The following is a 57,671-nucleotide window of genomic DNA, read 5'->3' as shown; positions in this document are numbered from 1 at the left end:
CGACCGCCGAGCGCTGCTTGTGCACCAGCAGCTTCTCGTAGTGCTGGACGGCCATCGCGAGCACTTCGGTGGCCGGTGCGCGCAGGATTTCCTGCGGCAGGCTCGACGGTTTGGGCACGAAGTCGGCTTCCACCGGGGAATCGGTGCCGCGGGTCAGGCCCGGTTCGAGGATCTTCGCGCGGACCTCGCCCCTGGGCAGCTCCAACGCTTCCGCCAACGAATCGATCAGGGCGTCGGTGTTCGGGTCCAGCCCGGCGAACTCCACGACCCGAACGGCCAGCCACTTGGCCCAGTTCGACCGGTCCGCGATCTTGCGCGCGAGGTCGACGTCCACCGCACGGGCGGAGGTCAACTGCGCCCGGGCCCGGTCCACCGACTGGCCCGATTCGTCCACATCGGACTGGAGGGCGCGGGCGGCGGTCGTGGATCGCGGCGCGATGGGCAGCAGGTCGAACACTCGGCGGCGGGGCGCGGGAACCGCGCTGTCCGCACCGCTTTCCGAACTGTCGGGGGTCTGCGCGACGGCCGTGGTCTGCGGTGCCACGAGCTCCGCGACCCCGGCGGGTCGGCGCGCTCCGGCGAGGATTTCTTCGCGGTGGCGAGCCAGTTCGGGTTGCGACGACTGGGCGAGTTCCCGGTCGATGCGCGCCGCGTGGCCGCGGGCGACCGAGGCTTCCGGAGTTTCCAGCCGCAGCACCACCGGGTTGCCGTTGCGCGGGTCCCGCCAGGTGGTGACCACGCCCGGATCGCCGGTCCGCCAACCGTCGGCGATGCCGTCGGGCTCGAAACCGGAGTCGGTCAGCGCGCGCAGCAGGGCCTGCGCGTCCGCCGCGAAGATCTCGGCGTCCGGCATGCGCACCGAGTAGCGCGCGTGCTCGGCCGCGTCGGTCGGCGCCAGCGGGTCGACCAGCAGCTGCACGCCGGGCACGGCGTTGACGATGGCCGCGTGCATCGGCTGGGTCGTCGCGTCGAGGGTGATGCCCAATGACCGGTCCGCCACCTCACCGAGTCCTTCGGTCAGGTCGTGCACCTCGCCGAGCGCCCGCCGCAGCGCCGCGTCGGTCAGCAGCTTCTGCTGGCTCCCGCCCTCCAGCGTCTTGCCGGAAATCGTGACCTGCACGGGACTGACCTGCACCAACTGCCCGTCTCGGACGGCGAGTTCGGGGGGTGTGACCCGGAATCGCCCGGCGGGCAGCTCGGCGTCGACCTGGAAGATCGCGTGCACGGTGGCGGTGGGGTAGTGCAGCCGCACCGCGTTGCCGTCCACGGCCGCCGCCACCGGTGCCCGGCTGCCGGGTTGGCCGCCCGCCGCTTCGGTCAGCCGGTCGAGGAAGTTCCTGGCGTGCTGCCGGACCTCGTCGGTGTGCGCGGCCGTCTCCCCGGTCACCGGGAGTTCGCCCTCGATCGGCGACAGTTCGCGGGCCTGCTGGAGCGTGGCCGCGCTGAACAGCTGGTGCGGCCGGTCGGCGCGACCCGGCACGCCCTGCTGCATCTCGCGCAGCCCCGCGTTGACCAGGTCGTGCATCTGATCAGCGGTCGACGCGGCGGAAACGCGCAGCTCACCCCAGTCCGCTTGGCGCAGGGCGGTGCCGTCGTTGCGCCAGGACGGGGTGCGCACGTGGATCTGACCAGGACCCAGCTCCCGGTCGACGGTGACGCGCACCGCCACGTCCGTGCCGGATTCCGCGTAGTGCGCCAGCACCGTGGTACTCGATCTGCCAGCGCCCGCCAGTGCGACCGCGTCCGAGTCACCGGACGGGGGCGGGGTGAAGGCCCGACGACGGGCGATCTCGTTGCGGAGAAGGGAATCGGCCTGGCCCGGCGAGGTCAGCACGCCGTTCGGCACCACTTGCACGGTGCGGGCGAGCGCCTGCCAGACGTCGCCTTCCCGAGTTGCCGCGCCCTGCACCTCGGCGCGACCGTGCGATGCGTCGAACTCGCCGTGGACGACCGCGGGACTGGCGGCAAGCAGGTGCGCCGCCGATTCGAGGAGCAGCTTCGCGCCGATGTCCAGCGCCTCGGTCACGTTCGCGGTCGTGGTGGTGGAGATCAGGATCTCGGCGGGCGCGGTTTGGACGTAGCCGCCCGGGCTCAGCTCGAACTGGCCGGGGCGCACCTCCCAGGTTCCGGCGGGCAGTCCGTGGTCCAGTTGCAGCCGCGCTTGGGCGACCGAGCCATCCGGCGCGGTCAGCGTGACGACCCCGGTGCCGGGGTCGAAGACGGCGTGACCTGCCCGCACCAGCTCGGCGAGCTGGTTGGTCGCGCCCTGCCGCGCGATCTCCAGCGATTCGACCGGGTCGAGCAGGTTTCCCGGCGGTTCGAGCCGGATCGGCTGGGCCTGCGGAGCCGGTCCGACGTCCCGCAGCCCGGACTGCACCGCAGGCGCTTGATCCGGCCCGGCCGCGGCCGCCCGGGTCGCGGCGTCGGCGAGGCTGTGCTCGGCGTCGGCGTTGGATCGCTGCGACTCGGCGGGCTCCTGATCCTTCCCGGGCTGGCCGGATTCATCGGCCGACTGGCCGTCGTCGGACTCCGATGCCGAGGGGTCCGGTGGATCGCCCTGCTCCTCGGTTCGCCCGTCCGCGGCGGGGTTCTCCTCCTGCGATTCGCCATCGGCGGCGCCCGACTCGGTTTGCTCGTCGTCGTGCGATTCGTTCTCGGTCTGCTCGGTGTCCACTGAGGACTGATCTGAGCTGTTCGACGGGCCGCTCTCCGACCCGTCGCTCCCGGCTTCCCCCGCCTCGGTTTCGCCGGACTCGGTCTCCTCAGACTCGGTTTCCCGAGACTCGGTCTCCCCGGTTTCGGGCGAACCGCTCTCCGAGCCACCAACTTCGGAGCCATCGGCATCCGGTGCTCCATTACCGGAGTCGCCGCTGTCTGCGGCGTCGCCTTCGGACGCATCGGGATCCGGCGTCCCGGGCTCGGCACCTCCGGACTCCGGAGCTGCGGCGTCCGGATCTGGGGCATCCGGATCGTTGGATTCCGGGGTGGGCGTACCAGCTTCGTTGTCGGCATTCCCGCCGGTCTCGTCGTCGGCGCCCTCGTCGGAGCCGGAACTCGACGTGCCGTCGTCCGAGCCACCACCCGAACCGCTGCCAGAACCGCTGCCAGCACCGTCCGATCCGGCTCCGCCGCCGGAACCCGCCGCCGCGTCTCCCGGACGCGCCGCCGAACCGCCCTGCCCCGCACCCGAACCGGACCCACCCGAAGCACCACCCGACGGCGCACCGGAACCGCCCGAAGCACCACCACCCGCCGGGGCACCACTGGCGGGGGCCCCGCCCATTGCGGGCGCAGCACCGGCCGCGCCCTGCAACGTCGGTGCGGTCGTGCTCGGCGGGTCCGCGATGAAGTTGCCCATGTGCGGCGTTCGGCCCGCCGCACCGGTTTGCTCCATGAGGTTGATCGATTCGCCGACCTCGGCGAAGCTGCGCTCGCCGATGTGCTGCTCCCACAGCCCGCCCATCGCCCCGCCCAACGCGGCCTGCCCGACCCCTTCCCAGGTGAGTCCCTCGGACCCGTAGAGGCGGGTGGGTTTGGCCGCGAGCCCCGCGAGCTGCTCGGGATTCGTCACCGCGGTCGCACCGACGACCGCGGCCACCCCGCCGACCGCACCGGTCGTCACGAAGCCGCTGAACTTGCTGGCCAGGCCCAGCGGCGCACCGCCGAGGCTGGCGCCGACGAACGCCCCCGCGGTGGACTGCGCGCTGTACTGGTACCGACCGTTCGTCTCCGCCATGGTCTTGAACTGCGCGTACAGGTCGGAGCCGACGCCGAACTTCAGCGCACTGGCCAAGCCGTAGCCGACCATCCGCTGCCGCAGGACGTTGCCGGTGGTCAGCTCCCGAGTGCCGAGCCGGGTGGTCAACTGCCGGTCGACGGCACGGCGCACCGCGTTGTTCACCAGCGCCTGCCGCTGCGCGCTCAACACCGGCGCGGCTCCTAGCGCGGCTCGCCCGGACAGCCGCGCGGCGAGCTGCCGTTCAACGGCCTGCCGCAACGCGCGGTCGCGCAAGATGTCCCGCGCGGCCTGGCGCGCGGCCTGTCCGGTCCCGGCGGTGCGCGCGGCGTCCAACGCCATTTCGCGGATGATCCGCCCGGACTGCTGGCGCGCCGCCGACTGCGCCGCCAGGTTGCTCAAATAGCGCCCGAGTCCGGTCCCGGCCAGCCTCGTCGCGGCGTTCTTGGCAGCGGTGCCAGCGGCGGTCTGCCCCAACAGGCCCAGCGTCCGGCCGGTCAGCTGCGCGGCCACGGTTCCGGCCCGCACACTCAACCGCCGCAGGGTCTGCTGGATGAAGATGGCGCCAACCCTCTGCAACGCGAACGTGATGGCTCGCCGGGTCACGGACTGGGCGATCAGGACCGCTGGCGGGATGCCCAGCAGCGAGGCACCCCAGGTGAACGCCGCGGCTATCAGCGCCCGCACGATCTCGAAGCACAGCAACAACAGGCTCGCCTGGAAGGCGTTCTTGGTCAGCACGACCGCGTTGTTGAACTGGTAAGCGCCCTGCGCGTAAGAACCGGCGGTGGAAACGTAGGCGTTGGTCGCCTGAACGAGCTGCGTGATGGCCAGTTGCATGTTCACCGCCGCCAGGCCGCCGCTCCACGCGGCGTCCAGCTGCTCGGCAGCGATGGCGGTGTCCTTGGCGAACCTGGCTACCTCTTCGACTTCTCGGGCCCAAGCTCCGCCGAGTTCCGCCGACTTGGCCTCGTCGGCCTCCGGGTAATCGCCGACCAGCAGCCGGATGATCGAGCTCAACCGCGGGATCGGGACGGGCGCGATCAACCAGGTGCGCAACCACTCGTTGATCAGGTCGATGTACTTGTCGGCTTCCTCCCCGAAATCCACGACGCCCTGCGCGAAGTCGTCGAGCACATCACCCACCGGAAAACCTCCGCAGCAGCTGGGCCGGGCACTGCACTTCGCGCGAACTCCGCACGGATCAATCGCGGTTGGCCGCGACCGCGCTCACGCTTGGACGTCGCGGTGTTGCCGCGCGGAGAACTCGTCGACGTCGCCGTAGGCGGCCAGCGCCGACGTGGCGTTCGCCGCGATCGTGTTCAACTGCTCCCCGAGGTGCTCACGGTTTTCGAAAACCTCCTCGTATCCGAGGAAACTCGGCTTTCCCTGTTGCCCCAACTTGTCGTTGCCGAAGGTCTGCGGATCGTTCATCAGTTGCCCGATGACGCCTTTCTCACCCCCGGCATGTTCCTGGAACGACGCACCGATGGCACCGAGCCGACTGACCAATCCGTACACCGCCTCCGGGCCACCGAGGATCTTCAGCGAATCGTCGCTCATGATTGCTCCTTCCGTTCCGCATAACGCTCGGCATCACTGCGCATCAAATCGGCCAGGTGGTCATCGGCGCCGATCTGATCCGGCTGGTACTCGGCGCGTATTTCGGCCAGTTCGGGCGGCATCTTCTCGTTCATGATCCGCTGGACGGACTCGGTTACCTGGGTCACCGCATCCCTGCTGGCCTGCAGGATCATCGTGGACAGGGCGGCCGCGTTGGGCTGCCGGAAAATCCGGGGATCAATTTCCAGATCGACGAGTTGACCGCGCGGACCGACGACCACCTTCACCATTCGGTCCGGCGACCAAGCGACCCCGGTCTGGTCCATCATCCGCCGCTGCGTTTCCGGTATCGATCTGGTCGCCTCCTGGAGTTGGTCGAGCAACTCGCGGAAAACGGGATTCACCGACATCGGCTGGTAGTCCATCGGTCCACTCCTGAAAGTCCAGAAACTGGTGAAGATCCCGAAAATCGTCGTGCCGAAACTGTGGACAACCCGCGCACCCATTCCGCTAACATTCCCAGCGTGTACGCGAAACGCAGTCTGCGAATGCTGCTCGCCGCCGCTGTTGGCAGTCTCGGCATCCTGGTGATAAATCCGCCCGTCGCGCAAGCGCAGCAGTGCGTCCCGGCCGGTGCGCCGACCAGCCCGGTGCCGTTCGCACAGCAGATGCTCACCCCGGAGCGGCTGTGGCCGATGACCTCCGGGTCCGGGCAACGCGTCGCGGTGGTCAGCACCGGGATATCGGGCAATCCGTTGCTGGGCAACCGGATCGCGGCCAGCGTCGACCTCAGCCCGCCCAGCCGGTCCAGCCTCGCCAGCGGCAGGCCCGACTGCCTCGGGTTGGGCACCGCGGTCGCCGGGATCATCGCCGCGGCGCAGTCCGAGCAGATCGGATTCCACGGCATGGCGCCCAGCACCCAGCTGCTGTCCGCCAAGGTGGTGGGCGACTCCTACCCGAACGGCGCACAGCCGCGCGAGTCCGTCGCCCCGGACACGCTGGCCGCGGGCATCAACTGGGCGGTCGACCAGCGGGCCACCGTGATCACCGTCGCGGCAGTGTCCTATCAGGACAGCGGTGCGCTTCGCCAGGCCGTGCAACGGGCGCTGGCGGGCAACATCGTCGTGGTCGCCGCGGCTGGCCACGCCGAACGCAACGATCCGCCCGGCATCGTGCCGTTCCCGGCGTCCTACGACGGAGTCGTGTCGGTCGGCATGATCGGGCCGGACGGCATGATCGCGGCCGATACGCACGCGCCGCGCGTCGACCTGGTCGCACCCGGTGCCGATGTCACCGTCAGCTACCCGGACAGCGGTGTCGGTCCCGCGTCCGGCACCGAACTCGCGGCCGGGTACGTCGCCGGAACCGTCGCGCTGCTGCGGGATTACCGGCCGCAACTGTCCAACGCGGAGATCGTGCAGCGCCTGCTGGCCACCGCGACCCCGGCACCGGAGGGCGTGGACAGCGGTCGCTACGGCCACGGCATCGTCAACCCGTACCAGGCGGCGGTGGCGAACCTGGTCGGCGGGCACCCGATCGCACTGCCACCCGCCGATCCGGACCTGCCCACCGCCGAGGAGCTCGCCAGGGAAGCCGCCTGGCAGCGCAGCAACTCGCTCGCGTACGCGCTGGCCGGTGCGGGGATCGCGGCGGCCGCGGTGATGACCGTGGTGGTGGTGTTCGGCCCGCGCGGTCGACGTCGGCGGTGGCGAACCGGCCTCGCCCCGGTTCCGGCGGATCGCCCCGAGGACGAGCTGCCCGCACCACCGGTCGAGCTCTTCGGCGACCGGCCGAAATCCGTTGGCTGACAGCATGTTCGAGTTCACCACCCCGGTTCGTCCAGCAGTCGCACGAAGGAGCCGGGTCCGGTTGTGGTGCTTCCGGTCCCGGCTCCGGCAACGCTGGAGGAGCTTGTTCAGGTAAGGAAAGTGCGGCGCTGGCATGGATCTTCCGGTGACCCGCGCGACGGTCGGCCGCCGCCCAGCGATCGCCGTGGACGACCACAGTGGACGGTGCAATTCGCCGCTGCCCAGTTCCACCCAGCACAGCCCCGGAACTCCGGTGCCGATCGGTGTCGGGCGGAACTGGTCGCGCGTCAGCCGAACAGGTTGGACGCCCGCACGTCGGTGGCGAGCATGTCGTCGCTGGCCTGCGTGGTCAGTTGACCGGTGCGCGTCTGGGCGTCGCCGAGCGCGTTGGCCTGGGCGTCCCACTTGAGCTCCGCCTGGTCGAAGGCCTGGGCCGCGGCACCGTGCCAGTCCTCGGCGAGGATCGCCTTGGCCCTGGCCTTGAGGTCCTCGAAGATCGTCTTCATCTGGCCAGCGGCGGTGACCGTGCTGCTACCGGTGTCGCTGATCGCCCCGAACCCGTACTGGATCGTCATGTGCTGTGACCTTCCTTGGCAAATCCGCTTTGAGAGTCCCGATCTGTGGTGGTGCTCGCTTGCCCCGCGGACTGGAGAAGACGATCTGGAGATCGCGAAGATTGGCGTGCGTGGTGCCTGGGTCGTGAGTGGATGTTCCGGTAAGAACCGGGGATTCTCACTCACGAACACACGCTGCTCAGCGGCCCAATCCGCGTGCCTGCTCCGCCGGTCCGCGCATTCCTAGCTGGGCCCCAGGCGGCCGAAGTTTCCCATCCCGCCGCCGCCGTCCACGGAGGCCAGCAGGTTCTGGTAGTCGGCGTCCTGCTGGCCGACCATCTGCGTGGTACCCGACACGCCCTGGGCCAGATCGACGAGGATCTGCGACAAGTTCCGCCAGATGGACTCGAATTCCTGCTGCTTGCCGACCGCCGCGTTCGACGCCCCGCCCTGCCACGCCGCACCCGCGATCGACATGTAGTTGTCGACGATCTGGCGCATCAGCGTGCTGGCGTTCTCGTGCGTGTCGCCGATGGCGACCTGCAACTGGTTGGTCTGTTCCGGTGTGAGCTTGAGATCTCCAGCCAACTCCGTCACCCCTCATAGGTGGGCAGTGGTTTCTCCGGCAGGCTATGCCGATCCGCTGCCAGATGGCGGACAGTGGCAAAACCCTGCCATCATCCACAATTCGCAGCTCACACCGCCAGATGCCGGGTTGTGTGCGGGAGAACTACGGGAGTGCTGTCGCGGTCAGCAGCGCGGCGGCCGGATCCAGCGTCGGCCCCGCCGGAATGCGCTGCACCAGCTCAGCGGGCATCGGCACCGCATCTGCCGCGCTGTAGCCCAGGGTCTGCAGCACGGCTTCCGACGGGACCGGGAAGCGCAATCCCAGATCGGTGATGATGTTGTACGCACCGGCCGGATCGGTCGCCGAGGCCTTGGCCCGCACGATCACCACCCCGCCGGAGGGCACCAGCACGCGGTCGGCGAGCCGGGCCCCCTCCACCGTCTCCGAGCTGGTCTCGATGCCCGCGTCGAGCACCGCCGTGTCGCCGCCCAGCGAGACCTGCGCCGCGAGGCCCGCGTCCGCGGTGCGCGCGCACAGGGTGGCTCGCCGGTCGGCGGGCACCGGGGCGAGTTCCGGCACGTCAGCGGGCTTGGCCGATTCGCCGCTCGGCGCGGAAAGCGCGTTGCTGATCGGCGCGGAGTTCGCCACCGCCGGAGTGATCTGCACCGGTTCGACCGGGTACTGGCCGCGCAGCGTGCGCACCTGGAATTCGGTCAGCGGGGCCAATCCGTCCGGACGCACCAGGTAGTACTGCTGGCGTTGACCGATCGGGTGGAAGACGAGGTCACCCACGTTGCGACCACCGAGCACTGTGGACGGTGTCCCGAAGCCGTCGACGGCGATCGGCGCGATGTCCTGACCGGCTGGGAGCCCGTTCAGCCAGCCGGTTCCAGCGTCCAGCACCACGGCCTGCGGCCCGAACACCGACCGGATCACCTGCTCCGGCTGGACCGCGCCGTCCGGCGAGCCGACGATCCGGTACCGGTGGTCCCGCCAGATCAAGTAGGTCAGGTGGTCGGTCGCGTCGCGGACCAGCACCGACCGCTGGTCCAGCGGACTTCCGCCCGCCAGCGACCCGCTGACGAACAGCGTGGTCGTGTCGATCGCGCCGCCCGCCGAGTTCACACCGGGCACCGAGCACATCGTCCACGGGCCCTTGAGCACGAATTTGCGGTCCGGCAACGAATCCGGTGCACCGAGGATGCCGACGGTGGGCCTGCGCGGGATGCCCGCGAGGCTCTTGGTCGCCACCCGGTGCACCAACGTGTCGGACTTCCCGGCGATCAACCGGGCCGAGGCGAAGTTCAGGGTGGGCTGCAGCACGCCCTGCCGGTAGACGAAGCTGGCGCCGGTTTCGCGTTCGATGATGACCGATCCATCGGCCTGCCACGCCGTGCCGCCCACCCCGGTGAACACGCCGTACACCCCGAAACCGGCCGCCACCAGCACGGCGATCATCACGCCCGCGAACACGGCACCGACCCCGCGCCGCAGCGGGCTCTGCTCCGGGTCGGTCTCGCGCACCACCACCGCGGAAACCACCCGCTGCATCATGAACTGGTAGGCCTGGAGCTGGTCTCGACGATTAGCCACGATTCAGCCTGTTCTCGGGATTCGACTCTGCTGGTACCCATTCAGGTGAGGGGTGAGGGGCACCCGTGACCAAGTAAGTGGGTCACAGGTGCCCCTCACCTCATCCCGTCACCTTGTGTTGCGCTCACGATCTGGCCCTACCCGATGGACGCCATCAGGCCTTGGACGTAGGCGAAGAAACCAGTGATGTACGCGGCGTAGGGGATCAGCGCCAGGATAGCCACCACATCGGTCCAGTCGGCGATCCGGCCGAGGTACGGTGACGGGTTCTTCCGGGTGTACACCACCCCGGCCGCCGCGATCAGCAGCGCGATCAGGCCCAGTGCCAGCAGCGAGAGCGCCAGCGCCAGCGTGGACTGGAAACCGGCGATCAGCTGCCCGGCGAACCCGGCGACCGCCAGCAATCCGGCCACCAGCAGCGGAATTCGCTGCCGGGGCACCACGAACAGCCGGGACCGCAGCAGCAGCGCCACCGCGCCCAGCACCAGGATGGTCAACCGCGCGGTACCGCCGCTTGCGATCAGCGGCGGCGCGCAGCACACCGAGACGATCGCCAGCCCCAGCAGCAGTCCGGTGAGCACCTCGTCGGCGCGGCGAGCGGCGTCGAACACCGTGGACGTCGGCGCGGCGGGCTTGTCGTCGGTGAGCAGGTCGGCCGCGCGCTGCGGGAGTTCCGGCAGCGGTAACCGGCCGAGCCGGATCGCCAGCAGCGGATATCCGGGCAGCAGCGCGATTCCCACCGTCAGCACCACCGCCGCTGCCGGGTCGGCCCCGAGCCAACCGCCGAGACCGGCCCCCAAGGTGCCCAGCAGTCCGATGCTGATCGCCGCGACGAAAACCCGGGATTCGGCGGCCACCCCGACGTAACCGGCGATCCCGAACACCAGCAGCGCGATGGTGCCGACCAGCAACTGCGAGCTGCCGAACTGCAGCAGGCCGACGTGCGCGGGCGCGGTGATCAGCAGGCCGCCCAGGAACGCGTACGGCAGACCGCATCCGGCGAACAGCGCGCCACCCCGCGCGTCCGGCACCGCCCGCGCGACCACGACGCCCAGCGCCGTCAGAACCACCGCCGCGACAAGCATGATCAGGCCAGGAGCCAGCCACGGGCCGCGGAACAGCAACGTGATCAGGGTGCCGCCGAGCAGCACCGAACCGCCGACCACCAGACCGCACCGCCGGGTGGCGGCACGTCCCCAGCTCCGGCCGCCGCGTCGCGCTCCGCTGGCGATCGTCTCGACCAGGTCGTCGTACTCGATCTCCGGCCATTCCGACTGGCCGGGGACCAGGTGGAGCACCTCGCCGTCTCGGATTTCCTGTGCGCCAAGGGTTTGCCGCGGGTCCAGGCGTTGCCCGGTGGGGCGGCGCAGCGCCCAACCGCCGTGGCGTTCCCCGGCGTCGGCCGCGTCATCGCCCGCGTGACGCAGAATGTAGGGCAGCAGCTCGGCTACTGTGACATCCTCGGGCAGCGCGACATCGATTCCGCGCTTCGGTGTGGATATCGTTACTTTCGCCAGTGTGGTGCCCATTGTGGACGTCATGGCGCTCCTCTGGAGAACGTGACGGTGGAAAAAGCGTCAGCAGCGTAGCAATCCGGAACGCGGCAGTGGGATGACTGGAACGAAAACCCTTTGCCGCAGGCGCCCTTCGGAGGTCTCGGTCTTGGGAACGATCATCGTCAAGCGACCGCTGCGGCGGCCCGCGCCCGACTTGCCCTCCGGCGAGCTGGTACTCGACCCGCCACCGGAGAACCCGCCGCCGCCCGGCCGCAACTGGACCCGGGTGCTGATGGTGCTGCCGATGATGGCCGGGATGGCGGGCATGGCGCTGCTGATCGGCGCGGGCCGCTCCGGTCCCCTGATGTACGTCGCGGGCGGGCTCTACGGCGCCGCGATCCTCGGCATGATCGGTTTCCAGGTGATGAGCCAGGTCGGCCAGGGCGCCAGCAAGCAGGAGATGATCGACGAGCGGCGCCGGTACATGCGGCGGCTGAGCCAGTTGCGGGCGCAGGTGCGCGCCACCATCGAGGGCCAGCGGCAGGCGATGTTCTACCGGCACCCGAATCCCGACCAGCTCTGGTCGACCGCGCACAGCGCCCGGCTGTGGGAGCGCCGCCCCAACGACTGGGATTACACGGTGATCCGAATCGGCCTGGGCCCGCAGGAACTCGCCACCCGCCTGGTGCCGCCGGAGACCAGACCGATCGACGAGCTCGAACCGCTGTGCGCGATGGCGCTGCGGAAGTTCGTCACCACCTACTCGGCGGTGCCGGATCTGCCGGTCGCCGTGGCGCTGCGCGGGTTCGCCCAGATCTACGTCACCGGCGACCGCGAAGCCAAGCGCGCGTTCGCCCGCGCCGTGGTCGCCCAGCTCGGCACCTTCCACGCCCCCGGCAACGTGCTGACCGCGTTCTGCATCGACCCCGACGACCGGGACGTGTGGGACTGGGCGAAGTGGCTGCCGCAGGCGCTGCACCCCACCAAGCTCGACGCGGTCGGGCAGATCCGGCTGGTGGCGCCCAGCATCACCGCGTTGGAGGCGATGCTCGACGACGTGCTGGCCAACCGGCCCCGGTTCAACCCTGGCTCGATGCCGATCGAAGGCGCCGCGCACCTGGTGGTCTTCCTCGACGGCGGCGACACCGCCAGCTCGGAACACCTGATGATCGAGGGCGGCGTCGAAGGCGTCACGCTGATCAACCTCGCCGCGCAGCCGCCGCGCGTGCTCGACGCCACCACGCTGGTGCTGGACATCAACGCCGAAGGCAAGCTGAGCAGCCGCACCATGGACGGTGCCGCGGACATCGGCCGCGCCGACGCGTTCGACATCGAAGGCATCCGCGGCCTGGTGCGGTCCCTGGCGCCGATGCGGCTTTCCACGCTCTCGGCCGCCGAGCAACCGCTGTCCGGTTCGCTGGAGCTGACCGACCTGCTGGGGCTGGGCGACCCGTACGAGTTCGAGGCGAAGAAGAACTGGACGACCCGCTCCAACCGGGACAAGCTGCGCGTGCCGATCGGCATCACCGCCGACGGCCGCCCGATGGAGCTGGACCTCAAGGAATCCGCCCAGGACGGCATGGGACCGCACGGGCTGCTGGTGGGCGCCACCGGCTCCGGCAAGTCCGAACTGCTGCGCACCCTGGTGCTGGCGCTCGCGGTCACCCACGACTCGCAGATCCTCAACTTCGTGCTGGTCGACTTCAAGGGTGGCGCGACGTTCACCAAACTCGACCGGCTGCCGCACACCAGCGCGGTGATCACGAACCTGGCCGACGAACTGCACCTGGTGGACCGGATGCTCGACGCGATCCAGGGCGAACTGGTGCGGCGGCAGGAATTGCTGCGCAAGGCCGGTGACTACGCCTCCCAGCGGGACTACGAGCGGGCCCGCACCGCCGGGGCGCCGCTGGAACCGCTGTCCTCGCTGCTGGTCGTCGTCGACGAGTTCTCCGAGCTGCTCACCGCCCGACCCGACTTCATCGACATGTTCGTGCAGATCGGACGGGTCGGCCGCTCGCTCGGCGTGCACCTGCTGCTGGCCTCCCAGCGCTTGGAGGAAGGCAAGCTGCGCGGCCTGGATTCGCACCTGTCCTACCGGATCGGCCTGCGCACCTTCTCCGCGATGGAGAGCCGGGTGGTGCTCGGCGCACCCGATGCGTTCGAGCTGCCGCGTTCGCCCGGCAACGGATTCCTGCGCTCCGGCACCGAAGAACTGCTCCGCTTCAAAGCGGCCTACGTCTCCGGTCTGCACCAGCGCGGGGTCGTCAAGCGCACCGACGGCGAGGGCAGGCAGATCGACCCGGTGCAGGACTACTCCACCCGCTACCTGCGGCCCCGCACCACCGAGGAGGTGCTGGCCAAGGCCGAGGAGACCGAGGAGGTCGGTGACACCCTGCTCGACGTGCTGGTGGACCGGCTGGAAGACCAGGGCGAACCGGCCCACCAGGTCTGGCTGCCACCGCTGGACGAACCGCCCACCCTGGACCAGCTGGTCGGCCCGCTGGTCGCCGACCCGCAGCGGGGCCTGAGCACCGAGAAGCCGGAACTGCGGGGCAAGCTGCGCGCGGTCGCCGGGGTCATCGACCGGCCCTTCGAGCAGCGCCGCGACCTGTGCGAACTGGACCTGGCCGGGGCGGGCGGCAACGTCGTGGTCGTCGGCGGTCCGCACAGCGGCAAGAGCACCCTGCTCCGCAGCATCATCGGCAGCCTCGCGCTCACCCACACCCCGAACGAAGTGCAGTTCATCTGCCTGGACTTCGGTGGCGGCGGGCTGACCGGCATGCGCGAGCTGGCGCACGTCGGCAGCGTCGCGACGCGGCGCGAAACCAACCAGGTGCGGCGCAGCATCGCCGAAGCGGTCGGGCTGCTCGCCGAACGCGAGGCCAGGTTCGCCCAGCACGGCATCGATGGCATGGCCACCTACCGGCGGCTGCTGCGCGAGGGCCGGTTCCCGGAGGACCGGTTCGGTGACCTCTTCCTGGTGGTGGACGGCTGGCTGACGTTGCGCGGCGAATTCGAGAGCCTGGAGGGCGACGTCACGCAGCTGGCGAACCGGGGCCTGGCGTACGGCATCCACGTGATCGCCAGCTGCAACCGCTGGATGGACCTGCGGATGACGATGCGGGACGTCTTCGGCAGCCGCATCGAGTTGAAGCTCGGCGACGCGGTGGACTCGATGCTCGGCAGGCGCGAGGCCGCCAGCGTGCCCGACCAGTCGCCGGGCCGCGGCCTGTCGCCGGACGCCGGGCAGTTCCTGGCGGCGGTACCCCGGGTGGACGACCGGTCCACCGACGAGGATCTTTCCGACGGCATCCGGCACTTCGTCGAGTCGGTCAACCAGGCGTGGCAGGGCCAGGCGGCGTCCGGGGTTCGGCTGCTGCCCGCCGAACTGCCGTACTCGGCGCTGCCGGAGGCGGAGATCCGCTCGCCGCGCGGTATCCCGGTCGGCATCTCGGAGGCCGATCTCCAGCCGGTGCACCTCAACTTCGAGGCCGAACCGCACTTGATGGTCTTCGGCGACGTGGAGTCCGGCAAGAGCACGCTGTTGCGGTCGCTGGCCAAGAGCATCATGACCCGGTACACGCCGGAGCAGGCGCAGATCGCGGTCATCGACTTCCGGCGCAGCCTGCTCGGGATGGTGCCCGACGAGTACCTGGTCGGCTACGCCAGCGCGGCGGGCGGCGTCCAGGAGATGGTGCGGCTGACCATCCAGGCGATGCAGAAACGCCTGCCCGGCAACGACATCACGCCCGAGCAGCTGCGCAGCCGCAGCTGGTGGAGCGGTCCGGAGCTGTTCGTGCTGATCGACGACTACGACCTGGTGGCGCCGAACCCGCACGACAACCCGCTGATGCGGATGCTGGACTTCATGACCCAGGGCCGAGACATCGGCCTGCACCTGGTCCTGACCCGCCGAGTCGGCGGCGTCGCCCGAGCGATCTTCGACCCGGTGATCTCCCGCATCCGCGACCTGGCCTCGCCAGGCGTCCTCCTCTCCGGCAACCCAGAAGAAGGCCCAGTCTTCGGCAAACTGAAACCCGAACCCCTACCACCAGGTCGAGGCTGGCTCGTCACCCGAACCCGAGGCAACGAACTAGTCCAATTCACCAACCTCCCCCCGGAGCACTGAACCCCCGTTCACAAGATCAGGACGGAGTGAAGGGCACCTTTGACCGACTATGCCGGTCAAAGGTGCCCTTCACCTGTACCCGAACGGAGATCGGGGCTTGGCCTACGGATGCCACCGGGGCTTGGGGTTGACAGGGGGTAGTTAGGTTGGTGGTGGAGTGGTTTTCGGCCTGACCTGGCGCAGCGAAGGGGACATGATGGCACCTCCACCACCGGATCCAGGCGGTAGCGGACCGACCTGGCCGACCAGCGGCAAGGAACTCAAGGCCGACCCCAGTTCGCTGCGCGGTTACGGCGAGAACGTCGCGACCATCGGCAAGAACCTGGAAAGCGACGCGATGGGCCCGGCCATGCTGGTCAACGGTGGCGGTGACGACATCGCCATCAGCACCGCCGGGTTCCCGGAGGGCACCCGAGCGCAGACGCTGGTCGGCCGCAACGGCCAGGAGATGATGATGTTCCTGCAGGCCGTCCGGCAGAACCACCTGGCCATCTCCTCGGCGGCGCACACCTGCGCCGACATGTACGAGGGGACCGACGGCGCCAACGCGGTCCGGCTCGCCGGTGTCGAGTGGGCGTTCGCCCTGCCCGGTGCGCAGCGGCCCGCCGAAGCCCCCGCCTACCTCAAGGAAACCCTCGCAGACGGGCTGAAGACCGCGGGCGGCCTCGGCCCGGTCGCCGAGGAGAAGCTGGTCGAAACCAACCACTTCTCCGGCGGCGTGGCCTACAAGTACCAGGCGTCCGACGGCCGCGTCCGCACCGTGGTGCGAACCCCCGAGGGCATCACGGAGACCGGCTACAACAGTCAGGGCGTCCAGGTCTACACCACGACCGCGCAGCCGAACGGCACGATGATCACCACGACCTACAACGAGAAGACCGGAAAGGTCGTGAACACCTCCACCCGGACTGTCACCAACGTGCCACAGGGCGGCGGCACGGTGGACGAGGTGACTACCGTGACGAACCGGGACGCGGCAGGCAAGGAGTCCACGACCAAGGACCACAAGGTCACCACCGAGTACGGGGACGGCACGCAGACCCGGCAGTACTACACCGAGGACGACCAGGGCAACCGCTCGGGCGAGCGCTACATCGGGCGGCAGCCCAAAGCAACCACCCCGGAGGACTGGGCGGCGGAAGTCGAGCAGAACCTGCAGCGCAACCGGCAGATGATCGGAGGGGGCTGATCGGCGATGAGCCAACCAACACCGCCACCGGGCGACGACTACTTCGGCTACCCGTACCAGACGTTGGAGAACTACTCGGTGGGAGCCGGTCAGGGGCCGATGACCCCCGACGACCTCTACTACACCGGCACGACCCAGGACAGCGGGGAATACACGCAGAGCCCGGAAGGCGCGGCCGCCCGGGGCACCACGATCGAGGACGTCGAGCGGCAGCTCATGGGCGAACAACCCGGTACCGCCGACGAACGCGGCGACCAGTTCGACAACGTCGCCACGATGCTCGCGAACGTGCAGACCCAGCTGCAGTCGCAAACCCAGCAGTTGGACGCGGAGTGGGAATCCCCCGCCGCCAAGGACGTCTTCATGAGCAAGGTCGGCGAAACCCTTGCCTACCTGAAGGTTTGGCAGAACGCCGCGAACCGCAACGCCAGCGCCCTGCACGGGCTCGCCCAGGTGATGCGGGAGGCGCAGGAGGAAATTCGCGAACTCGTCCGGCAGTACGAAGCGGAGAAGTCCGCCGCCGGTGATCGCACTGTCGAGGGCAACGAGCCGAACCCGGCCGAGGGTCTGCGGGCGGGCCGGGAGCAGGACGCCGTCAAGGAGAAGTACGACCGGCTCGCGCGGGAACTGGCGAGCCGGGTCGCGGGTGAGTACATCCCGTACCTCAGCCTGCTTTCGGCGGGCCGCGCGATGCGGCTCGACCCGTTGAACGCGGTGTCGCACCCCGGCGCGTTCGGCATGCCGCTCCCACCGGGCGGCGCCCCGGGCGCCCCCACCGGAACCGCACCACCAGCCGGGGCCCCCGACGCACCGACCGGGGCCGCGCCGCCCACCGGCGCACCTGACGCACCGACCGGAGCCGCACCACCAACCGGCGCACCCGGCACGCCCGACGGTTCCCCGCCACCCAGCGGCGCCCCCGACGCACCCATCGGGTCGGCACCCCCCGCCGGAGCACCCGCCCTGCCACCCGGGGCGGCGCCACCCGGGGCACCACCGCCCGGCCCGACGCCAGCTCCGCCGGGGCCCAGCGGGTTCGTCCCGCCCGCGCTCGTGCCGCCCGGAAAGTTCGGCCTGCCGATCGGCCGCATCGGCGCCCCGGCACCGGGCGATTTCCAAGGCAATCCGGCGCTTTTCGGCCCACCGGGCACCACGCCGGGCGGCGCTCCGCCCACCGGGGTGCCCAGCACGCTGAGCGGCGGCCCGGGCACGCCGGGATTGGCCGGACCCACCACACCGGGCAGCACCCCACCGGGCACCCTGACTCCGCCGCCACCGGGCGGTGCCCCGGCCCAGCAACCGAAGCAGCAGGGCAGGATCCTCAACGGACGCGCCAAGAGCAACCCCGGAAACCCGGGCGGCACAGCGCTTCCGCCGGAGACCAGGGGCACCCGGCCACCAGCGGCGCAGGGCGCGGTACCGCCGGGGACCGGCGCACCGGGCTCGCCGAACTCCCGCAACGGCGATCGGTCCACGCTCAGCTCGGAGATCCCCGAGGCGTTCCAGCCGCCGCCGACCGCGGCCCCACCGGTGCTCGGCAACGACCAGCGACGCACCCGACCGGGCAGCCGCGCGGAAGCGCCGACCGCACATCCGGGCAGCTCCGACGTGCCGCCGGTGTTGAGCAACCCGCACCGAACCGGCCCGGCCAAGACCTTCACGGAACGCCGGGCGCAGCGCAAGCTCGACCGCGAGAAGCAGCGGCAGCAGCAACCGACCTCGGAGTTCGCCACCGAACTCCCGATCAGCATCGCACCGGTCCTGCAAGCCCGGACGACACCGGAAGTCGACGTGCAGGCCGAGCTGAACGCCCAGGTACCGGTCGTGCTGCGCGCGGACCCCAGTACCGCACCGGACGAGCACGCGGCGCCCAAGATCTACGCCGACCGCACGTCCCGCAACACCCAATCGTCCGCGCCTGCGCCGCTCGCGGAGCAACCCGCTTGGGAAGTCGAAACCCCGGGCGGCCCGGTGGTCAGCGGCGAATCCGAATACCGCTACCGCCCAGAACCAACCCCAACCATCAACGGCAAGTCCTGACACCGAGCTGGGTGCGAAGCGGCACCGGTCACCGCTTCGCACCCAGCCCAGGTGCCAATCGCGCTTGATGCCCGTCGTTGAACTCGTTTTGCGGTGCGGGTAGCGGAACCTCAGAGTCTGTCTTCGAACTCGTTTTGCTTCGCGGTGCGGGTGGCAGACCTGGCGAGTTCGCGCGAAATCGCCACCCGCCCCGCGTGGGAGACGGCGCTTTAGCGCGAAATCGCCCACCTCACCCGAGGCGGAAGGCCCGACACGACCACTTCAAAAACAGGCACTCAGACGCCGTCTCGTCTCCGCCTATCCCCGACTCATCTATGTCCGATGCACCACGTCGAGGCAGGCCTCCCAGCGAACGCGGTGGGCAGCGCCTGAGAACCCGCGGCGGTGCAAACTGCGAGAGCGGGCTGACGCCGCTTCCAAAAGCAAGATCAAAGACAGCCGCTTGAGGCCAAGGATGGCACGATGCGGCATCCTCTTGGGCAATAAGAACTCTAATACGATGAGCACGGCGAGCTGACTCAGCCGTTTGGGCCCCGTCCCCACTCCGAACGTATAGCCTCCACTGCATGATGTCCCCGAGCAGCAAAGGATGGCGCGTCAGCTCAACCACGATCCCGCTTGCGATGCTGGTCGACTGCTCCTCGTCCCGCACCCCTCGGATCCCCAGCGACACCACCGGATCCGCCGCAGAACCGGAAATCCAGCCCAACGTCGCTGAGAACTCACCTCACCGCAGTAGATCAAGTGATTTGAAAGGTAACTGCCATGCTGTGGAAAAGAAGACGGCGGCGCGCTGAACTCGAAGAAAAGATGGCCGCCTTCGAAAAGGCTACAGCCGAACTAATATCTACTTATACCGCTGGAGATTGGGATTCCACTCTTACCCTGGCCAACTCCCTTGCAGAGGACTTGAAGCCTATCGCGACCTTGCCACGAATGGGGATATGCCTCTATCATGCAGAGTCGATTCAACTGCGCATTGCATACAAGCGCGAAGATGTCGAGTTAATTGAGGCTATCGCGCGCAAGAGCCACGATCCAGAGGTGTCGGACAAAGCTTTTAGAACTTTAACGCGAATATCGACCCATTCTGGCCTCAATTTTGATCGAAACATATTGAGCCTGGATTCAATTCTTCATGAGTCCCTGCGGGAGCTGAGGTTAATAAGTGATGCCGAGAGCCAGATCGTCCGCATGAGAAATCCGGACCCCGCTCTGATCGGTACCCACTACTTCCCTCAACTTTACCGACGTCACTAATAAGTGGGTTGGCACGCTGGCACTGGTGCAGACAGGCGGCCGACGGCGTGGTGATTCTGCGCTCGTTCCGGCTGAATCTGTCCATGGCGGCAAGCTCGTCCAGCGTCGTTGTGCTCGTGCTGACCATCGTGCAGCTGGGCGCCGTGTAGCCGGTCGCAGCAGCTCGGGCCGTTGACTTGCTGGATCGCGTGAACGGCCCGAGCCTACGGAAGATGGAACCCACGCTCGGGGCTCGTCCCGCCGAGCATCCTGACCTGCATCAACCATGATCGCCGTACTTCAATGGTAGTGATACAAATAGAGGTCATCTAGAATCGGGATTCCCACTCACCACCACGAACTGCCCAGCCCCAATCTGCGCGCCTTCCTAGTACCGGCCGGGTCGGCCCAGCTCGTCCCGCTCTTCGTCCGAAGTGGACAGCCACACGTAGTGGTTCTCCGACTTCGTCAGGACCGCCAGCATGTCGTCGCGCAGGGCTTGCAGTTGCCCGGCGGTGCGGGTGGTGAAGCGGCGGGCGGCGGCGATCACCGACGCCTCGTAAGGCATCAGACGCTGGAGCATCACGACGTCCGACTCCAGGACGGTGGCCGCCCGCCCCGCGTTGAACTGGTGCAGCACCATCACCCGGGTCTGCCACGGCGCCGGTTCGGCCGGGGACGGTGGGGATTCCCCGTCGTACAGCGACAGCACCGGGGCGTCCGGTGACGCCACCACGCCCGCGTGCGAGCCCGGCTCCAGCACCGCGACCCGGTCGCCACGACCGGTCGCCACCTGCCCCAGGTCCGACCAACCCGCTGGCTGGTCGGTGAACACCAAGACCTTCGCCCCGTACCGCAGCGCCCGGTAGGCGAGCAGCCGCGCCGCCCAGGACGCCCCGACCAGCGCGATCGACACCGGGTCGGGGCGGAACAGCGTCAACGTCACCGGGAACCCGGCCTGGTTGCGGCCCAGCAGGAAGCCGAACGACGTTCCGGTCAACTGCATCAGGTCGAGATCGCGTTCGCTGGCCTGGTGCTGGCCGATGTCCAGCCGTGGCACCGAACGCTGCTTGCGCGGTCGCCAGTCCGGGTGCTTGCGCACGACCATCGTCGGGCTGTCGTCCGCGTACGGCCCCGGTCCACCCGCAGGCGGCATCGGCGCGGCGAGCCCGATGGCCCTGGACTCCACCGATGCGACCGATGCGGTAGCGGCGGTGTTGCCCAGGACCCCTCGCCCGCTCCACTCCGACCCGCCCAACGCGGGCGCGAAGGCGGCGTCATCCGCGCCGACCTGCGTCCCGTCCAGCTCCGGACCGGCGGCCGGGACCGGTGGCTTGGCCGCCGAGATCACCGGAACCAGCTTGTGCACCTCGGTTTCGGTGCCATCCGGGTTGGCGACCTGCGGCCTCGCGACTGGGGGTGGCACCTCCTGCGGTGCCGCGGGAGGTTGCTGGGCAGCCTGCGGCGCCGACTGGAACTGTCCTGCGTTCACCGCGCGCCACCCCCGGTCGGCGCCGAGGCGTACACCGCCGGCAGCTGTTGTCCGTCCAATCTGGACAGTCGACCACCCGCGTACTCGGCGAGCTGGACGACCATGTCGCAGGTCTGCTGGTACCGCTCGGCGATGGTGGCCACCCGCACCAGCCCGCGAACACCGGTGCTGCCCTGTTCGGGCTCCATCATGATCGAGATGTTGACCTGCGCATCCGGTACTTCCGCGAGCGCCGAGAGCAGTAGCGAACCGCGTTCCGGGTTGGGCCAGTTGCGCATCCAGAAGCACCCGTGCGTCAACTTGGTGGAACGCCAGCAATCCCACTCCTCCTGCGGCTGGATCGGACGCCGATCAGCCGGGGCCCCCAGATCGCAGGACCGCACCAGCGCATCCAGCAAGCCGTCGGCATCGAGCATCCGCGCCGTCAAACCCCGGCGCCGCAACGCCCTCTCCACCCGCCTGGTCAACTCGGCGAGTACCGCTGGCACATCCAGATCACCACCGGGGCGGCCGACCGCCGCCTCGGCGACGACCTGCGAATCCAACCGCACCGCGAGCCAGGTCGCGTGGTCGCGCTGGTCCGACCTGGGCAGCGGTGCGCTGTGCAGCACCACCTGCACCACGACCCCGGCCTGTTCGACCTCGGTGGCGATCCGCGCCAACGCGGCCAGCGGGATCGGCGGCTGCGGCCCGTCGTCGACGCCCACCTCCAGCACGGCGAACCAGCCCGCACCGTCACTGCCCATGCCCAGCCGCACTCCCTCGGCGCCCGGCACGTCCTCCACGGTCAGGTCGGGAGCCAACTCGCACAGCGATACCAGCCGCGGGTCGTCCCGGCGTGCCGCGACGATGCCGCGCCGGTACCGGAAACGCATGCGCAGCTGGAGGATCTCGGTCCACCAGTGGTCTTTTCGCCAACCGAAGGTCGCGACCGCGGCGGCCAGCCCGACCAGTCCGCCGACGATCAGCGCCCACAGCGCCTGGAAGATGACGAAGCACAACGAGAGCTGGACGAGTTCGAACACCAACAGCCGGGCGAGGCTGACCGGTCCGAGGCGGCCCGGCCTGCGCCGGGGGCGGAACCACGCGTCATCGCGCGAACGGCCGGGCCGCCCGGCCGAATTCGCTCTGGGCGGTTGAACTGCAACGCTGGTCTGCGTCGTCATCGATGGTGGATCCCTCCCACGCGGCAAAGATTATCTTGGCAGCCGCCCGGCGGACAGCCATCTTTCGGCTCCGCCGATCGGCCCAGCCGTACCCGACCCGCACATCGGCCCCGAACCGCGCGCACTACCAGCGGTTTCGCCGCGATCGCCGATCCGATCGCGCGCCAGCGCCATGACAGCTCGATTCGCCACCCTGGACAACTGCGTGCCCGTGCGTCCGAAAGGCTTGGCAGGTGGCGGCACCGCTGCTGGACATCGAACCGGATGTTTCCGAAACCCGCGGTGGCCGAATCGCGACCACCGCGGACTTGGTGCGCCTCTACCTCGCCGGGATCAGCCGGGCCGAACTGCTCGACCAGGCGCAGGAGGTCGAGCTCGCCAAGCGCATCGAGGCCGGTCTGCTCGCCGAGAACCTGCTTGCGCAGCAAGGCGATCGGCTGTCGCGGCAATACCGGGCCGAGTTGGCCGAACTCGTCGCGGAGGGCCGGGCCGCGAAAATAGCGCTGCTGGAGGCGAACCTGCGGCTGGTGGTGAGCATCGCCAGGCGCTACACCGGGCGCGGCATGCCACTGCTGGACCTGATCCAGGAGGGCAATCTCGGTCTGCTGCGCGCCATCGAGAAGTACGACCACACCCCGAGCTTCAAGTTCGCCACCTACGCGACCTGGTGGATCCGCAAGGCGATCACCCGAGCGCTGCTGGACCAGCCGCGCACCATCCGACTGCCCGTGCACGTGGCCGAGCAGGTCAACCAGGTTTCGCGGATCCGGCGCGACATGGCGGTGCGGTTGGGTCGGGAGCCGCGGCACGAGGAGACCGCCGAGGCGCTGGGCGTGTCGCCCCGCCAGGTGCTCGAACTGCTCTCGCACGCCAGGGAACCGATCAGCTTGGACCAGCCGATCGGGCCGGACGGCAGCGGCACGCTGGCGGATGCGATCGGCCAGGACTCGCCCGGGGACGGCGCCGGATTTCGACTGCTGCGACGCGAGATCGAGGCCGTGCTCGGCACGCTCAGCCCACGCGAGCAGGAAGTGCTCCGGCTGCGCTGCGGCCTCGACGACGGTCGGCAGCGCACCCTCGACGAGGTCGGCCGGGAACTCGGCGTCACCCGCGAACGCATCCGGCAGATCGAGCGCCGCGCGCTGACCAAGCTCCGCGAACCCGCCCGCGCCGACCGCCTGCTGGCGTACGTGAGCTGACCGGCGGCCGCCAGCTCTCCCGTATCCGAGCCGTACCCGCAAGTTCCCTCAACTCCTTCGCACGCCGTTGATCTGCGCTTTCCGATCCGCCCGCGGGTTGGTCGTGCACTGCGAATCGCCAGACCCGGTACGGATAATGAAACAGGTGTCGCCGGGCCCAGACCCCCCGGCCGGAGCCCGGCGCACCGTCGCTCTTGGGTGGTTCTCAACGGAACAACCACTCACGAGTACCAGGGAATCCACAAAGGACTCTCGATCCGCTCGCCTTGGTACGCGTTGTCTTTTGCAGCGGCGTCAGCCGCTTGGCCCACTCTCGCAACCGAAACCGCACTGAGTACTCGGACTCCGCCCACTGCGTTCTCCGCGAGCCTGTCCCGACGTGGTGCTCTTCGCGGCTCAGCACACCGCGGAGACCGACGGGCTGGCCTCCTGCCGCGCGGTGAACCGCAGTCGCAGGCCGGGACGCGCCTGGGCCGCCTTCCCGACATCGGCGGCAACCACCACGGCGATGACCGGGAACCCAGCGGTGACCGGGTGGTCGACCAGGAAGAGCACCGGCCGGTTCGACGGCGGCACCTGCAACGCACCCGGCACCATGCCCTCGCTGGCCAGCTCACCGCGATGCGAGCGGGCCAGTTCGGGGCCGTCGAGCCGGATGCCGATCCGGTTGCTCTCGGAGGTCACCGTGTAGGTCGCGCTGAGCAGGGTGGCGAACGCCGCGGCAGCGAACCAGTCGGCACGCGGTCCGGGCACCACCTGCAGTTCCAGTTCGTCCGCAACGGGTTCCGGCACGTACGCCGGGATGTCGGACGCGGGTGCGGCGGGTTCCGCGCCGATGGGCAGCACCACGTCTGCCCGCAGGGGGTGCGGTCCGATCCCGGAGAGCAGGTCGGTCGCCCGCGAGCCGAGCACCGGATCGACGTCTATTCCGCCGCGCACCGCCACATAACTGCGCAGTCCGCACCCGGGCGCGCCCAGCCGCAGGACCGACCCGGCGGACACCCGCAGCGGCGCGTTCAGCGCCCCGCTACGACCGTCCACAGTGATCGGACAGGGCGCGCCGGTGACGGCCACCGTGACGTCCTGGTCGGTTCGCGCCGCGAACCCGCCCAACGTCACCTCCACGGCAGCCGCCCCGGCCGCGTTGCCGACCAGGCGGTTCGCCAACTTCAGCGCATCCCGGTCGGCAGCACCGGAAACGCCCACGCCGACCGAGGCGAACCCGACCCGTCCCAAGTCCTGGACCGTCGATAGTGGACCGGTGTGCAGCACTTCCAGCAGTGCGCCCATCGCCCGCTCAGCTCCACGACGCAGCCGAGCCGCACGACGAGTACCGATCCGGTTGGTGCGCTGGCCGCCAACGGTGGCCAGCCCCGCGCCGGGGTTCAGTCGTCCGGACCGTCGCGGTTCTTCGACTCATCGGCAGCTCCGATCACATCGGCTGCCCCGACCGTACAGATTTGTTCAACAATCCGGCAATACTCTTAGGCAACATACTGGTTAAAACCCCCGAACTTCGCTCCCGACTACCAGCGAACACGCAGGTGAAGTTTCGAGGTGCGGGCACCACCGGCCAAGTGGCCTGGCCCTAAGCTGCCGTGCGGATCGGCGGATTCGCGGGGCGAGTTGTACCGCCGCGCCGCGCCGCTCATCGTGAGCCGCACAGCAGTGCACGAGTCCGCAGGAGTTGCGATGTCCGATGAGAGCGCATGGGCGGGCCTGCCGGACGCTCCCGGCTTGTGCCGCATCTGCCGCCACCCCTCGCTCAACCGGACCAAGCGCGGTACCACCTACCTGCGCTGCACCCGCGCGAAGTGGGACGAACGACTGCCCCGATATCCCCGGCTTCCAGTCCGGGACTGCATCGGCTTCGAGGCCGCCGATCACGCGCGCGACCCGCGATGACCACGCTCGGACGCGCTCGCCGCATATCGACGTTTTGCCAGTATTACCCGAATTCCATCAATTGATTTCGGCACCCCAGGTCACGACGGGTCCGATTCCGCCACTCCAGCGGAAGCCCGAAACATACCGATAAGGCAAAGATTCCGGCTGGTCCCGCGACCGGATGTTGCCGCACGGCGCGCTTCCTGGCAGGTTCCATGATCAGCAACACCGCATCGATCATGCGGAGTTCTGGGGTGTGTGCACAAGACTCCGCGAAACGTCTCGGTAATGCGAGGTAGCAGAGTCTTGACCGCAACAAAACAGCACTGGTGGAAAGCAGTGGCGGTGACCGCCGCTGCCACCGGATTACTGGCTGGCGTGACACAACCCGCCTTGGCCGAAGACCCGAACACCGTTGAACAGCACGCCTTCGAATCGGCCGCCGCCGAATTCGGCGTCCCGGCGCCACTCCTGATGGCCACCTCCTTCCAGCTCACCAGGTGGGAGGACCACAACGGCCAGCAGAGCAAGGCCGGTGGCTACGGCCCGATGCACCTGACCGATCTGGACCTGGAGCAGCTGCGCAGCGAGCACCCGAAACTGGTCAAGCTCGCGGACCACCCGACGCTGCACACCCTGGACGAAGCCGCGAACCTGGTGCACGTCGATCCGGAACAGGTCAAAGGCGACCTGACGCAGAACATCCGCGCCGGTGCGGCACTCCTCGCCGCCCGCGCCGAAGCACTCGGCGGAGGAGCGCTGCCCAACACCATCGGCGGCTGGTACCCGGCGATCGCCGAACTCAGCGGCAGCCCGCAGGCCAGCGGCGCGCAGTCCTTCGCCGACTCCGTCTACGACGTACTCGGCCAGGGCCGCGCCCGGACCACGTCCACCGGACAGCAGGTGGCCTTCGCCAAGATCCCCGCGGTGGTGCCGAACCGCGACCTCACCGGCACCCGCCTGGAGAACATCGAGGCCGCACCCGGTCCCGAGCCGGAATGCCCGGCGACGCTGGACTGCCAGTACATCCCGGCCGCGTACGTCCCGACCGATCCGCAGGACCCGACCGGCGGCTACGGCAACTACGACACCGCGAACCGCCCGGACGACGTGCGGATCGACTCCATCGTCATCCACGACACCGAAACCTCCTACCAGGAAGCGATTTCGGTGTTCCAGAACCCGGCGCACGGTGCCGCGTCGCACTACGTGATCCGCTCGTCGGACGGCCAGGTCACGCAGATGGTCCCCACCAAGGACATGGCTTGGCACGCGGGCAGCTGGGACCGCAACATGCACTCCATCGGCATCGAGCACGAGGGTTGGGCCGCCGAGGGCGGCACCTGGTACACCGAGCAGATGTACCGCTCGTCGGCGGAGCTGGTGCGGTACCTGGCGGACGAGTACGACATCCCGCTGGACCGCGCGCACATCCTCGGCCACGACGACGTCAGCGCCGACAAGCCGGAGCAGGCCGGTGGCGAGCACTACGATCCGGGCCCGTACTGGGACTGGGCGCACTACATGGACCTGCTCGGCGCCCCGCTGGACGGCGACGCGGGCGGCGACTCGGTCGTGACGATCGTCCCGAAGTTCGACACGAACGAGCCGCCGATCACCAGCTGCCCGGCCGACGAGCCCTGCGTGGACCTGCCCGCGCAACCGGCGAACTTCCTCTACCTGCACACCGAACCGCGCGACGACGCCCCGCTGCTCAGCTCGCCGACCGTGCACCCGGACGGCTCACCCGGCACGACGAAGATCGACGACTGGTCGGACAAGGCGGTCACCGGACGGCAGTACGCGGTGGCCGAGCGCGCGGGCGACTGGTTGGCCATCTGGTACGACGCCAAGAAAGCCTGGCTGCGGGACCCGGGCGGCACGAACACCACGCCCGCGGACGACGCCGAACTGGTGACGCCGGTCCGCGACCAGATCCCGACCTACGGCATGGCGGCGCCGGATCCCAGCGAGTACCCGGCAGGCATCACACCGCCCAACCTGAAGCCGCTGCAGTACACCGTCCCGGTCGGCCAGGTCTACGTCGCCGGTGACCCTGCCGAGGCGGGCTACTACTACGCGGTCTACGACGGCGTCAACGATCCGAACAACCACACGCTGGTCGTCGGATCCGAGGTCTACGTGCCGATCTCGTACAACCACAGGTGGGTCTACGTGAAGGAGTCGGACGTCAAGTCGGCGTCCTGACCAGTCACCGACATACCGGCAGCCAGGAGCCTGACCACGGCCGTGGTCAGGCTCCTGGTCTTTGCGAACCCCGGAAATCCCCGGCCGAAACCGCGGGCGGTAGCGGCACGAACGCGCACCAGTCCGTCCATGATGGACTTCCAGGCTGCGCGAACCGGCGTGCCCGACGCTGCGGCTCGCCAGCGACGGTTCCAGCGGGGCTTTCGCTCGCGAGCGCGTGATCGACACCCGCGCTCATTCGTCGCAGGTCTCCGTGCAGGTTTCGGTGCAGGTCGCCAGCACATTCCCGGTGGTCGCCAGGCGGAGCAGGTCGTAGAGCGTGTTGCGCTGGTCGTCATCGAGCGCGCCGAGCACGTCGTCCTCGACCGCCGCGAGCACGAACTCGGCCTTCGCCAGCTTCCGCGCACCGGCGTCGGTGAGCTCGACGATGTGGCGACGGCGGTCCTCCGGCGAGCGCCGCCGCTCGATCAGCTCGTTGGCTTCGAGGTCGTTGAGCAGCCCGACGATGTTCGTCCCGTCCATTTCCAGCGTGGTGGCCAGCGCCCGCTGAGTGCTTCCGCCGCTGTCCCGCAGCACCGTGAGGGTGACGAGGTGGCGCGGTCGCAAGCCGAGCGGCGCCAACGCCGACTCGGTGCGCAACCGCATGCGGCGCGAGAGGTGTTCGAGCAGCGCGCCCGAGCGGCGGGGCGGCTGGTTTACGACCGGCAGGGAAGCCATGCCCCGAGTCTATCGGAGCAGACCAACCTATCGATGTGGTACAAATGGTTTGCCTTACACAAACGATCCATGAGAGGTCGTCGATGACTCACCTGCTCCACATCGACTCCAGCATCCAGGGCGACCAGTCGGTCAGCCGCAAGCTCACCGCTCGGGCAGCCAATGCCTGGCGCGCCGCGCACCCCGGCGGCACCGTGACCTACCGGGACCTGGGCAACGACCCCCTCCCGCACCTCGACGACGCTGGTGGCGCGGCTCGGATGCTGCCGCCCGACCAGCACACTCCGGCGCAGGCCGCGTCGTGGGCGCTGACCGAACAGGTGATCGGGGAGGTGAAGCGGGCCGACGCGGTGCTGCTCGGGCTCCCGCTGTACAACTTCGGCCCGCCGAGCAGCGTCAAGTCCTGGGTCGACTACCTGATCGCAGGCGGACTGTCGTTCGACCCCGAGACCGGGTCCGGCCTGCTGGGCGGCCGGGAGTTCATCGTGCTCGCCTCGCGCGGCGGCGGCTACGGCGCGGGCACGCCCCGCCACGGATGGGACCACGCGGAGCCCTGGCTGCCGCACGGCGTGTCGATGACCGGCCTTCAGCCGCGCTTCATCACCGCGGAACTCACGCTCGCCGCGGCGAACCCCGCGATGTCGGCGCTGGTCCCGCTGGCCGAGGAAAGCCTCTCCGCCGCGGAACGCGAGATCGACGGCCTCTGGTCCAAAACATCGGTGCCAGCCTGACAACCCGCCGAAAAGACGGGTGCCAGTTGCTCACAACCCACTGTGAGCAACTGGCACCCGCACTGGATTCCACGAGCTGCGCGCGGTTTCCGGTCAGCGGAACACCGGGCTCTTGTCCTTGCGCAGGGACTCCATCACGACGCCGTTGAGGTTCAGGTGGTGGCGAACCAACTCCGGCGGGGTGAGGGCCATCCACTGGACGAGGCTGATGTCGGCGAACCTGGGCGCCTTGAACATTTCCAGCAGCCGCAACGGGGTGGAACCGGTGTTCTCGATGTAGTGCCCCATCGCGAACGGCACGTAGCCGACGTCACCGGCCTGGTAGTCGAAGGTGCGATTGACCCCGGAGTTGGCGAAGACCCCCATCCGCCCCTGCCCGGAGAGGTAGTACTGCCACTCGTCGTTGGTCGGGTGCCAGTGCAGTTCCCGGATCCCGCCCGGCTCGATCTCCACCAGCGCCGCCGAAGTGGTGGTGGAGGCGGCGAAGTTGGTCGAGTCGACGATCCGGGCGGTTCCGCCGCTGGTCCGGATCGGCTCCTGGGCGAGCAGCCGGTGCTTGAAGGTCCGGGGCACATCGCCGCTCGGACTGACGACCCGGTCGGACTCCAGCGGCGGCGGCACGGATCCGTTGAAGATGTACAGCTCGGACTCGGGGATCGAGGTGAAGTTCTCCTCGGCGATCCCGAAGTTCTTCGCCAGCACCGAACGCGGCGTGTGCGCGAACCAGTCGCTGATCAGGAAGGTGCCGTTCTCGGAGAATTCCCCGTCGTCGAAGACCAGCAGGAACTCCACGCCCTCCGCAAGGGCTTGGATGTGGTGCGGAATCCCGGCCGGGAAGAACCACAGGTCGCCTTCGGAGACATCTTCGAGGAAGTTCCGGCCCTCCTGGTCGACCGCGCTGATTCGGCAGCGACCGGTGAGCACGTACGCCCATTCGGATTGCTTGTGCCAGTGCAGCTCGCGGATCGCACCAGGGTTGAGGCGCATGTTGACCCCGGCGAGCGTGGTCGCGATCGGCAGTTCGCGCTGCGTCACCTCCCGCGCCCAACCACCCTCCTCCAAGCGCATGCTGGCCTGGCTGAAGGAGAACTTCATGTTCGGCAAGGTGCCCGAGTCGGTCTCGGGCCGTGTCAGCATGTTCGGGTTCTGCAGATCGACCGCCACGTTGCGCGGCCCCGGATCGGTGCCGCCCATGTTCCCTCGGATCGGTTGGGGAACTCGTTGTTGCGTGTCCTCGGTCATCGAACATGTCCTCCCCGACTCGGTTCTCGCGACCCGGCCAGCATCCCCGTGCCCCTGACGCCTGCCGCGTTTCGACAGTAGGAGACCCGAAGATGCCGCGCAGGTCTCGGAAGCCGGGTTCACGCGACCGCGCGGCTATCGCGAATTCCCCGCAGTTCCAGGAAGATCACCTGCCGACCGGTGCGATCACCGCCCGTCGGAGAACCGCTCCCACGCGGACTGCCGGGAAATGCCCAGCGCCGCGCCGATCCTGGTCCAGGTGACCTCTCGTCGGCGCAGTTCTCGCACCCAGGAATGCAGGTTGGCCTCGACCTGCTCGGCGACCGCCGCGACGCGGGGAATGTGGTCGAGCAGCTGTTCGTCGGTCATCGATCCCCACAGCGGCAGCCGGGCCTCGACCGGTTTGTCGCGGTACTCCTCGATGATGGTCCCGGCCAGGCCGACGCACCCGTCGCAGATGTGCACGCCGGGCCCGGCGACCAATCTGGCCACCTCGCTGCTCGGCTTCCCGCAGAAGGAACAACGCAGCTCCTCAGCCACCGAAGTCTTCGCCACACCGACCTCCTCCGTCAGGCCCACCCTGACAAGATAAGCCGTCAGGTCCACCCTGACAACCCACTCGCAGACGATGTGACCCCGAGGCTCGTTAGCGGTCGTTGCGGCAAGAGCCAGCACTCACGACAACCGTCACATCATCGCCTCGATGACGGCCCGTGCAACGGCCTGAGCCGCCCGGTCAACCGACAACCACGCCGCAGAGGCATCCGGCCTCCATTCCATGGCCCGGTGCTTTTCGAGCAGGGTTGCGAGCACCGGCGACGATTCCGGCGGGAACGGCGTGCCCTCGCGCAATGCCGCTACCGCCCGTTTGATGTCCTCAAGTGCGGTACCTCGCTCACCGAGCACGCAGCGGGCGGCATCGAGTCCGGCCATGTCCGCGATCAGCCAGCCCCTCGGCGGGTTCTGCCCGACCTCGACCGTCGCATGGGATTCCAGGAGATCAGCGAGCAAGCCGGAGGCGCTCGGCGGCAGTTCCGCACCGGTACGCAGTGCCTGGATCGCGCGGCCCGCATCGTCGCTCGTCATAGACAGCCTCTCCCCGCTCTCACCCAGCAAGATCCATGCCGCATTCTGCCTCGCGCCGATGTGGATCTAGAAAGCAGTTCCACCATCGCAGAGACCACCCTCTGGCCTCTGGTGCATTGGTGTTTCTTCGCCAGGGTCGGCATTGACAATCTGACCACAACTTGGACAGGTTCCACGCTTCGGCGCATCCTCGGCATCAGGCTTCCGTCCCCGGCCCACGACTCTCTCCTTTGGTCAGTGAAGCTTGTTCAGTGCTTGATCGGAAGGCACCAGATTGCTGGTCTGCCAGTCGCTTCGGAACTGTTGACTGTGGAGATCACCTATATGGGCGGTTCGCTTCAGTGACGGCTAGCGAGGTGATCTCGTCAGGGGGTGGCGTCCGGTGGGGGCAGTCGGGCGGCTCGGGTGCGGAGGTGGCGCTGCTCGGGCAGGCTGGTGGTGCGGCGGGCCGCCAGCAGGTAGTTCTCCCGCGCGCCTGCCGCATCGCCAGCGAGTTCCAGCAGGTGGGCGCGGACGGCCACGAGCCGGTGGTGCCGGGCCATCCGGTCGTCGGACTCCAGTTCCGACAGCATCGAGAGAGCAGCGACCGGACCATCGGTCTTGGCCACCGCGACCGCGTGGTTGAGCGTGGCCATCGGGTTCGGCGCGATCCGGCAGAGCACCCGGTAGAGGAACCGGATCTGCGGCCAGTCGGTGTCTGCCGCGCGCGGCGCTTGCACGTGCAGGGCGGCGATCGCCGCCTGCAACTGGTACGGGCCCAGCGGCGAGCGGCGCATCGCATCGGTGACCAGCCCGACGCCTTCCTCGATCATGCCGGTGTCCCACCGCGCCCGGTCCTGCTCGGCCAACGGGATCAGACCGCCGTCGGCGTCGGCGCGGGCGGCGCGGCGAGCATCGGTGAGCAGCATCAGCGCGAGCAGGCCAGCGATCTCGCCGTCGTCGGGCGCGAAGCGGTGCAGGCCGCGGGTGAGCCGGATGGCCTCGGCGGCCAGGTCTGGCCGCTGCAGATCCGGGCCCGAACTCGCGGTGTAGCCCTCGTTGAAGATCAGGTAGAGCACGTGCCGGACGGTGCCCAACCGCGCGGCGTACTCCTCCCCCTCGGGCAGGCCGAACGTCGTACCGGCGGCCCGGATCCGCTGCTTGGCCCGGCTGATCCGCGGCGCCATGGTGGCCTCGGGCACCAGGAAGGCCCTGGCGACCTCGGCGGTGGTGAGACCGCCGACGGCGCGGAGGGTGAGCGCCATCTGCGAGGCCGGGGTCAGCGCCGGGTGGCAGCACATGAACAGCAGGGTCAGGGTGTCGTCCCGGTCTCGCGGGTCCGGCTCGTCGGGCGCCGGTTCGACCCGTGCGTCGGGGAGCTCCCGGCCCACGACGGTCGCTTCGCGGCGGCGCCGGGCCTGCTCGCCGCGCACCTGGTCGACGAGCCTGCGGCCCGCGACGGTGACCAGCCAGCCGCGCGGGTGGTCCGGCACGCCCTCGGCTGGCCACTGGTTCACCGCCGCGAGCAACGCTTCCTGCAGCGCGTCCTCGCAGGCGTCGAAGTCGTGGTACCGGCGGATGAGGGTGCCGAGGACCTGCGGCACCAGCTCGCGCAGCAGGTCGCTGAGATCCTCGGCACCCACGTCACATCTCCATTCCGGCGGCGAGCATCACCGGCCGCACCTCGACCGCGTCGCAGCGGGCGGCCGGAACCGTCGCGGCCAACTCCAGGGCACGCTCCCGGTCCTCGCAGTCGACCAGGTAGTAGGCGGCCAGCTGGACCGGCGATTCGAGGTACGGCCCGTCGGCCACCATCGCCATGCCATCGCGGACCCGCACCACCGCACTGGTCGACGGGTCGGCGACCTGCTGGCCGTCGACCAACTCGCCGGACTCCCGCACCGCGGCCACGAAGTCCGCGTGGTCCAGCACAGCATCCGGCTGGGCGGCCGCGTACACGTTCAGGAGGAACTTCACGCTGGCTGCGCCCCTGTTTCGGCGCCCGCCGTGAAGACCACCGGGCGCACCTCGATGCCGAGCCCGTCGATCCGGGCGTCCGGAATCATCGCGGCCAGTTCGAGCGCGCGTTCCCGGGTCTCGCATTCGACCAGGTAGTAGCCGCCCAGGTACTCCTTGGCCTCCAGGTAGGGCCCGTCGGTCACCGCGGGCGCGCCGCCGCGGACCCGAACGACCGCGCTGCTGGCGGGATCGGCCAGCGCGGTCGTGCCGAGCAGCTCGCCGGACTCGCGGACGGTCTCGATGAACTCACCGTGGCCGTTCATCACCTCGTTTCGTTCGTCCTCGGTGAGGGCGTCCCAGATCTGCGGATTCATGTGCATGATCAACATGAACTTCATACCGTCTCCTCATTGCTTGGCGAAGCGCCCCGTGGCGCTGCTCGTCGCCAGTGGGTCGTTGCCGCCCGCGCCGTTCTTGACATCTTGCGGGACCGGATTGCGGCGCAAAATCGGCGGCACCGCTACGACCACCGGGCGAGAAGGCGCGAACTACGAGCACTGGAGGATCGAGATGAACGTTCCGCGGATCGGCGTGAGCCTGCCGCACTTCGGCCCGCACGCCGGGCCGGATGCCGTCACGACCGTGGCGCAGGCCGCCGAGCGGTTCGGATTCCACACCGTGTCGGTCACCGAGCGGCTGCTGATGCCTGTCCGGCCGGACTGGAGCAACGGCGCGCAACTGCCCGAGTCCTACGTCTGGGACCCGCTGGAGATGCTGACCTGGGCGGCGGCGTGCACGCGGCGGATTCGGCTGACCACCGGCGTGCTGAACTCGATCTTCCAGCCGCCGATCGTGCTCGCGCGTCGGCTGGCCACGCTCGACCAGCTCTCCCGCGGCCGACTCGATGTTGGCCTCGGCCAAGGTGGCGGCGGTACGGCCGAGACGTCGTACCTGATTCCAGACGAGTTCACCGCCGCCGGTGTTCCGATCGGACGGCGGGGAGCAGGATTCGTCGAGCACGTCGCCGCGATGCGGGCCTGCTGGGGCCCGGATCCGGTCGAGTTCCACGGCAAGCGCTACCGGATCCCGCGATCTGTGGTCGGCCCGAAGCCGTACGCGGGCACGATTCCGCTGTTCTTCGGTGCCCTGGTGCGCACCACGATCGAACGGGCCGCGCGGCTGGCCGACGGCGTGGTGCTCGTCGCCGTGGACTTCGACGAGACGCGCACCAAGATCGGCTGGTACCGGGACGCGGGCGGTACCGGGACAGTGGTGCTCAACGCCATCCCGAACTACGGCGACGGTGAGATCACGGCAGCGACCTTCACCGACGCGGTACTGGTCGACCTCGACCGGGCCGCCGCCGTCGGCGCGGACGAGATGCACATCTCGCTGAACCTCGGCACCCCAGTTCCCCCACAACGCCAGGCAGAACTGCTCGAAGCCCTCGCCACCAAACTGGGCCTCAACAGAACCTGAACAAATCACCGCCCGAACACCCACGCCTGAGCCGGAGTCGGATGCCGGATCGTGGTTCGCCGTCGAGGACGCCAACCAGGCGCCCGCGTTCCGGACCATTGAGACATTTCAGCCGATTTCGACGGGAGAATTTATCGGAAAAATCTTGCGCGCCTAATCTCGGCAGGTATAGCGTGCCACTTCGAGTGGATCTTGTTCTATCCATTTCCTTCTCATTGACCGGAGGACAAGTGAGACCACTTCGCGGCTTGATCGCGACCGGACTGGGCTTGCTGGCACTGTTGGCCGTAGGAGCCGGGGTCGCAGCGATGGAACCAACCGACGAGACTGAAACAGTGCAGGCAACCCGTTGGATGCCAAGTTAGTCATCACCCGCACCATGACCTTCGCCGGGGATCGAATCACGCCCGACCGCCTGGGCGAACTCACCTAGCGCCATTTACCAACTTTTCGGTAGAGGAATTCACCGAAAAGATCTTGCATGTCAAATCTTGACATGCACAGCGCACCACACTGGGCGATCCATTTCCTCAACGACCGGAGGACAAAATGAGACTACTTCGCGGCTTGATCTCGACCGGACTGGGCCTACTCGCACTGCTGGCCATCGGAGCCGGAACCGCAGCAGCAGACCCAACCGAAGAAGCCGGAGCAGTACAGGCATTCCATTGCATATCCAGTTGAGAAACTGGAGCGCCCGCGCGCGGCAGGGATTTTCCAAATGCGCGCGGGCGTCAGCGCTGTTAACCTGCGTTTGTGTTCGTGCAACGATTGCAGGCTGCGGCGCTCCTTTTGGGGCCGCTGATCTTTGCGACATCGCCGTTTTTCTGGGTCGACGGACATTACGGGGTGACCGGCGGAATGCTTATCGCGCTGGCCATGGCGCCGTGGGTGTACGGGCGAGCCTGGCAGCGACCGGCCTTGGCCACCACGTCGACTTGAGCTGCTGGTCGTCGGCCGCTCACTTTCAGTCGGGCCCGTTGGCTGGTTCTTCGCTGGGGAAGAGGATCGGGCTGAGCAGGTATCGGGTGCGGGTGGGTGCCAGCCGGGGGACGATCGCGTCGCGCAGCTGGCTGATCATGGCGTCGAGTTCCTCTCGGCTGAGCCAGACGGCGTGTTGCCAGTAGCCGACGGGATCGGCGGCCGGGTCGGTGTTCTTGTTCTTCCCCGGCGACGGCCCCGCCGACTACGACGCACCGCAGCATGTCGATCCGGCAGTGATCGCCGACATCGCCAACTGGATGGTGCCCGGACGGCAGCGGATCGCTCGACTTCTGCCCAGCCGCAAGCGCTGACCAAACCGATCCGAGCGACCAGAACAGACCACAAAGGACACCGCGGTGCCCGAAACGACTCCCGCGGTGTCCGCCAGGCCTTCGGTCAGGTTCCGACGTAGGCCGCGAGGTGCTCGCCGGTGAGGGTGGAGCGGGCGGTGACGAGGTCGGTCGGTGTGCCCTCGAAGACGATCCGGCCGCCGTCGTGGCCCGCGCCGGGGCCGAGGTCGATGATCCAGTCGGCGTGCGCCATGACCGCCTGGTGGTGCTCGATGACGATGACCGACTTGCCGGAGTCGACGAGCCGGTCGAGCAGGCCGAGCAGCTGCTCGACGTCGGCGAGGTGCAGGCCGGTGGTCGGCTCGTCGAGGACGTAGACACCGCCGTTGGCGGCCATGTGGGTGGCCAGCTTGAGCCGCTGCCGCTCGCCGCCGGACAGCGTGGTGAGCGGCTGGCCGAGGCGGAGGTAGCCGAGCCCGACGTCGGCGAGCCGGTCGAGGATCTTGTGCGCGGCCGGAGTGCGCGCCTCGCCAGCGCTGAAGAACTCCTCGGCCTCGGCCACCGACATCGCGAGCACCTCGCTGATGTCGCGGCCACCGAGGTGGTACTCCAGCACCGATGCCTGGAACCGCTTCCCCTCGCACTCCTCGCAGGTGTTCGCGACGCCCGCCATCATCGCCAGGTCGGTGTAGATGACCCCGGCGCCGTTGCAGTTGGGGCAGGCGCCCTCGGAGTTGGCGCTGAACAGCGCGGGCTTCACGCCGTTGGTCTTCGCGAACGCCTTGCGGATCGGGTCGAGCAGTCCGGTGTACGTCGCCGGGTTGCTCCGCCGCGAGCCGCGGATCGCGGTCTGGTCGATGGCCACCACTGCGTCCCGCCCGGCCACCGAGCCGTGGATCAGTGAGCTCTTGCCCGAGCCCGCGACCCCGGTGACGACGACCAGCACGCCGAGCGGGATGTCGACGTCGACGTCCTGAAGGTTGTGGGTGCGGGCGCCGCGAACCTCCAGCGCCCCCGACGGCGTCCGCACCGACCGCTTCAGCGCGGCGCGGTCGTCCAGGTGCCGCCCGGTGATCGTGCCACTGGCCCGCAGCCCCTCGACGGTGCCCTCGAACACCACCTCGCCGCCCGCCGAACCGGCGCCGGGGCCGAGGTCGACGACGTGGTCGGCAATCGCGATCGCCTCCGGCTTGTGCTCCACGACCAGCACGGTGTTGCCCTTGTCGCGCAGCTGCAGCAGCAGGTCGTTCATCCGTTGGATGTCGTGGGGGTGCAGCCCGATCGTCGGCTCGTCGAAGACGTAGGTGACGTCGGTGAGCGACGATCCGAGGTGGCGGATCATCTTGGTGCGCTGCGCCTCGCCGCCCGACAGCGTGCCCGACGGACGGTCGAGCGAGAGGTAGCCCAGCCCGATCTCGACGAACGAGTCGAGGGTGTGCCGCAGCGCGGTCAGCAGCGGCGCGACGGACGGTTCGGCCAGGCCCGCCACCCACTCGGCGAGGTCGCTGATCTGCATCGCGCAGGCGTCGGCGATGTTGATCCCGTCGATCTTCGACGATCGAGCCGCCTCGCTGAGGCGGGTGCCGTCGCACTCGGGGCAGGTGGTGAAGGTGACCGCCCGCTCCACGAAGGCGCGGATGTGCGACTGGAGCGAGTCGACGTCCTTGGACAGCATCGACTTCTGGATCCTCGGGATCAGGCCCTCGTAGGTCAGGTTGATGCCGTCGACCTTGATCTTGGTCGGCTCCTTGTGGAGCAGGTCGTGCAGCTGCTGCTTGGTGAACTCGCGGATCGGCTTGTCCGGGTCGAAGAAGCCGCAGCCGGTGAAGATGCGGCCGTACCAGCCGTCCATGCTGTAGCCGGGGATCGTGAGCGCACCCTCGTTGAGCGACTTGCTGTCGTCGTACAGCTGGGACAGGTCGATGTCGTTGACCGAGCCCCGGCCCTCGCAGCGCGGGCACATGCCGCCGGTGATGCTGAAGCTGCGACGCTCCTTCACGGTCTGTCCGGCGCGCTCCGTGGTGACTGCGCCCGCTCCGCTGATCGAGGCGACGTTGAAGGAGAACGCCTTGGGCGAGCCGATGTGCGGCTTCCCGAGGCGGCTGAAGAGGATGCGCAGCATCGCGTTGGCGTCGGTGGCGGTGCCGACCGTGGAGCGGGGGTCGGCACCCATCCGCTCCTGGTCGACGATGATCGCGGTCGTCAGCCCGTCGAGCACGTCGACCTCCGGGCGCGCCAGCGTCGGCATGAAGCCCTGCACGAAGGCGCTGTAGGTCTCGTTGATCAGCCGCTGCGACTCCGCGGCGATCGTGGCGAACACCAGCGAGCTCTTGCCCGAGCCGGAGACACCGGTGAACACCGTCAGCCGACGCTTCGGGATCTCGACGCTGACGTCCTTGAGGTTGTTCACGCGCGCGCCCAGCACGCGGACCAAATCGTGGCTGTCGGCAACGTGCAGCGCAGGCAACTGCGTGTCCGTCCTCGTGGCCGTGCTCATCGTGTCTCCATCTGTCGGGCGGGCCTTCGCGGTCTCCGTCGCCTGGCTCGATCGGACCAGCTTCGGGCAGGAGGGCTGGTTCTCGTTCGTCGGCGCGGTCGCGGCAACGGTCCCTGTCTACCTGATCCGCGGTGTCGGCCGGGCCGAACGGCGCAAGAACCGCTGAGCGCCGGAACGGGGGCGGCACCCATCGGTCGTGCAGCAGCTCGGGGTTGGCGAGGCCCAGTGCGCGGGTTCCTTCACGGTGCCGTTCACGGCCGCGAACGCCGCACGGCTCAGCGCTGCTCCTGGACGCGGATCAGGTTGCCCGCGGGATCGCGGACGGCGCAGTCGCGAACGCCGTACGGCTGCTCGGTCGGCTCTTGGACGACCTCGACGTCGCTGGCCTGCAGCTGCTCGAAGGTGCCGTCGAGGTCTTCGGTGGCCAGCAGGAGCATGGCGTAGGTGCCCTTGGCCATCATCTCGGCGATGGTGCGGCGCTCGTCGTCGGTCATACCGGGGGTAGCGGCCGGTGGGTACAGGACGATGGAGGTGCCGGGCTGCTGGGTGGGGCCGACCGTGATCCAGTGCATCCCGCCGTATGCGACGTCGTTGCGGACCTCGAAGCCGAGGGTGTCGCGGTAGAAGGCCAGGGAGGCGTCCGGGTCGTTGTGCGGGAGGAAGCTGGCGTTAATCGTGATGTCCATGGCGGTCACGCTAGGTGCGGCTCGGGGCCGGCGCTTCTCGATTCCTGACCGGTCTGGTCACCTGTTTCGCGACGCACGACGGCATCCCCGCAGTCTCGCGCACCGCGTGCCGGCGGTAGGCGCTGGGCGGCATGCCGACCAGTTCGGTGAAGCGAGTGCTGAAGGTGCCCAGCGACGAGCAGCCGACCGCGAAGCAGACCTCGGTGACGCTGAGGTCGCCACGCCGCAGCAGCGCCATCGCGCGTTCGATGCGCCGCGTCATCAGGTAGGCGTACGGCGACTCGCCGTAGGCGAGCCGGAACTCGCGGCTGAGGTGCCCGGCCGACATGTGCGCGCCACGGGCGAGCGCCTCGACGTCCAGCGGCTGCGCGTACTCCCGATCGATCCGGTCGCGGACGCGGCGCAGCCGTGCGAGATCGCCCAGGCGCTGCGCGGCGGCGGGTCTGCTGGTCACCTGCGCGATCGTGCCACACCACGAGGATCAACACGCTGACCGTTCACGGCGCACGCTGCCTGCGACCGTGCTCATGTTCTTTGACCTGCTCGACGTTCAAACCGAGCTTGGCCACTGGCGGTAACGGCTGCTGGTGCTCCGGACGCGCAGGTGGTTCAGCCGGTGCGGACGGTATCGGGGGCAACTCTGGCAGACTGGCCTAGACCCCAGCTCAGGGACCATCGCAGGAAGGATCGGCTTCGTGCAGGATCTTGGTTCTAGCGCAATTGACCTCGCGTTTCGGGGGCGGCGAGTAGTTCGAGACCGACCCTTGGTGATGGCGATCGTCAACCGCACGCCTGATTCGTTCTACGACCGGGGTGCGACGTTCGCAGAGGACGCAGCCAAGGAAGCTGTTGCCAGGGCCGCTGCGGAAGGTGCCGATGTGATCGATATCGGCGGCGTGACCGCGAGCCCCGGCGCGGAGGTCGATGCCGAAGAAGAGATCCGCCGGGTGCTGCCAACCGTTGAGTGGACTCGGGCGTCGTATCCAGACGTGCTGATCAGTGTTGATACCTGGCGACACGAGGTCGCTGATGCGGCCTGCCGTGCGGGCGCTGACATCATCAATGACGCCTGGGGTGCCGCAGACCCGAAGATCCTTGACGTGGCGGCAGCCTACGACGCCGGTTACGTGTGCACCCACGCCAACCGCGATCCTCGGGCGGAGCCGGTTCGTTCGGACTACGAGGACGTTGTTACCGCCGTTGTGGATGAGACGGTGCGACTGGCAGAGCTGGCCGAATCCAAAGGAGTGCCGCGCGGCGGCATTCTCGTCGACGGCACCGGATATGGGAAGAACACTTCCGACCACTTGGCCTTGGTGGCTCGCGTGCAAGAGATCGTGTCCACGGGGTGGCCGGTGCTGATGGCGCTGTCGAACAAGACGTTCGTTCGCGAAAGTCTTGATCTGGATGTGGCCGATCGGGATGAACTCCTCACGGGCACGTTGGCGGCAACGGCGCTCGCAGCCCGCGCCGGAGCTGCGATGTTTCGCGCACATCAGGTTCTTCCGACTCGACGTACGGTGGAGATGGTTGCGTGCATCAACGGCACGCGGACCCCTGCGCGGGCTCAAGAATGGATCTCGTGATGCAGCAGATCTGGCCAGAGCATGTTGCTCTCGACGATCAGCAGCTCGAACGCCTCTACACGTATCCCGACAAGCGCCGATGGCTTGCCGTCAACTACGTTTCCAGCGCCGATGGAGCCGTTGAAGTAGGTGGCCGCGCACGCCAACTCTCCAACCCGCCCGATCAGAAGGTGCTCAAGCTCGGTAGTGATCTCGCTGACATCCTGCTGGTAGGTGCGACGACTGCGATGGTCGAGGAGTTTCGTGGCGCGCACCCGGACGAATCCACGCTCGAACGGCGTCGGCGTCACGGGCTTCGCGACATTCTGCCGACCGCAGTGGTCACGACGGGGAGATCGCTACCCGCAGACGCTCCAGTGATCACCGAAGCAGCCACGCCGACCATCGTGATCACCTGTACTGCCGCACCAGTGAAGAAGCAGAAAACCTGGGAGGCGGCGGGCGCCGAGCTGCTGATCGTCGGCGAGGACACCGTTGATCTCGCCGCCGCGATCGAGGCACTGACCGACCGGGGGCTGAGGTGGATCGACTGCGAAGGTGGTCCGCATCTCTTCGGTGGACTACTCGCCGCTGGCGTCGTTGACGAGTTGCGGTTGACGATCTCCCCATTGTTGGTCAGCGGCATGCACGAGCGGATCGCTACTGGCATCGCGCTTGAACCCATTGACCTGGAGCTGGCGTCAGTTCTTGCCGAGGACGACGCCATGCTGATTCGTTACCTGGTGCGGAAACGTCTGAGAGACCTCTGAATCGACACGCACCCCAGGGCTAGGCCGCTGGTTCGGCCTGCACCGGGCAGCCACCGTTGACTGCCGTCAGTTCTCCGTGGTAAGTCCGCCGCACATTCCGGCCTTTCACGGCTGCTGCCGCAACTACTCGCGTTCCTGGTCGGCCGTTCCGGAAGCAGGCAGGGTAGGAGCGAGAACGCCCCAACGACGGAAGTCAAAATCGCTGGTCGGTGAGCAGGCCCGGAAGGGCACTCAACGCGGGAAGCCGACGAAAGGCGACCACCGCACCGCGGGGGTCTGCGGGGGCTCGGCCCCCGCAACCAACAAGCCGGGCAACGGCGAAGCCGCAGCTGCGGCGAGCAGCATTCACCGCCTCGTGGGGCGCCAGGGGATCGAACCCTGAACCCGCGGATTAAAGTCCGCTCAAGCTGTGCAACGTGCCGTAGCGCGATATAGCCAGAAGAACATCGATGCAGCTCAAAACTAAATTTGAGCTACATCGCTGTAGCGTCGTATAGCGCAGCGTGGGGCAGTCTGCCCCATATCTGCCCCACGCCGACGGCCACTATGGACGATCGGTTGCAACCTGGAACGTTGTGGCCCCCGCTACCGAAGGTTACAACTCTCCGTGATGGTCAGCTCCACCGCATCACATACCTTGCCGCCGCTGTCCGCTGCCTCTAAGGGTGTTAAAGCCCGGAACTACATATCCCCATACACCATCCCAACCTTCGACGTGCCCGGTTGCAGCCGACTCTGGTGCTACTGCGGTCCAACCAGACGGCCAAACGCTTCTCCCTTCTAGCCCCGTGTCCCACCGAAGCCTCGTCCCATGACCGACCCATTCCGCATCACTAAAATCCGATTGCAAAAAGGTAACGCATCTTCCAAAAATAGAATTTTGAAAATCGGCATTTCCTTTAAATTCGGAAAATGTGAATTCGGCGTCAAACTTAAACGTCGCCTTTTTGAAGGTGGATCTACCCGCAAAAACAACTCCATTAAATTCAGCTATGTCCTCAAAGAGTACTCCTCCGAAGTTGGAGTCTCCGCCAATTCGCGCATTGTTGAATATTGCAGAGTCGCCGAATTTTACCTTTTCAAATAGGGCGAGGCCATCAAAATTTGCATTCTCAAATAGGCAAACGCCGTCAAATAACACGTCGTCCATTCTCATTCCGCCACCAAACTCGGCAAACCTAAAGGCAGCCCCCTGGAAATGCGAACGGGAAAAGATAGTCGCCTCAACAAAATTTGCGAAATTAAATGCCGCAAATAGTTTAAAGTAGGATTTCATAAAGTTTACACCCTTTTCAAAACGTGCCGATTCGAAATCGGCCAAGAGTGCAAACTCCGCCGAATCGAACGATGCGTGTCCGGCAAAGCAAGTACCGTTAAATGACACCTCCCCAAGAACTTTCACACCTTCAAACGAAGCGTTCCCCTTAAACGTCGATTTGCCAAAGACGGCGTCGTTCACGAATACAGTGTGATCAAAGTTTGCCTTATCTTCAAACTCAGCGGAGCCAAATTTACAATTATTGACACGGCACCCCGACAAATCGAATTTGACCAACAAGGCGCCATCTAGGTCAATGTCAATGTCTTTCCAAAATTTACCACTTGCAGTCTGGTCACTATTTTCGCAGGCATCCGGCCGCAAGTGCTCCGCAAGAATCCGTTGAGCCGTCAATCGCACTTGAAGTTCTTGCCTAGCCTGCTTGGCCTCATCCTTCTTCGGCTCGTCAGATAGCGCCTGTTCGGTCCCCTGCTCAAACCCATCTCTTTCTGGTAGAGAGAAAGACATCCTTAGATAGGCGCAAAAAACATTGACAACGGTCTGGCGATGATCCTTGTGTTCCTGAGCAAGGTGTTCTAATTGATACAGTGCGTTGAGTCGTACAGCGGCCTTGTCATTGCCGAGCTGTTCGCCCGCCTTCGCTTGTAGCTCGCTAATCCTCCTTTCCTCGGCGTCAAACCGCGTATTCTCATTCGCTTTTCGTACGATCTCGTTAGCTTCTTCAGTCGCCCGCTGCCTCCGCGCATGCAACAACAACGCGGCAGCCCCACCGGTTCCGACACCGAGTGTGCCCGCAGTGCGGATGATGTCGAGGGCTTCGCGGGAGCCGGGTGGCGGGTAGATCCAGAACAGCAGAACACCGGAGCCTACGGTGACGAGCAGGATGATCGCGGCGGCGATCCAGATGGTGGGCCAACTCAGGATGTTGCGAGGACTGTTGGGTGAGCCTTCTGCCATGAGGGCAGATGGTGGCAGTGCCCAGTCGACAGCGTGAGGGTTTTGGGCTGATAGCTCTGAAAGAGGGGCCTCAGATGCTGACTCTGAGACCCCTCTGGTCTTTCGTTGACGGGTTTGAATGTCCCGGTGGGTCGCCGTCGCTCAAAAGAGCCGGGAGCATTCTAACCTAAGCGCTCGCGGCCGATGCTTCGGCCGGGGCTATCTTGAGTTGCACAGCGTGCAATCCGGGTCGTAGCCGTGATTGGGGTGCTCCAACGCTTTTGCTAGTTCTTCGTCTTCGTCGTCGTTGTTTCTAAGGGAACGTTTCGTAAGCTCGCCATGGCAGTGCTTCTCCTTTCACAGATCACTGCCTCCGCCCCGCTCGGGATGTGGGTCCCGAGCGGGGCTCCTCCTGGTCTGGTAAACGCCTGCCTCCTCGGAAACGTTGCCCGCCACGGCACCACCTTGCTCATCGCGCGTCAAGTGCGCCTGTTAGCACGCACGGCACCAGCCTCTGGTCGTCGTCATAGAGACCGGCAACCGGTGGGCAGATGACGTCTGGCGATCATGAGCAGGCCAACACATACTGAACACATGTTCGAAGATGGTCGAGTCGAGGTGCATCCGATGGTCGCGGAGATCTTCCGCGAGCCGCGACCGGTCCAGGTCGATCTGGACGCCCTTCTCATCGGCTCAGGCCGTGGGTTCATCGGCGCCAACGGCCTGCCGATGATCGTCCGCGCCCAGGGAATCCGTCTCCAAGCGGTCGACGGAGCACAACACGCGTGGCTAAGAACGAACCTTGGCCACTGGGTCGGCCTGGTCACCTTCACCGTCCCGAGCCAACTCGGCGACCTGCCGTGCCGGTCACTTCTGCCCGCAGCCGCATTTCGCCTCACCAAGCCAGACGATGGTTCGGAGAGCGGGCCATCGTCACCCGGCGCATCCTGAGCCCGTGGTCGAGCTGGTCACCGTCCCCGCGGTTCTTCCCGCAGGCCATGCCGCACTGGAGATCCACGAACACGGCGTGATCGTCGGCGATGTCGACTTCCGCGTCTGCGACGCCTGCCGCCTGGGCCTCGTTGAGCATGTTCGCGTCGACCGGCCACGTCGACGGCGAGGGCTCGCGACCCAGGCGATCAACAAGCTGCTGGCTGACTGGCCCGACCCCGAAACCTTTGGGAAGCCCGGTGAGTGCACGCACATACGCGAGGCCGACGAGCAGATGCCATGAGGTGGCCGCCGACCTTGTCTTTCCCCGGATAAAGCCCCGCGATCAAACATGTCGATCGGAACGCTAGACTTGGCTGCGGGCACAGCGCGGGCCTCTTCCGAGTCACCTGTTTTCCCACGCAACTGGTGGCGATGAGGACAACCATCCTTGATGGCAAGCGCCACTTAGCCGACCTCATACGGGGGTTGCGTGGGTTCCTGTGGAGGCGATGATGGGCGACAGTCCCAAGCGCAAGGTGAACACGGCTCGGAAGAATCTGGCACGGGCACTCCGGGAACAGTATGGCGGCCACAGGAACGCTACGCAGGCGCTTGACCGCAAGAGGATTGCCTTGCTCGCGTCTACCCGTGCACCGTCACGGCTCTGCAAAGCCGAAGCAGCGTTGATCGAGAAGCCCGATTTTGTCGAGAATGCAGCGGCAGACGCAGATTTCTTCAACAAAATCGTCCGTGCGCTCGAAGAGATTTCTCGTGCGCCTTCTCCGCTCGATAAAGCCCTCGCTTCCCGGCTCAAAGACACAGGAGCAAGGACTAAGGGCCTTGCGGTTGATGCCGAGATGACTCCATTCGTTGAAAAAATGTTTGACCACACGACGATTATTATCGAAGCCGTTGGCAGTTCTAGCCTACCGAGCACGTCTATTATCGACTATGGGCAGAACATTGTTGCCATCAGGTATAGCTAATCTTCGCCGGGCTTCCGGGGCAGGTCGGCTCGACCCGGTGGTTAGCGGGTCGCAGGCGGACGCCCAGGGAGCGGTCCTGGAACAGGGCGACCGTACCAGGTATCAGCACTGTCGTGTGGCGCGTTCGATCGAGGCACCCTGGGGTGAAGTGTGTCCACGCTCGTCGTCCTGATCACGGTCATGATCGGGTTGTTCAGTGCGCCCGTGTGCTTGTGGTTGATCCTGCGGTTCCTCAAGCACGTCTACGACCACGGCGGCCCGGATGATCTCCGGGTTGCCGCGTCAGCGCTACGGACGGCTCGGTCGCCACGAGCGCAGTTACCTGAAGACGCCGCGGCGAAAACAGAGTCAGTGGAGGAGCAGCGCGGCACCGCGGCATGAATCGAGTTGGCTTACACGGCTGTCTGGGTGGTTTCCGCTCGTCCGATCTAGTGATGGCGCTCCATGACGGCGGGTTTCTGTCGGGGTCAGGCTGAGCATCGGCAGACGTGGCCGATGACGTGGCGGCGGTGGCGGCGAAGATCCGCGCGGTGATGGCTGCCTTGCCGCCGTCGACGTTGCAACACGCTGGGGAGTGCGTCGACGAAGCGGGCACGGTGTTGTACCCGATGGCGCAGGAGACCCACGACCCCGAGCTGGCCGAAGCGATCACGGCGATGGGTGGGGTACGGGAGGAGATCGACCAGGCATGGCAGATCTGCCGACGGGTCCGCGAGATCTGCGAGCGCTACCTCAACGCCATCGGGGCAACCGCCGACGCTGGAGGTGCTCCAGGAAACCCAACACAACCCGCCCCACGGCACGCGATCGCTTCCGACGGGTCTCACTACCCGCAGGAAGCGGCGCCGGTTATCGATGTTCTGCCTCGCCGGGTACGCGAGAAGGAGGCAGCCGAAAAGACCGTGGGCTACGTTGATGGCTCGGTGACCAACAGGTTCACCTCGGGACGGGACCAGACATGGACACCCGCGATTCTCGCGCGAGCCCGGTCGGTCGGACTCGCACCTCGACTCGCGGCCTTCGTCAGCAGCCATGTCGAGATGAAGGTGGCAGCGATGATGCTGCAACGCGGTCAACGGCACAGCGAACTGGTGATCAACCACGTTCCCTGCGGTTCGCAGCCGAACCAACCCACCGGGTGCGACCAAGTGATTGAACGATTCCTCCCAGCGGGGTACACGTTGACTGTTCACGGCACCACCCAAACCGGTAGACCGTTTTCCAAGACCTACAAGGGGCAGGCATGACCAGCGTTCCGAGTGCGGACGTCCTCGACAACGGGGAAGTGCACCTGTCCGCCAGCACGGACGTTGACCAACTCGTGCGCGGCTTGTCCGAGCACGACCAGCGGCGCGAGAAACCCGAGTGCGGTGTTGCCTGGTTCTTCCAACACGAGCCCGGCGAAGACGCATCCGCGCTCGCGCTCGGTGTTCGCGGCGAGATCGGAGCGCTCATGTGGTTCGACGCCACCTCCGCCCTCATCCCCGCTGACGGCACGAACACCGAGTACGTGGACTACTTCACCGCAGGTGGCCACACCATGGTCATGACTCCCGGTGCGGAACTCCCGATCACCCGCGTTCTGGAAGCGCTACGCGAGTTCGCGCACACCCGGCAGCGACCGACCTGCATTGAATGGGCGCCTGAACCTGAGATCCACGGAGCCTGATGCGCATCGAGCCACCCTCGAATGCGTGGGTGCCACGTAGCGCGGTCGAGGCGGCACTCAGCGAGTTTTTGCGGACAATGCAGCGCCCAGCCGTGGTACTGACAGCCTGGCTCAGGCCCGGACATGCTGTAAGCCTGCCAGCCCGCAGCGCCGCACGCTGGCAGGCAGTTGGTCACAGCAGTTTCTGATATTGCCTTGCGCTTTCCAATCCGCTCTTAAGGAGGTACATCACAGCGCCGACTTTAAGTGGAGCTTCCCCGTAAGCCTGGCTTGCCTGGCTGACAAGTGGGTTTGTGCCGCCAGTTGTCCCGTTTTGAAACGAATTCACTCCTTCTTCAATCTTGACCTGTGCCTCCTCCAACAAACCGAGACCACGACGGATCTCCAGATTGGATGCCACGATCTGTGTTTGAACGTCATCTACCCCAGACATGACGCTACAGCCGACCCGCGTAGCCCTCGGCGTCGGACATGATCGCCTGGATCCTGCCCTGTGCGCCACTGAGGGTTTCCACCACTTCTCAAAGATGCGGTGCTGAGCAAAAAGATCGATTCCTCTCCCTGCGTGGCGATCAAGCTTCCGCCCATCCCGCCGTCCGACGAGTACTTTCTGACACAGGAGGAATACGTTCGGATCTACCAAGCTCTGCCCACCCGTCGAGACAAAATGCTCGTCGCGCTCCTGGTCAACACCGGAATCCGGTGGGGCGAGGCAGTCGGCGCGCATCGGCACCGGTTGGATGCCTCAGAACTTCGGCTCGACGTGCACGAGGTTTACGACGAGCGTGCCAAGGAGATCAAGCCGTACCCAAAAGGCCGGAAGAGGCAGCACGCTAAGAAACGGTCGGTACCGCTCTCGGACGGATTCGCCGAAGACCTCGCTGCATGGTTGGAAGATCGGCCCAATCCGAAGACGTGCCGAACCCCGCACAGGCAGGGCAGCCGGTGCCGATCCGGGTTGATCGTGCCGGGATACAAAGAGGCGGTCGTGGATTACCACAACTGGCGTCGCGAGGTCTGGGTTCCGGCGGTCACGGCCGCTGGATTGCCGACCGTGCGAATCCACGACCTTCGTCATACCTATGCGTCGTGGCTGATCCAGAGCGGCAAGGTGACGATCGAACAGTTGCAGATCTTGCTAGGTCATGCGCTGCTGAGCACTACACAGCGTTACGCCCATCTCGCTCGGAGCCAGTGGGAGTCGGTTCGATCCTCGCTCAGCGACTCGGCCGCCTGCGTGGAGCAGGGCAAATCAGAGAGGCAGGCTGCTCCATATCTGCTCCACGCCGACCCCCTCGCAGGGGGCACGAACGTCATCGATCTCGCGTCCCGCCGCAGGTCAGCGGGCTAAAGGTGATGGTGGGGCGCCAGGGGATCGAACCCTGAACCCGCGGATTAAAAGTCCGCTGCTCTGCCAGTTGAGCTAACGCCCCGCGCGAACAAGGTTACAAGGTGCGGTTGATCTCGTGCCGTGCTGGTGGCCGCTTCTCGGGCGGATGAACATCACAACTCGACCACGGCTCAACCTCCGACCGCGCGGCGCGTCTTTCACAGCGAGGGCACGAACGACTCGTGCGCACGACGGAGGGAATGACATGTTGCTCAACCGGACGCGGACCCTGGGCGCGATCGCCGCACTGCTCGGCGGGGCGCTGCTGCTCTCCGGATGCGGTCAGCGAGCGACCGACGCCGCCCCTTCGCCCGACCAGGACAGCTCTATCCAGGGCGACGGCGCGGCGTCCGAGATCTCCGCCGCCGGGGCGGCCGGGGCGAACGGCGTGCAGCCCGTCGAATCCAGTTGCTCGGCCAGCGATTTCGCGGTGGACCTAAACGTTCAGCCCGATCGTCCCGGTGTGCTGCTGATGGCCGTCACGAACAATTCGCGGCAGTCCTGCGCGCTCGACGGCTGGGTGGATCTGGTGGCCACCAACATGGCTGGCGAACCCCTCACCGATATTCCGACCGAGAAGGTCGAGATGCCCGGGGCGCCAGTGGAGATCAACCTCGACCCCGGCGAGGCCGCGTTCGCGGGTGTGCACCTCGAACTCGGCGACAAGGCCGACGCGGACACGTTCGTCGCCACCGGCTTCACCGCGACCCCGCCGGGTACCGCGGGGTCGACCAACGCCGACATCATCGGCATCGGCGACGGGCAGTACACCGAGTTCCCGATCAAGTCGATCCAGATCGGCACGTTGCAGCCCGCCGCCCAGGGCGTCACCTTCTGACCGCATAGCTCGTGAGCGCTCCCGTCCCAGCAACGTGGAACGCTCACGAGCTGGTTCCGCGACGAGCTTCGTGCTGCTGACGGCGACCCGGTCCATTGGTCGCGCCCAGCGCGAAGACCCCGATGACCGCGGCCGACAGCTCGGCCAGCGCCCACCCATGGATCCCGCCTTTCCGGCGACGCAGCCGCTTGGCCCACCGGCCTGCGGTCTCGCAGCGGATCGCGACTCGAAACTGCCCCGTTCGCACGACAGGACACCGTCGACCGGCAGCCATACGATCGGCAATCCGGGCATTCCGGGCCACCGACGAACGCCTGTACCGACGAACCGACGATTACGGGCAGAATCGACATCACTGCGTTCAGTGACGGAAAGGGAAAGGGCACCATGCTTCATCAGCGGACTCGACTGCTCGGCTCGATCTTCGGCTTGGCCACGGCTGGCGCGCTGCTCGCCGGTTGTGGCGGCGCACCGCAGCCCACGGCGCCGCCAGCCGAACAACCGAGTTCCCCCGGCCAAACGCAAGCCGCGTCGCCCAAGCAGACCTCCGGGACGTACGAGCCCTACCGGCCGGGCGCCACGGCGATCACCTACGACCCCGCGCAGGTTCCGCCCGGATCCAGTGCCAGCATCACTTCGGAGCGCACCGACGGGCGCACCAGGGTCACCGTCGAGGTCCGGGGTCTGCAGCCGAATCGGGAGTACGGCGCCCACGTGCACACCAAACCCTGCGGCCCGACCGGCGAAGACGCCGGACCGCACTTCCAGGAGCGAGCCGATCCGGTCAAGCCGTCGGTCGATCCGGCCTACGCCAATCCGCAGAACGAGGTTTGGCTGGACTTCCACACCGATGCCCAGGGCAACGGCACCGCCACCGCCGAAGGCAACTGGTCCTTCGACACCAGGCAGGACGCGAAGTCGTTCGTGGTCCACGCGACGCACACCCACACCGAGCCCGGCCAGGCAGGCACCGCCGGTGCCCGCCTCGCCTGCCTCGACGCGCAGTTCTGAGTGGTGGTAGCGGTGCTGGCGCTCGACGCACCAGCACCGCTGCCGGTCAGTCGCCACACGAGGGCTGGATTGTTAGCCCGAACGGATGAAAATTAGCTGGGCTAAATGACCTAAATATGCTTTCTTTCAAATCGCGCTGATATGGCCGCCCATTGGCAACTCCGCTGTCGAAAATTTACCGAGCCGAGTCGGCGATAATCGGACCAGAACAGGTTGGCGAACTCCCTGTCGATCCGGAAGAAGTAAGGACGACTGAGCAGTTCGGGGCGATTTGCGAATCCGCCGGGGTAGTTGTCGAGCACGTGCTCTTCGCGCGCGCAAGGCAGGTCACGGGTGATCCGGGTGCGGCCGTCGGGGACAATGGCCCTTGATGACCGTGCTCGATCTACCCAGAATGTCGGCCCGCCCGGCCGCACCCCCGCTGCAGGTCGGCCCCTTCCAGGTCAATCCGCCGGTGGTGCTCGCCCCGATGGCCGGAATCACCAACGTCGCGTTCCGCCGGTTGTGCCGCGAGTACAGCGCCCGTGGCGCTGGAGCGGGCGGCGGGCTGTTCGTCTGCGAGATGATCACCAGCCGCGCGCTGGTCGAACGGCACCCGAAGACGCTGGAGATGATCACCTTCGACCCGGACGAACACCCGCGCTCGATGCAGCTCTACGGCGTCGACCCGGTGACGATGGGCCGGGCGGTGCGGATGATCGTCGACGAGAACCTCGCCGACCACGTCGACATGAACTTCGGCTGCCCGGTGCCCAAGGTGACCCGCAAGGGTGGCGGCGCCGCGCTGCCCTTCAAACGGCGCCTGTTCGGCGAGATCGTCCAGGCTGCGGTTCGGGCCGCCGAACCGGCGGGCATCCCGGTGACGGTGAAGTTCCGCATCGGGATCGACGACGACCACACCACCTATCTGGACGCGGGCCGCATCGCGGCGGACAACGGCGCAGCGGCGGTCGCACTGCACGGCCGCACCGCGGCCCAGCGCTACTCGGGCACCGCCGACTGGTCGGCCATCGCCCGGTTGAAGGAACACGTTCGGACCATTCCGGTGCTGGGCAACGGCGACATCTTCAGCGCCGACGACGCACTCCGGATGATGGCCGACACGGGCTGCGACGGCGTGGTGGTCGGCCGCGGCTGCCTCGGCCGCCCGTGGCTGTTCGGCGATCTGCAAGCGGCCTTCGCCGGTGCCCCGATCCCGCCCGGCCCGCCGCTGGGCGAGGTCTGCCGGGTCCTCCGACGGCACGCCGAACTGCTCGCCGACCACATGGGCGAACAGAAGGGCGTACGCGACCTGCGCAAACACATGGCGCAGTACCTGCGCGGCTTCCCTGTCGGCTCCGAGTTGCGGCACCGGTTCGGGCTGGTGTCCAGTCTGGCCGAACTCGACGACCTGTTGGCCGAACTCGACCCGAACGTGCCATTCCCGATGGACGCCGAGGGTCCGCGCGGACGCCAGGGTTCGGCGGGCAAGGTCGTGCTGCCGGAGGGGTGGCTGGCAGATCCCGACGACGTCACCGTGCCTGCGGGCGCGGAGATCGAGCACAGCGGCGGCTGAGTGGTGACATGCCATATTCCGTTGCATTGGACGGTGATCATCGATGGATGACTGTCCTCATAGGCCTGTCCGCCGCACTTCTCGCCACGGGATGTGCCGCGCCAGCAACCGAATCCGAAGCTCTTCGACTGTCCAAGCAGTACTTCACCGACAACAACGCTGCGGCGGCCCAGAATCCGCAAGCCCAGCAGGCATTCTTCCGCCGCACCCAACATCCCGATTTCGCGGACCGGATCTGCGATCTCGGGGCCACCACGGTCGAACTCGACCCTGCACTGTCGACACTGCGACCGGATCCGGGGTTCGCCCCGGAAGGCATTCGGCCGCGCGGCGAGATCTGGGTCGTCGGCGTCGAGGTGACCACCCGAACGGCGGGCAGCGGAACCGGCCATCAGATCGGCTCGCAGCACCTGGTGCTGCTCGACGGTCGGATGTACGGGTTCGCTCCCTGCCCGCGCGGGTAACTGATTGCGCGATCAAGCGCTGGTAACGCGAACCGAGGGCGATAGCGATGGAGTTGCGATGCGGTGATAAGAAACACACACTGGTTTGCTCGTCCGTGCGGGTGGGTCCGATCCGTTTTGCTTCCGCATCCACCCCTCCGCCCGGTACACACTCTAGGCAGCTGAAGATTCGGGCGGCGCTCGTCAATTCAGACCAGGCCAGGGTCAGCCGGTTGAGCGAATTAGGGCGTCGGGCGAGTCAGACCAGCTCAAGCGATCCGTCCCACCCGACGACACCACGGACGGGAGGTGAGTGCGATGACCGGACTGCGTAAGGGTTTCGCCGGGCCGGAGCCGCTTCGCGACGACGACGCGGCCACCACCCGGCCTCCCGGCCAGCGCACCCGCCAGGACCTGGCCAACGGCACCGGGATGGCGGAACTGCACGAGTCGATCGCCAGTCTGCTCGCTTCGCGGGGCCAGTGGCGGCAGGCGTACCACCACCTGCGCTCGGCCCTGGACCTGATGTCCACTGCGGACACCCCACGAGTGCCGGAACAGCTGCGGCACGAGGTCAACCGGTTGCGCCGCGAGCACGCCGAAGCGCGCGAGCAGAGCCTTCGGGACAGCCTCACCGCCAGCTACAACCGCCGCTACCTCGACGAGCGGCTCTCCGACCTGCTCACCGAGCACGCCGGCACCGACGACGGCCTGGCCGTCGCACTGGTCGACCTGGACTGGTTCAAACAGGTCAACGACACCTACGGGCACCTGCTCGGCGACCGGGTGCTGCAACGGGTCGTCGACCTGCTGCAGGAGGCGCTGCCGACCGGCGCGTTCTGCGCGCGCTACGGCGGCGAGGAGTTCGTCCTCGTGCTGCCGAGCATCGAGCCCACCACCGCCGTGCGGGTGTGCGAAACGGCGCGGTCCCGCGTGGAGCGGTTCCCGTGGCCGCAGATGGCACCCGGGTTGCGGGTGACGATCAGCGTCGGGGTCGCGCACGAGCACACCACCGCCGATTCCACGCCGGTGTCGGCCGAACAGCAGTTGATCAGCGCCGATGCGCTGCTCTACGCCGCGAAGCAGGCCGGTCGCAACGCGGTCGCCTACCGGACGGGCACCGAAGTCCGGTTGGCCGGAATCGCGGCGGGGCGGCGCGCGGCGGTAGCAAGAAGAGTCGCCGGTTACTGATCGCGATCAACCAAGAGCACTCGGTGTATTCAAGTTTTGTTTATGCCGGTCAACCGGGTTAGCACAGTTGGTCGTATTGGACGAGACGACACGTGGGATCGTGCACTGATTGTGAAGAAATTGTCGCCCACTATCGTCAGTTCGGGCGATCGGCCGTACTATCTCGGAGGCGTCGACCGATACACGTCGGGGGGTATCGAGCGCGCTGCCATTGCTCGTAGACCGTTGGCTTTCGCAGGTGGGAGGGAAAACGCGTGCCGCAAGACCCCCGGCATGGCGAATTCGGGCACCGTCGCTCCCGCCCGGACGAAGAAGCCGCCGACCAAGGCGCCGCCGGATCGACCGGCCGACGCCGACGCGCGCTCAGCGAGGACGGCACCGGGGGAACCCGCGTCATCGACCTGCTCTCCAAGCACGGCAAGGCGCCCGGCAACGGCTCCAACCACCGACGCGCGGCCGAACCGGAACCGCCGGAACCGCCGCAATCGCTGCCGTCCGCACCGCCGCAGCCGCCCCAGGCGTCGAAACCACGCCGGGCCGCGCGGCCACCGCAAGCCACTCCACCCGGCCCGGCCGCCCGCCCCGAGCCCGCCGACCCGCGCGCCGGTTGGACCGCGCCCGAGAACGCACCGCGTCGCACCCGCCAGACTCCGCCGAAGCGCCCCGTCAGCCCCGGCACCCCGCCACCCGGCTGGAATCCGCCCGCTGCGGGCCCGCCCGCACCTCAGACGCCGAACCGCGACTCGCGGCCGGGACCCCGCCGCGCCGCGGCGGACGGCCCCGCGCGCCCGGTCGCCGACGGCCCGGGCCACGCTCGCCCGGGCCCGGCCGAGCGTGGCCCGGGCGGAACAGCGGCAGCCTTCGCCGGAGGTGCCGCCGCCCGCAACGGCGCTCCGATGGAACGGCCAGGGCGCAACGGGGCACCGATCGAGCCGCCCACTCGGGGCGGCGCGCCGCTGGAGCCGCCGATACGCGGCGGCGCTCCGGGTGAGCCGCCCCGCAACGGGGCACCGCTGGAGCCACCCGTCCGCAACGGCGCTCCGTTGGAGCCGCCTGCGCGCAACGGGGCTCCGATGGAGCCGCCCCCCCGAAATGTGGCTCCGGTCGAGCGACCGGTCGCCGAGTCGACCCGGATCACCCAGGCCCTGACCGGTGAAGCACCGGCCAAACCGCCGCGCCGCGCGCCGCGCCCGGCACCGGGCCGTCCGGCGCCCCCCGCCCTCGACGAGGACCTGGAAGCCACCACCCAGCATCCGGCCGTCCCAGCGGATTCCTCGAAGGCCGAGAAGACCTCTGTGGTGGCACGGCCGAAGCGGGGCGACAAGACCTCGGTGGTCAAGCCGGTGGCACCACCGGTCGGCGACGCCGAGGAGACCGCCATCGTCGCGGCCTCGGACCTGGCCGACGAGCACGAACTCGTAGCCGAAGACGAAATCCCGAACCGCAAGGCCGACATCAAGGAGATCGACGCCACGCTGGCCCGGTTCTCCGCGGTGCACGACGAGATCGCCGCCGAAGAGGAAGCTCGGCGCAAGAAGTACTCCTGGCTGATGGGCAAGCGCCGGGAGCCGGAGCTCGGCTCCGACATCCCCTTCGACTTCACCGAGGGTCGCGAGGGCCAGTCCCGGATGGAGTGGAAGAAGAAGCAGCGCAAGCGCCGCACGAACCTGATCGTGATGGCGGTGGCGATGGCCGCTTCGCTGACCGTGTTCCTGACCCTCGGCATCGCCTGGGGCGCCACCACCTTCTGGAGCCCGCCGTCGATCGCGGCGCTGGACCCGAACTCGGCGGCCATCAAGGACGTCGCCAAGCAGACCGGTGACCAGAACTTCCTGCTGGTCGGCTCGGACACCCGCGCGGGGGCCACCGCGGCCGACGGGGTGGGCTCCGAAAGTGACGAGCCCGGTGCCCGCTCGGACACCACGATCATCGCGCACATCCCGGCCGACCGGAGCCGGGTGATCCTGGTTTCGTTCCCGCGCGACCTGCAGGTCGACATACCCGCGTGCGAGCGCTGGGACTCCGTCACCGGCAAGTACACCGGCGAGCAGATCCCGGCGCGCCGGGACGTCAAGCTCAACGAGGCCTACTCGGTCGGTGGCCCGTTGTGCACGACCAAGGTCATCCAGCAGATCTCCGGCTTGCGGGTGGACAGCTTCCTGGGCATCGACTTCCAGGGCTTCAAGTCGATGGTGGACGCCGTGCAGGGCGTGGAGGTCTGCTCCGAGAAACCGATCATCGACACCATGCTGGGCACCGTGCTGCCCACGGCGGGCAAGCAGACGCTCAACGGCGAGCAGGCGCTGAGCTACGTGCGCGCCCGGCACGTCGTGGACGACGTGACCTCGGACTACGGCCGGATGCACCGCCAGCAGCTGTTCCTGTCCGCGCTGCTGCGCAAGGCGATGTCCAGCCAGGTGCTGCTCGACCCGGGCAAGCTCAGCAGCTTCGTCAAGGCCATCAGCGCCAACACCTTCGGGGAGAACATCGGCGTCGATCGCCTGATGGACCTCGGTCAGCAGCTGCAGGGGCTGGAAGCCAATCGCGTCACCTTCGTCACGGTGCCGACCACCGGCTACTCCAACGATGACGGCAACGAGGTGCTGCGGGACGAAGACACCAAGGCGCTGTTCCAGGCGATCATCGACGGCGCTCCGGTGACCTCGGACGCGAACACCCAGCAGCTGCCGAGCGGCGGCGGGACCAACGGGTTGCGGCAGCAGCCCACGGACCCGAACCAGCCGACCGTTCCCGGCGGTCTGGCCACCGTGAACGCGGGCACCGACATCTGCGGTTGACCTCGGATTCTGCGGTAGCCCGAACGGGTTCATCATGGTCCGTTCACCGCTGATTCACCACAGGTCACCTTGTCCGATTCCAGCTGGAAGTACCCTGAACAGCATGCGTGAGGTCTACCAGGAACAGCTCGGCAAGCTCGCCGACGAACTCGCTCTGATGTCGACCATGGTCGGCACCGCCATGGAGCGCGCCACCAAGGCACTCCTGGAGACCGATCTGAAACTCGCCGAGCAGGTCATCGAGGAAGACGTCCAGGTGGACGAGGCGCGGGCCCGCGCTGAGGAGCACGCCTTCGGGTTGCTGGCCCTGCAGGCGCCGGTGGCCGGTGACCTGCGCACGGTGATCTCCACCATCCATGCCGCCGAGTCCCTGGAGCGGATGGGCGACTTGGCGCTGCACGTGGCGAAGGCGGCGCGCCGCCGCCACCCCAACGCCGTGCTGCCGCCGGACGTGCAGCCGTACTTCGCCGAGATGGGCCGGGTCGCGGTAAAGCTGGCCGGGCGCGCCCACACGGTGATCCGCACGCAGGACGTGGAGTCCGCGCGCGGGCTGGAAGAGGACGACGACGAGATGGACGACCTCCACCGGCACCTGTTCACCGTGATGATGAGCCCGGAGTGGTCGCACGGGGTCGCTGCCGCGGTGGATGTGACGCTGCTGGGTCGGTTCTACGAGCGGTTCGCCGACCACGCCGTCTCGGTGGCCCGCCAGATCGTGTTCATCGTGACCGGAAAGATGCCGTCCAGCTGAGTCGTTTCAGCAGGTGGCAGCGGGTTCGACCAAAGA

51 protein-coding genes and 1 tRNA gene (1 of these 52 running past the window's edge) are annotated in these 57,671 nt (G+C 67.6%); 29 read left to right on the top strand and 23 right to left on the bottom strand.

Going from position 1 to position 57,671, the window contains the following annotated elements:
- The 3 genes from ACTWQN_RS13455 to ACTWQN_RS13445 all read right to left on the bottom strand — a co-directional run.
- Positions 1–4,882, bottom strand: partial view of a WXG100-like domain-containing protein gene (locus ACTWQN_RS13455; protein ID WP_443203761.1) — the start only. 6,215 nt of this gene lie to the left of the window's left edge; 4,882 of the gene's 11,097 nt are visible here — the first part of the coding sequence; the start codon lies at positions 4,880–4,882; its stop codon lies off the left edge, out of view.
- An 84-nt stretch (positions 4,883–4,966) separates the two neighbouring features.
- Positions 4,967–5,299: a hypothetical protein gene (locus ACTWQN_RS13450; RefSeq protein ID WP_443203760.1), complete on the bottom strand. Its 333-nt coding sequence runs from the start codon at positions 5,297–5,299 to the stop codon at positions 4,967–4,969.
- Positions 5,296–5,805 (bottom strand): YbaB/EbfC family nucleoid-associated protein, encoded by a 510-nt coding sequence (locus ACTWQN_RS13445; RefSeq protein WP_443203759.1) that lies wholly within the window; start codon positions 5,803–5,805, stop codon positions 5,296–5,298. The genes ACTWQN_RS13450 and ACTWQN_RS13445 overlap by 4 nt, the downstream gene beginning before the upstream one ends.
- A gap of 18 nt (positions 5,806–5,823) precedes the next feature.
- On the opposite strand from ACTWQN_RS13445, the gene ACTWQN_RS13440 reads away from it, so the two are divergent.
- Positions 5,824–7,107, top strand: a complete 1,284-nt coding sequence (locus tag ACTWQN_RS13440; protein ID WP_443203758.1) for a S8 family peptidase — start codon at positions 5,824–5,826, stop codon at positions 7,105–7,107.
- 287 nt (positions 7,108–7,394) lie between these two features.
- Here the strand turns inward: ACTWQN_RS13440 and ACTWQN_RS13435 are convergent, their stop codons facing one another.
- The 4 genes from ACTWQN_RS13435 to eccD all read right to left on the bottom strand — a co-directional run bounded on the left by ACTWQN_RS13435 (position 7,395) and on the right by eccD (position 11,363).
- Positions 7,395–7,682 (bottom strand): WXG100 family type VII secretion target, encoded by a 288-nt coding sequence (locus ACTWQN_RS13435; protein WP_443203757.1) that lies wholly within the window; start codon positions 7,680–7,682, stop codon positions 7,395–7,397.
- 222 nt (positions 7,683–7,904) lie between these two features.
- Positions 7,905–8,258 carry a WXG100 family type VII secretion target gene (locus tag ACTWQN_RS13430; protein ID WP_443203756.1) on the bottom strand — a complete coding sequence of 118 codons (354 nt, stop codon included), beginning with the start codon at positions 8,256–8,258 and terminating at the stop codon, positions 7,905–7,907.
- A gap of 133 nt (positions 8,259–8,391) precedes the next feature.
- Complete coding sequence (gene eccB, locus ACTWQN_RS13425) at positions 8,392–9,822, bottom strand: type VII secretion protein EccB (protein ID WP_443203755.1); 1,431 nt, start codon at positions 9,820–9,822, stop codon at positions 8,392–8,394.
- Between the two features lie 137 nt (positions 9,823–9,959).
- Positions 9,960–11,363, bottom strand: coding sequence for a type VII secretion integral membrane protein EccD (gene eccD / locus ACTWQN_RS13420; protein ID WP_443203754.1), 1,404 nt, complete (start codon positions 11,361–11,363; stop codon positions 9,960–9,962).
- Between the two features lie 121 nt (positions 11,364–11,484).
- On the opposite strand from eccD, the gene eccCa reads away from it, so the two are divergent.
- From eccCa to ACTWQN_RS13395, 5 genes are all read left to right on the top strand, one after another.
- Positions 11,485–15,450, top strand: a complete 3,966-nt coding sequence (gene eccCa, locus ACTWQN_RS13415) for a type VII secretion protein EccCa (protein WP_443203753.1) — start codon at positions 11,485–11,487, stop codon at positions 15,448–15,450.
- Between the two features lie 157 nt (positions 15,451–15,607).
- The gene (locus ACTWQN_RS13410; RefSeq protein ID WP_443203752.1) at positions 15,608–16,639 is read left to right on the top strand and encodes a hypothetical protein; all 1,032 of its coding nucleotides are present in this window, start codon (positions 15,608–15,610) and stop codon (positions 16,637–16,639) included.
- A 6-nt stretch (positions 16,640–16,645) separates the two neighbouring features.
- Entirely contained in the window at positions 16,646–18,679 is a 2,034-nt protein-coding gene (locus ACTWQN_RS13405) for a hypothetical protein (protein WP_443203751.1), read from the top strand.
- A 765-nt stretch (positions 18,680–19,444) separates the two neighbouring features.
- Positions 19,445–19,939, top strand: coding sequence for a hypothetical protein (locus ACTWQN_RS13400; protein ID WP_443203750.1), 495 nt, complete (start codon positions 19,445–19,447; stop codon positions 19,937–19,939).
- Positions 19,940–19,947: 8 nt separating this feature from the next.
- Positions 19,948–20,088: a hypothetical protein gene (locus ACTWQN_RS13395; protein WP_443203749.1), complete on the top strand. Its 141-nt coding sequence runs from the start codon at positions 19,948–19,950 to the stop codon at positions 20,086–20,088.
- Positions 20,089–20,306: 218 nt separating this feature from the next.
- Here ACTWQN_RS13395 and ACTWQN_RS13390 read toward each other — a convergent pair whose 3' ends face one another.
- Together ACTWQN_RS13390 and ACTWQN_RS13385 are read right to left on the bottom strand one after the other, a co-directional pair.
- Positions 20,307–21,410: a hypothetical protein gene (locus ACTWQN_RS13390; protein ID WP_443203748.1), complete on the bottom strand. Its 1,104-nt coding sequence runs from the start codon at positions 21,408–21,410 to the stop codon at positions 20,307–20,309.
- A complete protein-coding gene (locus ACTWQN_RS13385; protein ID WP_443203747.1) occupies positions 21,407–22,576 on the bottom strand; it encodes a type VII secretion protein EccE in 1,170 nt (389 codons plus the stop codon). Before ACTWQN_RS13385 ends, ACTWQN_RS13390 begins: the two co-directional genes overlap by 4 nt.
- A gap of 233 nt (positions 22,577–22,809) precedes the next feature.
- On the opposite strand from ACTWQN_RS13385, the gene ACTWQN_RS13380 reads away from it, so the two are divergent.
- Positions 22,810–23,775: a sigma-70 family RNA polymerase sigma factor gene (locus tag ACTWQN_RS13380; protein ID WP_443203746.1), complete on the top strand. Its 966-nt coding sequence runs from the start codon at positions 22,810–22,812 to the stop codon at positions 23,773–23,775.
- A 396-nt stretch (positions 23,776–24,171) separates the two neighbouring features.
- On the opposite strand, the gene ACTWQN_RS13375 is transcribed toward ACTWQN_RS13380, so the two are convergent.
- On the bottom strand, positions 24,172–25,065 hold the full coding sequence (locus ACTWQN_RS13375) for a 5-oxoprolinase subunit C family protein (RefSeq protein WP_443203745.1): 894 nt from the start codon (positions 25,063–25,065) through the stop codon (positions 24,172–24,174).
- A gap of 402 nt (positions 25,066–25,467) precedes the next feature.
- Between ACTWQN_RS13375 and ACTWQN_RS13370 the strand changes: the two genes are divergently transcribed.
- Positions 25,468–25,680, top strand: a complete 213-nt coding sequence (locus ACTWQN_RS13370; protein WP_443203744.1) for a hypothetical protein — start codon at positions 25,468–25,470, stop codon at positions 25,678–25,680.
- A 360-nt stretch (positions 25,681–26,040) separates the two neighbouring features.
- A complete protein-coding gene (locus ACTWQN_RS13365; RefSeq protein ID WP_443203743.1) occupies positions 26,041–27,870 on the top strand; it encodes an N-acetylmuramoyl-L-alanine amidase in 1,830 nt (609 codons plus the stop codon).
- A gap of 234 nt (positions 27,871–28,104) precedes the next feature.
- Here the strand turns inward: ACTWQN_RS13365 and ACTWQN_RS13360 are convergent, their stop codons facing one another.
- Entirely contained in the window at positions 28,105–28,587 is a 483-nt protein-coding gene (locus tag ACTWQN_RS13360) for a MarR family winged helix-turn-helix transcriptional regulator (protein WP_443203742.1), read from the bottom strand.
- An 83-nt stretch (positions 28,588–28,670) separates the two neighbouring features.
- Here ACTWQN_RS13360 and ACTWQN_RS13355 point away from each other — a divergent pair, with 83 nt between their 5' ends.
- The gene (locus tag ACTWQN_RS13355; protein WP_443203741.1) at positions 28,671–29,318 is read left to right on the top strand and encodes an FMN-dependent NADH-azoreductase; all 648 of its coding nucleotides are present in this window, start codon (positions 28,671–28,673) and stop codon (positions 29,316–29,318) included.
- A 93-nt stretch (positions 29,319–29,411) separates the two neighbouring features.
- Here the strand turns inward: ACTWQN_RS13355 and ACTWQN_RS13350 are convergent, their stop codons facing one another.
- The 6 genes from ACTWQN_RS13350 to ACTWQN_RS13325 form a co-directional block, all read right to left on the bottom strand.
- The gene (locus ACTWQN_RS13350; RefSeq protein WP_443203740.1) at positions 29,412–30,560 is read right to left on the bottom strand and encodes an oxalate decarboxylase family bicupin; all 1,149 of its coding nucleotides are present in this window, start codon (positions 30,558–30,560) and stop codon (positions 29,412–29,414) included.
- A gap of 186 nt (positions 30,561–30,746) precedes the next feature.
- Positions 30,747–31,115, bottom strand: a complete 369-nt coding sequence (locus tag ACTWQN_RS13345) for a ClpX C4-type zinc finger protein (RefSeq protein WP_443203739.1) — start codon at positions 31,113–31,115, stop codon at positions 30,747–30,749.
- 132 nt (positions 31,116–31,247) lie between these two features.
- Positions 31,248–31,646 (bottom strand): hypothetical protein, encoded by a 399-nt coding sequence (locus ACTWQN_RS13340; protein ID WP_443203738.1) that lies wholly within the window; start codon positions 31,644–31,646, stop codon positions 31,248–31,250.
- Between the two features lie 365 nt (positions 31,647–32,011).
- Positions 32,012–33,268 (bottom strand): RNA polymerase sigma factor, encoded by a 1,257-nt coding sequence (locus ACTWQN_RS13335; RefSeq protein WP_443203737.1) that lies wholly within the window; start codon positions 33,266–33,268, stop codon positions 32,012–32,014.
- Position 33,269: 1 nt separating this feature from the next.
- Entirely contained in the window at positions 33,270–33,602 is a 333-nt protein-coding gene (locus ACTWQN_RS13330; RefSeq protein WP_443203736.1) for a YciI family protein, read from the bottom strand.
- A complete protein-coding gene (locus ACTWQN_RS13325) occupies positions 33,599–33,982 on the bottom strand; it encodes a YciI family protein (protein ID WP_443203735.1) in 384 nt (127 codons plus the stop codon). Before ACTWQN_RS13325 ends, ACTWQN_RS13330 begins: the two co-directional genes overlap by 4 nt.
- A gap of 172 nt (positions 33,983–34,154) precedes the next feature.
- Between ACTWQN_RS13325 and ACTWQN_RS13320 the strand changes: the two genes are divergently transcribed.
- From ACTWQN_RS13320 to ACTWQN_RS13310, 3 genes are all read left to right on the top strand, one after another.
- On the top strand, positions 34,155–35,063 hold the full coding sequence (locus ACTWQN_RS13320) for a TIGR03619 family F420-dependent LLM class oxidoreductase (protein ID WP_443203734.1): 909 nt from the start codon (positions 34,155–34,157) through the stop codon (positions 35,061–35,063).
- Between the two features lie 756 nt (positions 35,064–35,819).
- Complete coding sequence (locus tag ACTWQN_RS13315; RefSeq protein ID WP_443203733.1) at positions 35,820–36,005, top strand: hypothetical protein; 186 nt, start codon at positions 35,820–35,822, stop codon at positions 36,003–36,005.
- A 209-nt stretch (positions 36,006–36,214) separates the two neighbouring features.
- Positions 36,215–36,358: a hypothetical protein gene (locus ACTWQN_RS13310; RefSeq protein WP_443203732.1), complete on the top strand. Its 144-nt coding sequence runs from the start codon at positions 36,215–36,217 to the stop codon at positions 36,356–36,358.
- An 85-nt stretch (positions 36,359–36,443) separates the two neighbouring features.
- On the opposite strand, the gene ACTWQN_RS13305 is transcribed toward ACTWQN_RS13310, so the two are convergent.
- The gene (locus ACTWQN_RS13305; protein ID WP_443203731.1) at positions 36,444–38,834 is read right to left on the bottom strand and encodes an ATP-binding cassette domain-containing protein; all 2,391 of its coding nucleotides are present in this window, start codon (positions 38,832–38,834) and stop codon (positions 36,444–36,446) included.
- Between the two features lies 1 nt (position 38,835).
- Here ACTWQN_RS13305 and ACTWQN_RS13300 point away from each other — a divergent pair, with 1 nt between their 5' ends.
- Entirely contained in the window at positions 38,836–39,000 is a 165-nt protein-coding gene (locus ACTWQN_RS13300; RefSeq protein WP_443203730.1) for a hypothetical protein, read from the top strand.
- 109 nt (positions 39,001–39,109) lie between these two features.
- Here ACTWQN_RS13300 and ACTWQN_RS13295 read toward each other — a convergent pair whose 3' ends face one another.
- Positions 39,110–39,520, bottom strand: coding sequence for a VOC family protein (locus ACTWQN_RS13295; protein WP_443203729.1), 411 nt, complete (start codon positions 39,518–39,520; stop codon positions 39,110–39,112).
- 10 nt (positions 39,521–39,530) lie between these two features.
- Positions 39,531–39,974, bottom strand: coding sequence for a helix-turn-helix transcriptional regulator (locus ACTWQN_RS13290; protein WP_443203728.1), 444 nt, complete (start codon positions 39,972–39,974; stop codon positions 39,531–39,533).
- 316 nt (positions 39,975–40,290) lie between these two features.
- Between ACTWQN_RS13290 and folP the strand changes: the two genes are divergently transcribed.
- Positions 40,291–41,106 (top strand): dihydropteroate synthase, encoded by an 816-nt coding sequence (folP, locus tag ACTWQN_RS13285; RefSeq protein WP_443203788.1) that lies wholly within the window; start codon positions 40,291–40,293, stop codon positions 41,104–41,106.
- Complete coding sequence (locus ACTWQN_RS13280) at positions 41,106–41,855, top strand: dihydrofolate reductase family protein (RefSeq protein WP_443203787.1); 750 nt, start codon at positions 41,106–41,108, stop codon at positions 41,853–41,855. The genes folP and ACTWQN_RS13280 overlap by 1 nt, the downstream gene beginning before the upstream one ends.
- A gap of 628 nt (positions 41,856–42,483) precedes the next feature.
- Here ACTWQN_RS13280 and ACTWQN_RS13275 read toward each other — a convergent pair.
- Entirely contained in the window at positions 42,484–44,091 is a 1,608-nt protein-coding gene (locus tag ACTWQN_RS13275; RefSeq protein WP_443203727.1) for a pentapeptide repeat-containing protein, read from the bottom strand.
- A 573-nt stretch (positions 44,092–44,664) separates the two neighbouring features.
- On the opposite strand from ACTWQN_RS13275, the gene ACTWQN_RS13270 reads away from it, so the two are divergent.
- The 5 genes from ACTWQN_RS13270 to ACTWQN_RS13250 all read left to right on the top strand — a co-directional run bounded on the left by ACTWQN_RS13270 (position 44,665) and on the right by ACTWQN_RS13250 (position 47,658).
- Positions 44,665–45,021: a hypothetical protein gene (locus ACTWQN_RS13270; RefSeq protein WP_443203726.1), complete on the top strand. Its 357-nt coding sequence runs from the start codon at positions 44,665–44,667 to the stop codon at positions 45,019–45,021.
- 4 nt (positions 45,022–45,025) lie between these two features.
- A complete protein-coding gene (locus ACTWQN_RS13265; protein ID WP_443203725.1) occupies positions 45,026–45,304 on the top strand; it encodes a hypothetical protein in 279 nt (92 codons plus the stop codon).
- A gap of 211 nt (positions 45,305–45,515) precedes the next feature.
- Positions 45,516–45,989 carry a hypothetical protein gene (locus ACTWQN_RS13260; protein ID WP_443203724.1) on the top strand — a complete coding sequence of 158 codons (474 nt, stop codon included), beginning with the start codon at positions 45,516–45,518 and terminating at the stop codon, positions 45,987–45,989.
- A 488-nt stretch (positions 45,990–46,477) separates the two neighbouring features.
- Positions 46,478–47,236 carry a DddA-like double-stranded DNA deaminase toxin gene (locus ACTWQN_RS13255; RefSeq protein ID WP_443203723.1) on the top strand — a complete coding sequence of 253 codons (759 nt, stop codon included), beginning with the start codon at positions 46,478–46,480 and terminating at the stop codon, positions 47,234–47,236.
- Complete coding sequence (locus ACTWQN_RS13250) at positions 47,233–47,658, top strand: Imm1 family immunity protein (RefSeq protein WP_443203722.1); 426 nt, start codon at positions 47,233–47,235, stop codon at positions 47,656–47,658. Before ACTWQN_RS13255 ends, ACTWQN_RS13250 begins: the two co-directional genes overlap by 4 nt.
- Positions 47,659–47,830: 172 nt before the next feature.
- Here the strand turns inward: ACTWQN_RS13250 and ACTWQN_RS13245 are convergent, their stop codons facing one another.
- Positions 47,831–48,058, bottom strand: a complete 228-nt coding sequence (locus ACTWQN_RS13245) for a hypothetical protein (RefSeq protein ID WP_443203721.1) — start codon at positions 48,056–48,058, stop codon at positions 47,831–47,833.
- A gap of 165 nt (positions 48,059–48,223) precedes the next feature.
- Between ACTWQN_RS13245 and ACTWQN_RS13240 the strand changes: the two genes are divergently transcribed.
- Positions 48,224–49,009, top strand: coding sequence for a tyrosine-type recombinase/integrase (locus ACTWQN_RS13240; RefSeq protein ID WP_443203720.1), 786 nt, complete (start codon positions 48,224–48,226; stop codon positions 49,007–49,009).
- Positions 49,010–49,015: 6 nt separating this feature from the next.
- Here the strand turns inward: ACTWQN_RS13240 and ACTWQN_RS13235 are convergent.
- Positions 49,016–49,091 (bottom strand) — tRNA-Lys (locus ACTWQN_RS13235).
- A 162-nt stretch (positions 49,092–49,253) separates the two neighbouring features.
- Here ACTWQN_RS13235 and ACTWQN_RS13230 point away from each other — a divergent pair.
- The 7 genes from ACTWQN_RS13230 to phoU all read left to right on the top strand — a co-directional run bounded on the left by ACTWQN_RS13230 (position 49,254) and on the right by phoU (position 57,635).
- On the top strand, positions 49,254–49,886 hold the full coding sequence (locus ACTWQN_RS13230) for a DUF4232 domain-containing protein (RefSeq protein ID WP_443203719.1): 633 nt from the start codon (positions 49,254–49,256) through the stop codon (positions 49,884–49,886).
- A gap of 387 nt (positions 49,887–50,273) precedes the next feature.
- Positions 50,274–50,897 (top strand): superoxide dismutase family protein, encoded by a 624-nt coding sequence (locus tag ACTWQN_RS13225; RefSeq protein ID WP_443203718.1) that lies wholly within the window; start codon positions 50,274–50,276, stop codon positions 50,895–50,897.
- Positions 50,898–51,267: 370 nt separating this feature from the next.
- A complete protein-coding gene (gene dusB / locus ACTWQN_RS13220; protein WP_443203717.1) occupies positions 51,268–52,452 on the top strand; it encodes a tRNA dihydrouridine synthase DusB in 1,185 nt (394 codons plus the stop codon).
- 47 nt (positions 52,453–52,499) lie between these two features.
- Complete coding sequence (locus ACTWQN_RS13215) at positions 52,500–52,916, top strand: hypothetical protein (RefSeq protein WP_443203716.1); 417 nt, start codon at positions 52,500–52,502, stop codon at positions 52,914–52,916.
- 297 nt (positions 52,917–53,213) lie between these two features.
- Entirely contained in the window at positions 53,214–54,086 is an 873-nt protein-coding gene (locus ACTWQN_RS13210; protein ID WP_443203715.1) for a GGDEF domain-containing protein, read from the top strand.
- Positions 54,087–54,340: 254 nt separating this feature from the next.
- Positions 54,341–56,884: an LCP family protein gene (locus tag ACTWQN_RS13205; protein WP_443203714.1), complete on the top strand. Its 2,544-nt coding sequence runs from the start codon at positions 54,341–54,343 to the stop codon at positions 56,882–56,884.
- A 103-nt stretch (positions 56,885–56,987) separates the two neighbouring features.
- Positions 56,988–57,635: a phosphate signaling complex protein PhoU gene (phoU, locus tag ACTWQN_RS13200; RefSeq protein ID WP_443203713.1), complete on the top strand. Its 648-nt coding sequence runs from the start codon at positions 56,988–56,990 to the stop codon at positions 57,633–57,635.
- Positions 57,636–57,671: the final 36 nt, after the last annotated feature.

This window comes from Saccharopolyspora antiqui, from assembly GCF_052246905.1.
Lineage (GTDB): Bacteria > Actinomycetota > Actinomycetes > Mycobacteriales > Pseudonocardiaceae > Saccharopolyspora.
This window is presented reverse-complemented; position numbering and strand designations above follow the sequence as displayed.

Excerpts from the sequence above, each read along its gene's own strand:
- ACTWQN_RS13280 (WP_443203787.1), top strand. The coding sequence starts at position 41,106 with ATGCAGCAGATCTGGCCAGAGCATGTTGCTCTCGACGATCAGCAGCTC.
- ACTWQN_RS13375 (WP_443203745.1), bottom strand. The coding sequence starts at position 25,065 with ATGGGCGCACTGCTGGAAGTGCTGCACACCGGTCCACTATCGACGGTC.
- ACTWQN_RS13405 (WP_443203751.1), top strand. The coding sequence starts at position 16,646 with ATGAGCCAACCAACACCGCCACCGGGCGACGACTACTTCGGCTACCCG.
- ACTWQN_RS13210 (WP_443203715.1), top strand. The coding sequence starts at position 53,214 with ATGACCGGACTGCGTAAGGGTTTCGCCGGGCCGGAGCCGCTTCGCGAC.
- ACTWQN_RS13225 (WP_443203718.1), top strand. The coding sequence starts at position 50,274 with ATGCTTCATCAGCGGACTCGACTGCTCGGCTCGATCTTCGGCTTGGCC.
- ACTWQN_RS13355 (WP_443203741.1), top strand. The coding sequence starts at position 28,671 with ATGACTCACCTGCTCCACATCGACTCCAGCATCCAGGGCGACCAGTCG.
- ACTWQN_RS13370 (WP_443203744.1), top strand. The coding sequence starts at position 25,468 with ATGTCCGATGAGAGCGCATGGGCGGGCCTGCCGGACGCTCCCGGCTTG.
- folP (WP_443203788.1), top strand. The coding sequence starts at position 40,291 with ATGGCGATCGTCAACCGCACGCCTGATTCGTTCTACGACCGGGGTGCG.
- dusB (WP_443203717.1), top strand. The coding sequence starts at position 51,268 with ATGACCGTGCTCGATCTACCCAGAATGTCGGCCCGCCCGGCCGCACCC.
- ACTWQN_RS13270 (WP_443203726.1), top strand. The coding sequence starts at position 44,665 with ATGTTCGAAGATGGTCGAGTCGAGGTGCATCCGATGGTCGCGGAGATC.
- ACTWQN_RS13305 (WP_443203731.1), bottom strand. The coding sequence starts at position 38,834 with ATGAGCACGGCCACGAGGACGGACACGCAGTTGCCTGCGCTGCACGTT.
- ACTWQN_RS13295 (WP_443203729.1), bottom strand. The coding sequence starts at position 39,520 with ATGGACATCACGATTAACGCCAGCTTCCTCCCGCACAACGACCCGGAC.
- ACTWQN_RS13325 (WP_443203735.1), bottom strand. The coding sequence starts at position 33,982 with ATGAAGTTCATGTTGATCATGCACATGAATCCGCAGATCTGGGACGCC.
- ACTWQN_RS13215 (WP_443203716.1), top strand. The coding sequence starts at position 52,500 with ATGACTGTCCTCATAGGCCTGTCCGCCGCACTTCTCGCCACGGGATGT.
- ACTWQN_RS13350 (WP_443203740.1), bottom strand. The coding sequence starts at position 30,560 with ATGACCGAGGACACGCAACAACGAGTTCCCCAACCGATCCGAGGGAAC.
- ACTWQN_RS13385 (WP_443203747.1), bottom strand. The coding sequence starts at position 22,576 with ATGACGACGCAGACCAGCGTTGCAGTTCAACCGCCCAGAGCGAATTCG.
- ACTWQN_RS13275 (WP_443203727.1), bottom strand. The coding sequence starts at position 44,091 with ATGGCAGAAGGCTCACCCAACAGTCCTCGCAACATCCTGAGTTGGCCC.
- ACTWQN_RS13435 (WP_443203757.1), bottom strand. The coding sequence starts at position 7,682 with ATGACGATCCAGTACGGGTTCGGGGCGATCAGCGACACCGGTAGCAGC.
- ACTWQN_RS13360 (WP_443203742.1), bottom strand. The coding sequence starts at position 28,587 with ATGGCTTCCCTGCCGGTCGTAAACCAGCCGCCCCGCCGCTCGGGCGCG.
- eccD (WP_443203754.1), bottom strand. The coding sequence starts at position 11,363 with ATGACGTCCACAATGGGCACCACACTGGCGAAAGTAACGATATCCACA.
- ACTWQN_RS13250 (WP_443203722.1), top strand. The coding sequence starts at position 47,233 with ATGACCAGCGTTCCGAGTGCGGACGTCCTCGACAACGGGGAAGTGCAC.
- ACTWQN_RS13340 (WP_443203738.1), bottom strand. The coding sequence starts at position 31,646 with ATGACGAGCGACGATGCGGGCCGCGCGATCCAGGCACTGCGTACCGGT.
- ACTWQN_RS13400 (WP_443203750.1), top strand. The coding sequence starts at position 19,445 with ATGCTGTGGAAAAGAAGACGGCGGCGCGCTGAACTCGAAGAAAAGATG.
- ACTWQN_RS13260 (WP_443203724.1), top strand. The coding sequence starts at position 45,516 with ATGGGCGACAGTCCCAAGCGCAAGGTGAACACGGCTCGGAAGAATCTG.
- ACTWQN_RS13230 (WP_443203719.1), top strand. The coding sequence starts at position 49,254 with ATGTTGCTCAACCGGACGCGGACCCTGGGCGCGATCGCCGCACTGCTC.
- phoU (WP_443203713.1), top strand. The coding sequence starts at position 56,988 with ATGCGTGAGGTCTACCAGGAACAGCTCGGCAAGCTCGCCGACGAACTC.
- ACTWQN_RS13445 (WP_443203759.1), bottom strand. The coding sequence starts at position 5,805 with ATGGGTGCGCGGGTTGTCCACAGTTTCGGCACGACGATTTTCGGGATC.
- ACTWQN_RS13450 (WP_443203760.1), bottom strand. The coding sequence starts at position 5,299 with ATGAGCGACGATTCGCTGAAGATCCTCGGTGGCCCGGAGGCGGTGTAC.
- ACTWQN_RS13320 (WP_443203734.1), top strand. The coding sequence starts at position 34,155 with ATGAACGTTCCGCGGATCGGCGTGAGCCTGCCGCACTTCGGCCCGCAC.